This window comes from Acetobacter pomorum, assembly GCF_002738225.1.
Classification (GTDB): Bacteria; Pseudomonadota; Alphaproteobacteria; order Acetobacterales; family Acetobacteraceae; genus Acetobacter; species Acetobacter pomorum.
In genome coordinates this window covers 1-46,100 of the sequence record NZ_PEBQ01000147.1, presented here as the reverse complement: position 1 = coordinate 46,100, position 46,100 = coordinate 1, and the positions used below count along the sequence as shown (strand labels likewise).

Here is a 46,100-nt window from a genome sequence, read left to right as displayed (position 1 = left end):
GACGTATAGGAAGTCCTGAACAACCAGAAAATGATCCAAAATTACTCCATCTGTGAGATTTCCGCGTCGAATCTGGGCCATGGGCAGCCCAACACGCACGCAACAAACTCAGGATTTTCTCAACAAACTCAAACAAACACATTTACCCATTTCCGCATCAGAAGCATCTGGTGTGGAAAAAATATGCACATATCTGCATGTTCTGGCCGTTCCTATGGAATAATGGCTTTTCAGCCCTATTCACGGCTCTACATATTTGGTGTTCAGACACTCACAACCAGAAAGAACCTGCCATATGCCTGAATCTAAAAAGGATAGTCCCAATAGACATCAGGCAACCCAGCCAGCATCTTCATCGCAAACAAGAGCCAACTTGGGGAGTGGCGCAGGTATTACTGTATTTTTAGGCTTTATAGGATTTATTGCGTCACCCAAAGCAAGTCTACGTAGCTTGTTGGAAGATGCAAAAGATCATTACCGACGCAAAAAATGATCATTATGGTGGACCCGGCGCGATTCGAACGCGCGACCTTTGCCTTCGGAGGGCAACGCTCTATCCAGCTGAGCTACGGGTCCGTGCGCCTTCCCTAACGCAATTTAGGGGCACTTGCCAAGCCTCTATCTGCATTATCCTGATAACTTCCCGCAGATAGATTTTGCTTCTTATTTCAGTCTTACTGCTCTGGATGGATATGTTTAACGCACCAAACCGTCTAACCACGTGGCAGGAAACCACTTTCCCTCCGGCTTGGCCGGGTTTTGTGCCTGCCACGCACTGGCGGCCACATCTCCACCTGATGGTAAAAAATTATCAGGTTGGGTAATCCAAGCCAGCATATCCTGCGTTACCTGTTTGCCATTCCGATCTCTCAGCAACAAATGGTGTCCGCCAGAAATCAGATCCAACCGAGTGCCTTTTGGCAAGGTTTCCCATACTTTGGCCATTGCTGTCGCCGGCACAAGCTGGTCTTTGTCTCCATACACACAAAGCAATTCCCCTTTTATACGTGGGGCTGTTGCTGCGGCTTGTTTCATCAAATCCACCAGCCCCCGCAAGGCTTCAAGCTGTGTGGCACGCAGGGTAAGTGGATCAAAATAAAGGCGTAAAAGGGCTGCCGGATTATCACTTGCCACCACATGCACTGGCAGTTCCCGCCCCGTTACCAAATGATGCGGAAAAAGTGTTGCCAGAATATCCAGAGGAATATCCGCCCCAAGCCCCAGATTCCACACTGCAGGCGCCAAGAGCAACGTACCCGCCACAGATGGCGCATCTGGAGCAGACATAAGAAGCATCAGAATGGCGCCCCCCATACTTTCTCCTGTCAGATAAAGCGGTATCTGTGGGTTTTCATGCTGAAGTATGGTGATTTCCTCCCGCACGTCCTGCACCATACGCTCAGCCCCTGCCCATTCTCCACGGTCTGGGGCCTCTCCAAACCCGCGTTGATCCGGCGCCACTACGGTTATGCCATGTTGAGCAAAAAAGGGTGCGGGTTGCTCCCACGCATCGCGGCTATCATTAAACCCATGCAACGCAAGCAATATGGCTTTTGCCTGCCCTTGCGCCTTCCATATACGTGCGGGAATAGATGCACCATCAGACAACGTGAACATACGGTCGGGCGGAACCAGCCGGGCTGCCGCAGCAAAACGTGGTGGAGGCTTGGGAGGATCAGGAAGTTTCATACTGCATCCTGTCAGGCTTAAAAACATAACCAGTAGCGCACAGCCGTACCGGCCATACATGCTCACGCGCATGGGAAGATAAGAAAGGTGCAAAACCATAGCCCAAACAGCTATCATACACACAGTCAGCACATGTCTTTCATTTGGCCATCATAGCAAAAAGGAAATACCGCACCTATGTTGATACAACCTGCCAACCCTGTGCCGCACCCTAAACTGGGGCATGTTGAAACCATTATGGTGGACAAACGCAAAATTGCCTGCAATGGCGGCTTGGGCCAACTTGGGCACCCACGGGTATGGCTGAAAATTGGTGGACATCAAACCGTGTGCCCTTATTGTTCACGTCTGTTTGTACTGCAACCTGACGCTGATCTTCTGGCAGACCATTAACTGCCTTTTCTTCATCGGTTGTTTTCAACAATATCACATTACAATTACAGGCAAGTTTGGCTTATGCTGCGCGCTTCCTATCGCAGAATGCACCATGAGTTTGCCTGTTATGCCCTTATCGCGTCCTTTCGCTTCTGGCCTGCACCATTTTCCTGCAACACTGCGGGCAAAATGCTTTCAACATCGCTTTAGTGGCTGGCTTTCAAACTCTTTCGCTATTCTGGCTGTGGCATTTACGCTTGCTCAGTCCGCAGCATTCGCGGCAGAAAGCACGCCGATCAAAACCGGCCACAGCATAGCAAGCCTGATAACCGCATCTGATACCGCTGATAACAATAGCCCCTTACACATTGCCTTGCGCCTACAGCTTCAGAACGGTTGGCACACATACTGGCAAAATCCAGGAGATGCGGGAGACCCACCAGCCATCACCATAAAGGCTGATGGAGCATTGCAAGGCAGCACGCAGGCTATCCACTGGCCCGTACCCCAGCGCATTCGCGATTCTTCCCTAATGTCTTACGCTTATACTGGCGATGTTATTCTGCCTTTGGAGCTTCAGCTCCACCCGGCAGACCAAAATGCAGACAAAGTGAACATCACGGCACACGCAAGCTGGCTGGTATGTGAGCATGTATGTGTGCCAGAAGAAGCTGATCTTGCGCTTACATTAAACAAAGGTATGCCGCAGCCTTCAGTCCAAGCTCCTTTATTTGAGCAAATATCACAACATATGGCTGTGCCCTCACCTTACACAGCAATTTTTTCCCCCGATGGCCTTTTACAGCTGACAGGCAAAGATCTGAGCCCTACATCCATTACCGATGCGTGGTTCATGCCAGAACAACAAGGAAAGATTGCCGAGGCCGCAGCACAAAAACCCGTTATCCGAAACGGCTCTGTAACATTGCACCTGAAACCTGCTGCTAATTTTTCCGCCCTTCAATCCTTGGCCGGGATTGTAGTTTTAAAAGATAAAGCTGGTACGGAACGTGCTTTGCAAATTAACGCGAGCCCCGGCACACCTACCGATACAGCAGAAAATACCTTCCCTGCATCTACCGGCTTTATACGGCAAATGCTGTTTGCCTTTATTGGCGGCCTTATCCTGAACCTGATGCCGTGCGTTTTTCCAATTCTGGCCATGAAAGCTCTGGCAGTTACCCGGCTGGGCCATGCAGCAAGGCGCGAGCAGATTCTCAGTGCCGTTTGTTATGCTAGTGGGGTGATCAGCAGTTTTACCCTACTGGGCGCAATCATGATGGCAGCACGCCTGAGTGGTGCAGCAACAGGCTGGGGCTTCCAATTTCAGTCTCCCCTATTTGTTGGAATGATCTGCTGGCTGCTTTTTGCTATGGCCCTGAACCTTCTGGGCGTGTTTGCGTTTTCTGCTGTCTCTATCAACAGTACGCCCCATACACGCCACAACTTATGGAATGATGTTTTAACAGGCGTGCTGGCTGTTATTGTGGCCTCTCCCTGTACTGCACCTTTTATGGGGGTAGCCATTGCAGGGGCCCTTTCTGGTCCACCTCTTGCCGGGCTTACCGTATTTGCAGCGCTCGGTCTGGGGTTGGCCTTGCCTTATCTGCTTATAGCAATCTGTCCATCCTGCAGCCGCATGCTGCCGCGCCCTGGCGCATGGATGGTCTATTTGCGCCAGTTTCTGGCATTTCCCTTACTGGCATCTTGCGTATGGTTGCTTTGGGTGGCCACGCTGGAAGGCGGTGCCTTCATAGTTGCTCTTCTCGGATCCGGCATGGTGCTTCTGGGATTGGCTGCCTGGATACATGGGCTGACCCAAACACACCAGAACATATGGTCTGATCGCAAACGCTTTGCCCTGCACGGGCTGGCATTATTGGCATTACTTGGCACATTGGGCCTGCTGCCTGCATTACGCCAACAGGCTGTAGCGCCTTCTTCAGCACAAGGTATGACCTTGCCCGAAGGTGTGGAAGCCTTTTCCAACACACGGCTGCAAACCCTGCAGGCCAACGGCAAAAGCGTATTTATAGATATGACAGCCGCATGGTGCATTACCTGTTTGGTAAACGAGCGTGTGGCATTGGATGTGCCAGAAGTACGCAACGCGTTCAAAGCCCAAAATGTCACACTATTGCGTGGAGACTGGACAACGCACGATGCCACCATTACCGCGTTCCTGCGCCAGCATGGGCGCGATGGTGTGCCTTTTTACCTGTTTATTCCGGCTAACGGCACACCAGTCACATTGCCGCAAGTGCTTACGCCGGGGCTGGTTATTAAAACCATTCGTGCCACACACTAATGGGGCATGGAGCCTGAGAACAGATTGATCACCAACACTCCAACCATAATCAGGCCAATGCCTATAAGGGCTGGAGTATCCAGAATCTGTTTAAAAAACAGTGCCCCAATAGCAGAAACAAGCACAATACCAATCCCGCTCCAGATGGCATAAACAACGCCAGTTGGAATGGTTTTGAGCGGAATGGATAGAAAATAGAAGGCACATCCATAAGCGGCCAGGCTGGCAACTGCGTACCCCCAGCGGGCAAACCCATGAGAAGCGGTCAGCAAAGATGTGCCGATAACTTCAGATACAATGGCTATTGCCAAGTATAGGAAAGGTTTGGAAACCATTGTATCTGTAATTTACCTTAGCTGATTTTTTCAATTTTTCCCATATACGGGCGCAAAACATCCGGCACGGTAATGGAACCATCTTCGTTCTGATAATTTTCCATTACTGCAATCAGAGTGCGGCCAACAGCAAGACCAGAACCATTGAGCGTATGCACAAAAGCTGGTGCGGCCCCTGCCTGAGGGCGATAACGGGCATTCATGCGGCGGGCCTGAAAATCCCGCGTGTTGGAGCATGAAGAAATTTCCCGCCACGCATCCTGCCCCGGAAGCCATGCTTCCAGATCAAAGGTTTTTGCGGCGCCAAACCCAGTATCTCCAGCACATAGCAGCACACGACGATACGGAATATTCAGCTCCTCCAGAACCTTTTCCGCACAGCGTGTCATACGTTCGTGCTCGGCATCGCTTTCTTCTGGTATGGTAACAGAAACCATTTCCACTTTTTCAAACTGATGCTGGCGAAGCATCCCGCGCACATCGCGCCCGGCTGCCCCGGCCTCACTCCGGAAACACTGGCTGAGTGCGGTCATACGCAGCGGCAGTGCTAAAGCCTCCAGAATATCGCCAGATACAGAAGCTGTAAGCGGCACCTCTGCTGTGGGGATAAGCCAACGGCCATCTTCCGTACGAAAGGATTGATCTGCAAATTTTGGCAGCTTGTCTGTTCCGTACATGGCATCATCATTCACCATGACGGGCACTTGCGTTTCCGTATAGCCATGCTCTGTTACGTGTAAATCCAGCATAAACTGGCCCAGAGCACGCGCCAGACGCGCAATACTGCCACGCAGCACCACAAAGCGCGAACCAGAAAGCTTGGCAGCTGTTGCAAAATCCATCTGCTTCAGCATTTCACCCAGCTCAAAATGCTGTTTGGGTGTAAACGTAAAGGTAGGTTTTGTGCCCCATTCATGCTGCACCACGTTGGCGCTTTCATCCGGGCCATCTGGCACCGTGGCATCTAAACGGTTGGGCAGATTGGCCAAAAGTGCTGTGCTTTCACGCCCCAGTGCGTCTACCTCTTCTTCCAGTGCTTCCATTTCTGCGCGCAGGGCCAAACCTTCGGCTTCCAGATCGCTACTATCACCCCCGCTGCGCTTCAGTGTTCCTATTTCACGCGCCAGCGCTTTGCGGCGCCCCTGTTTTTCCTGCAATACAGTTTGGGCCTGGCGGCGTTCTTCATCCCATGCCAGCAACTTGGCCGAAACAGGTTCAATTCCGCGGCGGGCAAGATCAGCATCAAAAGCAGCGGGATCAGCCCGCAGGGCGCGAATGTCATGCATGGGTCAGGGAACCTCCTGCTGGGTGTTGGATGTATTTTCTGCTTGGCTGGCCTTCCACTTGGGTTCAACCAAACGCGCGCAGATAATGGAAATTTCGTAAAGCAGCACCAATGGCACGGCCAGACCGATCTGGGTGATAACATCTGGCGGCATGAGAATGGCGGCAATAACAAAAGCCCCCACAATGGCATAGCGGCGGAAACGGCGGAGCATATCTGCTGTAACAATCCCCACCCGTGCCAAAAGCGTCAGCACAACCGGCAGTTCAAACGCTACACCAAAAGCCATGATCAACTTCATGACCAAGGAAAGATATTCGGAAACCTTGGCCTGCAGTTCAATCTGCACACCATCATGCCCCGCACCTGCTGTCTGGAAAGACAGAAAGAAACGCCATGCGATGGGAAAAATGAAATAATAGGCCAGTGACGCCCCCACCAGAAACAGAATGGGCGTTGCAATTAAAAAGGGTGCAAAGGCCCGTTTTTCTGATCGGTAAAGACCGGGGGCTATAAAAATCCACGCCTGCATGGCCACAACGGGGAAGGACAAAAAAGCTGCCCCAAAAAACGCCACCCGAATATAAGTGAAAAATGCCTCATACAGTGCCGTATAAATCAGGTGTGGCTGTTCACCCTGCTGGCGCATAATCTCACCCAATGGGCGCGCCAGAAACAGATAAATATCGCCTGCATAATGGTAACAGAGCGCAAAACACAGAATAAACGCCGCCCCTGCCCATAACAAACGCCGGCGCAATTCCAACAAATGTTCAATCAGCGGCATTGGCTGATCGTGAATAGGATCTTCCCCGACGGTTTCATGCTCGTTCATGGTTGATGATCCAGTATTTGCTGTTCTGGCTCAGCCCCTTTTGGCTGATCTAGCTGTATATCCGCATCCTGATGCCACGCTGGCCGGTTTGGGCCAGCAGACACACGCCCCAATCTTTCACCCGGCGCCACACTTCGGCCTGCATGCATAACCCGCACAGGCGGCAAAAAGGCTGGTGGATGCAAGCGTTCCTGCTCCTTTAAAATGCGGCGCACAATATTGGGCGGCAATTCTGGCGGAGCACTGGCAATATCATCATCCGTTACCACAGGTTCGTATGTGCTGGGTACGTATGGTGGAATACTGGTTGTACTTTGCGTGCTGGAAGCGGGCATATCCAGTGCACGAGGGCCTGCGGGAATATGCTGTTCAGCAATCTGTGGTGGAGGAGCAAAAGAACTGCTTAGCGTACCATCAGAATCAATAGCCTTCATGATCCGATTACGTACATTGAGATTTTTGAGATCCCGGACCTGATCACGCACTTCTGTCAGATCAGCCTCACGTACCATCTCATCAACGTGAGACTGAAACTCTCCTGCCAGTTTACGTGCCTTTTTCAAAGCACCTGCCAGCCCACGAATGGCCACTGGCAAATCCTTTGGCCCGATAACAACCAGAGCCACGGCGCCAATCAGCGCGATTTCAGACCAGGCAAAATCAAACATGAACAGTTCCGTTGCTGCACGCACCGCACAGGGAAAGCAAACACCCCCATACAATTCTATGATGCGGAGTATCTATCATGACCCTTCTGGCCCGGAAACATGCGGTTTTGTGCTTTCTGCTTCAGCATCCAAGCCAACATTGGTCTGTGCGGGGCTATCTGGTAATGTAGCGTGATCTGGTTGGGCAAAAGTAATTTCGGTTTGTGGCCGCCCCATTGCACCGGTATTTTCAGGCACTTCCACCAACAGTTCTTCCCTGCGCGGCAGATCCGCCAAAGATCGTAGGCTGAAATGGCGCAAAAAATCTTGCGTTGTGCCCCACAATACAGGCCGCCCCGGCACTTCCTTGCGCCCTTTTGGCATAATAAGAGCGGCTTCTATTAATGTATCCAGCACGTTCTGGCCAAGGCTTACGCCGCGTATTTCTTCTATCTGCACACGTGTACAAGGTTGGTGATACGCAATAATAGCCAGTGTTTCCATCACCGCGCGAGAAAAACGACGCGGCCGCTCAAGCACACGTGTAAGAGCAGGCGCAAGATCTGGAGCTGTCCGAAACTGCCACCCTCCGGCTATTTCAACAGGCATTACGCCACGGCCTTCATAACGCTGTACAAGTGCTTGCAAAACAGCCGTAACAAACGCTGCCAAATTATCCACACCATCTGGCACAAGCTGGCGCAATTCCAGCAGCTCCGCCAACCTGCGTGCACTTACAGGTTCGGTAGATGCAAAAATAAGTGCTTCGGCCAGCCGAATGGCCTCTTCTGAAACCGTGTTTTCTTCCATGTTACTGGTCATGAATTTTGTGCACCATCATTGCCCAGCTCTTGCATTTCTTCATGCGGGCGTAACATGATCTGGCCAAAAACCTCTTCCTGCCGCAATTCAAGCCTGCCACTTTTTGCCAATTCCAGCCCTGCAATAAGCGTGCCCGCCACAGCAGCGCGGCGTTGACGCATAGCATCTGCCCCTTCTGCCTGTTCGGGCAGTACATCTGGTAAAAACGCATCCAGACTGCTCCAACCGGGCGGCGTTTCACCCAGCAAACGTGTCAATCGGCTTAAGGCATCCTGCACAGTCCAGAACCGTAAGGTACGTGGGGCATAAATACGCTTGCGCGCATTACGGCGCATAGCCGCCATATAGGCCCGCATAAGCTGCGGCATATCCAATGCCAGACCCGAACGGTCTATTTCTACCAGATCCTCTGCCACGCCTCGGGCAAAAACATCCCGCCCCAACCTTGGCCGCTCATCCAGCCAACGCGCCAGCTCACCCATACAGGCAAGTTCTATCAACCGTTCCTGCAGCAGCTCTGCGGCTTCTTCACCCTCTACTGCAAGCTCATCATCCGGGGGAAGGAGCAGGCGAGATTTAAGCCACGCCAGCCATGCTGCCATAACCAGCCAATCCGCAGCCAGTTCCAACCTAACCCGGCGGGCATTTTCCACCACAGCAAGATATTGCTCCACCAGTTGCAAGATGGAAATACGGGCCAGATCCACCTTTTGCGCGCGGGCCAGATCAAGCAGAAGGTCCATAGGACCTTCAAACCCGTCCAAGCGCAGAAGTGGCACACGCGGCACCTGTTCTGCCTGTGTATCAGCCTGCGCAAAAAGCGTGCCAGTTGCCTCTACAGGGCTTGGTGCCGTTTCAACATCTGCCCGTGTATGTCCTGCTTCCATTCTGCCAGACCAACCAGTTGCAGCCTACGGCCGCACCACCATGCACGCCATGCCGCGTTCACGCACGGCTGAACAGAATTCACGCGCAGTTGCCACAGAAGCAAAGCCCTTTACGCGCAGGCGGTAGAAAGTGGCATTATTCTGCTCTGTCCGCACAAAGGATGGTGTGCTTTCTCCAAACAATGTGGGATACCGAGATTTAAGGCGTGACCATTCCTTACGCGCTTCATCTTCAGTTTGCACCGCTGCCAATTGCACCTGATACTTTCCACCCTCTACGCCACCATGTGGCACAGTGGATGTTTTTGTATCTGCTGGTGCAGCCTTACTTGCCGCGGCAGTATCCTTGACCGGGGCCGGGGCTGGCGTTGCCGGTTTTGGCTTCTGCTCGCTTTCCGATGATTGCGCAGCAGCAGCGGTATCACCTTCATCTACCCCTGTAGAAGATTCAGTTTCTTCCTGCGCAGACGTATTTTGATTACTAGCCGAAGGTGCCGCAGCAGTTTGTTGCTCTGCCCCCTGCCCTGCGCCTTCAGCCCCAGCTGCCGGAGCAGATGCCTCCTCCGGCTTACCAGAATCACTACCTCCCTGCGTACCGTATTGGGCTGCCAGCGCTTCCGGATTAGGTTTTTCCGGTGCCGGAACAGGGTGTGCCTTTGCATCGGCTTCCTCATCCGGCATGGCAACAGAATCAAGCTGCATCCCACCCGGATCAACCGGCTTTGTACGCATGGAAACCGGCGGCGGCCCCATAATAGGAATACCATGCTGATGGTGCCCCATCAGCGCCCAGCCACCAATACCCAGCACCAACAAACCACCCAAACCAGCGGCGCCATAAACCAGACGCCGTGTGCCCGTATCACTGCTTAAAAAGCGGGTCAGCACATTCTCGGTTGGGCGGTCACCTGCTGCCGTGGGCCGCGTAGGGGCCGGATCTTCATAATCCATGCTCATACGCTCACGCGCACGGCTGATCCTGTCATCCGCTGAAAATTTGGGGCGGTCTTCATCACTCATCAGCGCATTTCCTCCACGGGTTCCACACCCATGACTGCAAGACCAGAACGGATAACCACCGCTGTAGCTGCAACAAGAGCAAGACGCGCACGGGTGGCCTCTACGGCATCAGGCTGGAGGAAGCGCAAAGAAGCATCATCCCGGCCACGATTCCAAAGAGCATGAAAGCCACCCGCCACATCAGCAAGATAGAAGGCCACACGATGAGGTTCCCGTGCAAGTGCTGCGGCTTCCACCATACGTGGCCATTCTGCCAGACGGCGGATAAGCGCCATTTCTGCATCAGACGTCAGAGATTCGAGCGATGCCGAGGCCAGAGCGACATCATCCGTATCACCATACACCCCAGCTTCAGCTGCGGCCCGCAACACGGAGCGGCAGCGCGCATGAGCATACTGCACATAAAAGACCGGGTTATCACGCTGCTGCGCAACAACCAGATCAAGATCGAACTCCATCTGAGCATCGCTCTTGCGGGTCAGCATGGTAAAGCGCACCGCATCCCGCCCGACTTCATCAATCAGATCACGCAGGGTGACAAACGTGCCAGCCCGTTTGGACATTTTAACGGGCTGTCCATCACGCAGAATATGCACAATCTGGCACAGCACCACTTCAAGCGGCACCGTACCGCCCGTAATGGCCTTAACGGCGGCTTTCATGCGTTTGACGTAACCACCATGATCCGCACCCCAGACATCAATCATCATTTGTGCGCCACGGGCCACCTTGTCCGCATGATAGCCGATATCATTGGCGAAGTAGGTATTGGTGCCGTCAGACTTGCGGAGCGGACGGTCAACATCATCCCCAAACTGAGTGGAACGGAACAGAAGCTGCTCACGCTCTTCCCAATCTTCCGGCAGCTTGCCTTTGGGCGGTTCCAGAACGCCCTCATACAACAGGCCCTGCTGTTCCAGCTTGCTGATAGCTGCATCTGTTACGCCACGGCGTAGTACTTCCGCCTCTGATGTAAACACATCATGATGCACACCAAGGGCTGCCAAGTCTTCCTTAATGGCATTGAGCATATGCGCCACGGCAAAACCACGTACGGTTTCCAGCCATGTGGCTTCTGGCGCTGGCAAAGGTGCACCATCGGCATCGGTTTCTGTCAGCTTGTTCCCGTATTCCGCTGCCAGCTCCATCCCTACGGGAATAAGGTATTCCCCTTGATATTGCAGACCACCGGGCGCCAGAGCAGAAAAATCATCCTGCGTCATTTTAGTGCCCAGCGCTTGCAGGTAACGCCAGTAAGTTGCCCATGCCAGTGCCTTTACCTGTGCACCGGCATCGTTGATATAAAATTCCTTGGTTACGGCAAAACCTGCCTTGGCCATTAGATTGGCAAGAGCATCCCCCACCACGGCACCACGGCAATGGCCAACATGCATGGGGCCAGTGGGGTTGGCGGAAACATATTCCACATTCACCCGCAACCCTTTGCCTGCCTGAGATGCCCCATAGCCTTCACCCGCGTGCAATACCACAGGCAGAACACTGCGCATGACATCGGGCTTAAGCGTAATGTTTACAAAGCCCGGCCCTGCGGCCGCTACAGAGGCAACACCTTCCACCTTCTGCAAGGCTGAAACCAGATCAGCCGCAATATCTGCCGGTTTGCGCCGTGCCACCTTGGCCAGCAACAGGGCGGCATTGGTTGCCATATCTCCATGCGCAGGGTCTCGCGTTGGAGTCAGTTCCACACGCGCCAGCGTTTCTTCCGGCACATCAGGTAACAGTTCCTGCACGCTGGCCAGAACGTATTGACGGTAACGCTGAAACACACAGTCAGACATAAAACACTCAACCCCGTAATAGTAAAAAAGCGCTGGAAACGCGTTTATCAGCCTGCAACAGACAGGTCCGTCAACCGTCTATGTTCTTCCATGGCGTAGCGATCTGTCATGGAAGCCACATAATCCGCCACGACACGCCGCAACCCTGTGGCATCTTTCCCCTCTGCCTCACGCTGCCACTCTGCCGGCAACAAAGAGGGCGACTCCGTAAGCGTATCAAAAAGCTCTGCCGTAACGTGCCGGGCCTTGTGCGTCATGCGGTTGACACGCCAATGCCGATATAAATGCGCAAACAGAAATTTGCGTATCCCTTTATTGGCCTGCGCCATGGGTTCATGAAACGCCACAACGGGGCTGGATGCCGCGCGTATATCTTCCACATGGCGCGGGGCCAGATCCTGCAAGCGTTCACGCGTGCAGACCAATACATCCGTCACCAGTTTATGAATAACGCGGCGCACCATTTCATGCCGGATACGCTGCAAAGTGCGGCTATCCTGAGAAGGAAGATCAGCCGCCGCCTTGCGCACCTCAAACAGCTCTTCCCCCACCACGGGGACATCCACCAAATCATCCAGCGAAAGCAGGCCCGATTTTACACCATCGTCCAGATCATGCCCATGATAGGCGATGTCATCTGCCAATGCTGCCACCTGCGCCTCGGCGGAAGCATATGTAGACAGTTCCAGCGGGAAAAGCGCATCCAGCTCCAATAACCGTGCGGACGGACGTTTGACCGGACCATTGTGTTTGGCTAGGCCTTCCAATGTTTCCCATGTCAGATTCAGCCCATCAAACGCTAGATACCGGCGTTCCTTCAGCATAACCTGTCGGAGGGCCTGTGTATTATGGTCAAACCCGCCCCAGTCCTGCATATGGGCGGCCAGGGCATCTTCTCCCGCATGCCCAAAAGGCGTGTGCCCCAGATCATGCGCCAGAGCCACTGCTTCTGTCAGGTCTTCGTCCAGCTTCAGAAACCGGGCCATGGAACGGGCAACCTGTGCCACTTCCAAAGAATGTGTCAGGCGCGTACGAAAAAAGTCGCCTTCGTGGTTCACAAAAACCTGCGTTTTATATTGCAGGCGGCGAAACCCGGAGGAATGGATAACCCTATCCCGGTCACGCTGCCATGGTGAACGCGTGAGAGAGTCCGGCTCATTATACAAACGGCGGCCCCGTCCCTCCCCTGGTTGAACGGCATAGGGCATCAGATCCCTGCATCCTGTCGTATCTGGCACGCCTGCGGTTTCCTTTGCTGTAAGGCTTTACCAGCCTGTTGCCGGTATGTGATCCGAACGGAACTTTAGAATATTCCGATAAAGTTGACTATTCTATGCACCTTGCCCCTTCAAACCAGAGCGCGCGCAAGCTATTTAACAGGTATGACACAGCCCACACCTTTTTCTGTTTCGGAGTCTGCAGCAAACCGCATTGCCAGCGTGATTGCCAAAAAGCAGGCCGCAGCCACAGCAGCAAACCCTGCTCCGGTTGCCATGCGTGTATCTGTAGAAGCCGGAGGCTGTAATGGCTTTCAGTATCTTTTTACGCTCATTCCGGCTGCCAACATTGCAGAGGATGACACGCGTATAGAAAGAAACGGCGCGCTGGTTGTGGTTGATCCTGCCAGTTTGGATCTGCTTGCAGGAGCGGAGCTTGATTTTGCAGACAAGCTGATGGGTGCGCATTTTGCCGTTAACAACCCCAATGCATCGTCTTCCTGCGGCTGTGGTACAAGCTTTTCTGTGGCATGAAACTCGCAACGTGGAATGTAAACTCTGTTCGGCAACGTCTGGGTCTGGTGCTTGACTGGCTGAAACGTGAACAGCCTGATGTACTGATGATGCAGGAAATCAAGTGTGAAACGGATCAGTTTCCCAAAGCTGCCTTTGAGGATGCAGGGTATGGCTGTGCTGTTGTGGGGCAGAAATCCTACAATGGCGTTGCCACTCTTGTGCGTGGAGATTTTAGCATAACAACCGACCACCTGCCCGGTTTTTCAGACCCGGCAGCACGGTATGTGGAAGTGTGCACTCAAGACGTTGTGTTGGGAAATCTGTATCTGCCCAATGGCAATTCGGGCGGAGAGCAAGGTTATGCCACCAAGCTTGAATTCCTAAACGCCCTCACAGCTCACGCACGCCTCTTGCTGGCTGAAGAAAAAGATTTTGCTCTGGCAGGTGACTACAATATCTGCCCTGCCCCCATAGATTGCGCTCCGGGAGCTCTTGGCCCAGAAGATGCCTTGGTGCGCCCACAAAGCCGGGCGGCGTATCGTCGTCTATTATGGCTTGGCTTGACAGATGCATTACGCGCCCTACACCCAACAGGCGCAGCCTATACCTTCTGGGATTATCAGGCACGTGCATGGGAGCGGGATTGTGGACTGCGGATTGACCACATGTTGCTTTCTCCACGTCTTGCAGAGCGGCTGCAAACGGCGACACCAAACAGAAACGAACGCGCGATGCCACGCCCATCGGACCATGTGCCGTTTATTGTTACGCTAAAAGATCCTACAAAGCCGCGCACTTAAAAGACCCCAAAATCCGGTGTGATATGGCATTCATTACACCGGGTTTTAGGAATAGCTGGTCGTGTTTTCAAATGACTGGAGGCGGTGTTTGAAAATCGGCTGCTTTGCCAGCTTTTATAGCCTGCGCAATCAATTTCCATCTTCTAAATGCCAAATAGGGATGGCGAAAATGATAGAAAATACTTTGGCTATTTTTGAAAACAATTTTTGCCAAACAATAAAAAATAATATTGAAATTATAGATATCCTTATTCGTAACAAATTTACGTTCAATATACACGCGGTTCCGAATAGAAAAATAAGTTCTGGAAAGTTCTTCTTCTTCACATAACCAATGCTGCAATGCTGATTCATTGACTTGCCAAGACAATTCAAGATCTTTTAATGCACTGTTCTGGCATGCCCAGATTTGCCCTCCGTTTTCCGTAATGCGGAGGGTGAAATCATAATCATCAAAATAAAGAAAAAACCGTGTATCTGGCAAACCAATTTTTTGGATCCAGCTTTTATGAAACCAGAAACCACCATAAGCTGACATTTGCATTTGCAGACACTTCAACCCATCTTCCTGCCAAACCTTTGCTTTTTGTTTGCGAAACAAGGTCTGCATGGAAAAACCAAAAAATGAGTTTTTTGTAATTCCGTGAAATTTTCGTGTTTTAAAAAGCTTTTTATAAGTTCTCTTATCTTTTCTAAAACTGCTCAGGCATATTTGTGGGTTTGCCCCCATTCCAATCCATGTTTTAGAAAGCGCTTTTAAGGAATTTGGTTCGGGCTTGTTATCATCATCCAGCACCCAGATATGTTGCGTACTATTCCGCAAAGCTGCTGCCTGAATAGCAGCATGAAAACCACCAGCCGAGCCCGTATTGGTTGGTAAGCGTATAATGGTCATCCGGTCAGGTCCAAATATTTCCGGCAACCTGGTAATTTCTGCCCCAACATTCACATCTGTGCCGTTATCGACCACCACGGCATGCCCGGCACCTGCGCTAAAAACACCCTCCAGAACCTGTGTTAGCAAATGAACGCGGTTGCCATACGTTACAATAGCCGCACATGTTCCTTGCAGAACTGTCTGCTCATTCCATTCAAAATTTTCGTGCATGCAAATGTCTGCCCATTGCTGAAAATACCGTTACCAAGCCGCCAGCCGAAACAGACTTCCTCATGGCAGAGCCTACAACCGTGACATATAGTGCCGCGTTACCAGCGTATCCAATACCTAGGCTTTTCTGGCAACAAACAAAGGCAGTTTCATGATGCTTTCATAACATTTTTGCATATCATCATCCCGATGAAATGCCTCTGGGCTCCAATTTAGGGCCTGTAACGGCAACTGTGGTGCCGCCAAACGTATATAATTTTGCGCAGCCAAGGTTGCATGCCATGTATCAAAACACGTTCCGCTACCTAACCACCCATATTCTATCAACTTGTTTCGGATGGTTTGCAGCCCTAGCCGATCTGCCCAAACTTGCAAGCGCGTCATAAAACGACGCTTGGGGCGTAACGGAAAAACCCATACAGGCACGCCTGTTCGGCAGGCATCTGCCAGCATGGATGCACTATCTCCAGTCACAACAAACCGGTTGGCTTCCCGCAAAAAATTCTGAAAAGGATTAACACCCTTTCGGAAACTATAAATCTGCATCGGAATTGTTTTACTGATCTCTTTCAGCCAGCCTTCAGCTTCAACAGGTGTTCTTGGGCTCGTCAGAACATGCAAAAGTTCATGATGCGCTTGCGCCAATTTGTTACTAAAATACAGGAGTTTATATGTATCCTGTTCATTCAGAAAAAACTGACGAGACGGTGCACCATAAAGCACAACAGTACCGCCATGCCGGGTCTTCTGATCTATCTGGGGAATAAATGTTTTGTTTTTATCTGCACCGTTCAAAGGAAATCTTAAACGCAAGACATTAGATGCCGCAGGGTAATCATCCTGCGGTGGAATAATAATCAGATCCAGATCTGTAACAGGTATATGGCTTGGTCGCCCTATCTGCACAATAGCGGGAACTGTTTTGCAACGCGCACGTAATGCCAGTGCGGCCCGTACCGCATTACCAAAAGACAAAATCAACCTGATGTTTTGTGTATCCGGTATCTGTTCGGGCAAGCTAAAGTCTGCTTGAAGCGGAACAATCTGGCACGGTAAACCAAGCATATCCGCCAAAGCCTTGCACTGTGCCATTTCACCAGCACGGTGCGTATCCAATATCCACACCTCACCCATGTGAGAAACTGGTAATGTTTCACCCATTACCTTTCCCAAAATCCTGTTTCCGGCTCATCAATAGATAAGGCACAAGCCTTGTCAGAAAAATAACCAGCTCGCCTATCAATGTTGCCAAGCCAGCCCCTGTCATTCCCAACCCTGATGTCAGAAAATAGAGCAAGGGAAGCGTAATACACATTGTAAACAGCCGCCCTAGCAAAATCTGATGGGCCCGATTAAGTGAAACCAGCAAGGGTTCCAGCGGTACATCCCACAAATCCAAAATGGCGGTCAGTGTCATCAGCAACAAAAGTGTGCGGGTGCCAGACCACGGCACAGTTAACAACACATGTAATAACCAAGGGCCTAACACAAAAACAACAGCCAATACCGCTACAGAGAACACTCCCAACACCTGCAAAATACGATGCGTCACCTGCCTGATAGAGGCCCAGTCCCTTTTATCTTTCAAAGCAACCAATTCTGGATACAAGGCAGGTGTCATCATCTGGGCAGGACGGGCCAAACCATCAGAAATCTGCCATGTCACATTATAGATGGCGGCACTTTGCGGCCCAAGAACAGCGCCAACAATCATAACTGTGAGACGAGAGGAAAGACGCGCTAGCGCCTGATTGATGCTGACAGAAAATATAAAACGCCAGATCCCCTTGATAGGGCTAACCCAAGGCACTCCCAACATACGGAAATTTTGCAGACTATTTGCCCGCAAGAGCAAAAAGGCTCCCATTCCATAATTTATAAGGAAAGATGCAACCGTAGAAAGATACCAAATCAGCAAAAAACTGGTGAATGACCAATGCCAAACCAGCCCTACAAGGCTACCTGCCAAACGAATAAGCCCGCTTCCGCTATCTGCCATGACAGACAGTTCATACCGATCCAGAAGCCGCATAACCCCCATGGCGCCGCCGGTGTTCATGAACAGAATAACAGTCATGTACCAAAAGGGCATGGAAGAAGATATATCTCCCCATCCTAACAAAGCCCCAAACCAACTACATAATAGCAAGGCAACACACATACCTGCCACGGCGCCTACGCCATCCAGTAACATGCAATGACGTAGGAGCACTTGAAAAGGCTGCTTGTCTCCTGCCCGATGTAAGCTGCTGCCATATTGCAATAAGGGCTGCCAGGATTGAAACCGCAGCCCAGCCGAACAGGAAAGAACAAAAGAGTTAATCAGCAGCAGAACGCCATAATCCTGCAAACCCAACGCACGTGCTGCAATAGCTGTGGTAAACAAGGACAAGGCCGCACAAAAACCGCGCCCTCCCAGAATGTACCCAGTGTTACGAAAGACACGGACAAACAGCGCCTTAACCTGACTATTCATCATACGTGCGTCTTACCCCAACACCGTATTTGTTCACCATCTGCTTCCTTCCCGGCACAGTTCCTCGTTGCGTTGAGGTTTTGTCTGTTGGGGCTGCTTTAAAAGAGTCCGCCCGCCAAGACAAATTTCAAGCGTATTTTGCGCCTTATAGACGGCACAATCACTTAATTTATTCGCCGTTACCTGAAAAAACGTTCAGCATTCTTGCGCCACCTGTTCCGTAATACGAACAGAATACCCTCACCACACTGAGCGGTAATATAATCTGGAAAATACGGTGGCTTGCCCCCTTTTGCAGAAAGAGAACGCAACACCACCCAACCTGAAAAAACAAAACCAGCCTGCATAAAAGTCAGGCTGGTTGATGGAGGTTCGAAACAGATTAAGACGCTGTTTTACGGTTGGCCTTAAAAACACCGCTAGCAAATTCCCAACACCGGCCAACATCACGAATAACCCGTGCAATGGCAGGTGTGGTTGTTGGGCGCAGCAAACGCGGATCATACCCGGAAAAACGTCGGTCATCCTCATCCAGACAAAGCTGCATGAAATCCGGCAGATTGATCTGAATGTTGGTGACTTCCTTGGTGCCGGTTACCGTAAAATTGTTATCCTGCGTATGCACATGGCCTTCATCATCCACCGTGCGCACCAAAGACAAACGCTCATATCCAAGGAAAGCCCAAACAGCCAGCACCTTCAGTTCAAAATAAGGCCGCCGCCACCATGGCATAACCGCCCGGTTCCATGCCAACCAGTTGGCAAACAGAAGGATATGTCGGCACTCCTCCTGCATGATAGGCTCAAACGTATCTGTCAGTTCCGGCGGAAAATAGCCCGAACGCTTGGCCAGTTCGAACATGCCAAAAGCAAAAAAACTGTCCACACATTCGGAAAAACCTGTCACCAGATAAGCCCATTCAACATCCTTGGGCTCAACATATGGAGGCTCCGGCGCCATGGGGATATCATAGGCTGCCACCATTTTGGACAGTACTTCCTTATGCCGGTTTTCCTCCCACGCATTGCGGGAGATGGCATCCTTCATATCCGGATCTGTTACCAGATTGGCGTAAGCAGCCATGCGCAGGCGGGCCTTGCCCTCTGTCTGTACGGCGATATCCCAGATAGGGAGGGAGGTCACACGTTTAAGCGTTTCCGGGTCCAGCTTGGGCCAGTTGATAACAGATGGCCTGTATGGATTAAACGTCTCGCGGAACATTTCCGCCAAGGCATGCTTATGCGCCTCAGACCCCGGTGTAAGCGGCCCTTTTAAAGGGCTTACCCAATGGCGGGCACGATAATCGGCCTCTTCCACGGCCGCCTCATTGGGCGGCGGAGGCAGATCATCCATGCTTTCAGGCAGATGAGAATAGATATCGCTCAGAGAACCCATGTGAGGAACCTGTTTTCTAGGGATCCTGCGTGATACGACACCCAACATCTGGGCAGATATAACGGCAGATCCAGTAACGCAAACGCGCCTGCCTCACCCAATCCAGAACTGGAAATGCGAGGCAGGCGCGTTGTGTATTAGTGCAGATCAGACAGCTTTGAAATGATCTTGGTCACTAAGCCGTAATCAATCGCTTCCTTGGCGGACATCCAATAGTTACGATCCGTATCTTTAGCGACTTTTTCATAGCTATGCCCGGTTTCCTTGGCGAAAATCCGGTTCAGCCGTTCACGCATCTTGATAATTTCACGCGCTTCAATGTCGATATCCGTTGCCGGCCCACGTACGCCACCCATCGGCTGGTGCAGCAGAAAACGCGTATTGGGTAAGCAGAATCGACGCTCTTTATGCCCGGCCGCAAAAATAAGCGCCCCAGCAGATGCCACCCAACCTGTGCCAATCATGTTGATCGGAGCAATCGAATCGACAAAGCGGATCATATCATGAATCGTGTCTCCACTTTCCACATGCCCACCAGGGGAGTTAACGTAAACATCAATCGGCTGGTCAGATTCACCTGCCAACGCCAATAGACGGCCCGTTACATCACGGGCAATTTTATCATCAATCCCGCCAAAAATCAGCACTTTCCGCTGCTTGAACAACTTGTGTTCCAGTTCGCCATGCGGGGCGCCGGCTGTTTTTTCTTCTGCCTTCTCCGGGGTTGCCGGAGTTTCCGGTTCGTCATCCATCTTGATGGCGTTACGGGGGAAAATGCCCGTCATTGCTTTCTCCGCATGTTCTGTATCTGTGTACATTCTCTTATCCTGCGCTGCCTAAGGCTGCCTGCCAAGGGGCAATCATGTGCTGTCTCGCCAGCCGGGACGGAAAAGGGTAAGGTGCGCTCCGTCTCATGTCTCTGGTTTTCATTCGTTGGAGTATCCGCGCAGCCATGCCGCAACCCTGCTTAGAACACAAGCGGACACTCCGCAGCGCCATAGTTATAAAACCGGTTGTGCGGCTTGGCGGGCTTATGGTTTCTGGCGTGCTCCTTCTGGGGGGGTGTAGCCCCCATAAAGACGCCATTGATGGTACTCTTTCATGGATGCAGCATATGCGTGGTGGGGTTATTGCCTCCCAACGCCCACCACCGCCGGGTATTTATGACCCTTACCCACATGTTGGCCTCACACCCACCCAGGCACCAGAAATGCCTTCGCCCCAAGATCGGCAGCTTGTCACGCAAGAACTTATTCGTGAGCGCAATCTGGCGTATCGCACGGTAGCAGCCAATGGCAGCCTTATTCCAGATATCCCGCCTCCGCCCTCAGCCGCAGCGCAGCCTCCTGCCAAAGGCGCGGCATCTGCCACACAACCAAAAGGCAACACACAAGATGGCACGCAGCAGGCCAGTCTGCCAGAAGGTGTAAGCGGTGCCATTATGGATGCGGCGGATTCCTCACCAGCGCCAAACACCAGTTCCACGGCTGCCCAAACTGGCAAGGCACCTTCCCAGAGCAGCCATGCTGACAAAAAGCAGAACATGACAGCCGAAGCTGAGCCGGAAGTGGGCCTGCCAGAAGTGCGACCAAAAGCCGCCCAGACGGAAATTCCGGATTCTGCCATTCCACAAATTCCAGATGGACCACCCTCTGCCCCATCGTTTCCGGGCTTTGATGTGCCCTCCGATGCGCATCTGCCAGATACCATCAAACCAAATTATGATCTGGTAGATGTAAAGGGCACCTCGTTCCATTTTGTGCCACAATCAGACATGCTTTCCAGCGGGCAGGAAAACACGCTCAGCAAACTCAAGGCAGACCACCCCAATGGGCCATTCTTTATCCGTGGGTTTGGCAACGCGCTTTCACTCAGCGCACAGGATCAGTCCGATGCCGTAAAGCTGGGGCTTTTGCGGGCACAACGTCTGGCAACAGAACTGGTAAATCTTGGCGTACCTTCAACTGCCATTCATGTGCGCGGAGATGCCTTTGGTACAGGCGCCAAAGTGGCAACCAGCCCGTAAAGCATGTTTACAAAACAGTCATTCCAGCATTTTGCGCCGCGTGAGGAGTTGCCTGTTCTGTTCTGACGATTACTATGTTTCTTCCCACAAACCTGCGGGGGCCTTATCTCCCCTGCTTCTTTAGAGCATCAGAAACCCATGACTGAAGAGTTCCATCGCATCCGCCGCCTGCCGCCTTATGTATTTGCCTCGGTAAACCAGGCCAAGGCAGCAGCCCGCGCGCGTGGCGAGGATATTATTGATCTTGGCATGGGCAACCCAGACACACCTACCCCGCAGCACATTGTAAATAAACTGCTGGAAACAGTGCAGGACCCACGCACGCACCGTTATTCAGTCAGCCGCGGTATTCCGGGGTTGCGCAAGGCTGTTGCCGGGTATTATGAACGCCGCTTTCACGTCGGGCTGGACCCGGACAAGGAAGTGATTGTGACACTGGGCTCCAAGGAAGGACTGGCCAATCTGGCTTCTGCCATTACCAGTCCGGGGGATACCATTCTGGTTCCCAACCCTTCCTATCCCATTCATCAGTTTGGCTTTATTATTGCCGGGGCTTCCATTCGTTCCATTCCAGCGACACCTGATGAGAACATGCTGCGTGCACTGGAGCGGGCTGTACGTCATTCCGTACCCAAGCCCACGGCACTGATTGTCAATTTCCCTTCCAACCCAACGGCCTATCTGGCTGATCTGGATTTCTACAAGGAACTGGTCGCTTTCTGCCGGAAGGAAGAAATCTGGATTCTGTCTGATCTGGCATATGCTGAAATCTATTTTGGTGACCTTGTGCCTCCTTCCATTCTGGCAGTGCCGGGTGCGAAAGACATTGCAGTAGAGTTTACATCACTTTCCAAAACCTATTCCATGGCCGGATGGCGCGTAGGTTTTGCCGCTGGCAATGAACGCCTGATTGCCGCCCTAACCCGTATTAAATCTTATCTGGATTATGGCGCTTTCACTCCTATTCAGGTTGCAGCTGTGACAGCCCTAAACGGCCCGCAGGATTGCGTGGCAGATTTACGTGCCCTTTATAAGGACCGGCGCGATGTTCTGATCCGGGGCCTACATGCCGCGGGGTGGGATGTGCCCTCCCCAGAAGGATCAATGTTCGCATGGGCGCCTATTCCCGAACCGTTCCGTGAAATGGGCAGCGTTGCCTTTTCCAAACTTCTTCTGGAAGAAGCCGGGGTCGCTGTGGCCCCTGGGCTTGGATTTGGTGAATATGGTGATGACCATGTCCGTATCGGGTTGGTTGAAAACACCCAGCGCCTACGCCAGGCCCTGCGTTCCATTCGTGGGTTCCTATCCGCGCATGGGGTATCACCATCCTCTTCTTCCTCTACAAAAAAGCCGGAGCCTGTTACACCGTGACATCCTGTTCCAATTCCTCTCCTCTTCGTCTTGGTATTGCCGGTCTGGGCACGGTTGGCGCAGGCGTTATTCGCCTCTTGCGCGTAAATGCAGAATTGCTGAGCGCACGCGCTGGCCGCAAGCTGGAAGTGGTGGCCGTAAGCGCCAGAGACCGTACGCGTGACCGTGGCATAGATGTTTCCACCCTGCGTTGGCATGATAATCCGCAGGATCTGGTTTCAGACCCGGATGTAGATGTTGTTGTCGAACTTATTGGCGGAAGCGAGGGGCCAGCGCGGGCACTGGTGGAAAAAGCACTGGCTGCTGGCAAACCCGTTGTAACCGCCAACAAGGCACTTTTGGCTGTGCACGGCTCTGCCCTTGCCAAACTTAGCGCAGACAATAATGCACCATTGCTTTTTGAGGCTGCCGTAGCAGGTGGCATTCCCGCCATTAAAACAGTGCGCGAGGGCTTGGCGGCAGATAAATTGCTGCATGTTGGTGGCATTCTGAACGGCACATGTAACTATATCCTGACCGTTATGCGTGAAACGGGTAAGGATTTTGATCTGGTGCTGAAAGATGCGCAGGATCTGGGATATGCTGAAGCCGATCCTTCCACTGATATTGATGGCATAGATGCAGCCCATAAGCTGACAATTCTTGCTGGCCTGGCTTTTGGCCGCCCTGTGGCCTTTGACTCTGTGCAAGTTGAAGGCATCCGCCAGATTGGCGCTATTGACTTTGCGTTTGCGCGCACTCTTGGCTACCGCATCAAGCTGCTGGGGCTGGCGCGTCTGACAGATGCTGGCCTTCAGGCCCGTGTGGCACCTTGCCTGCTGCCCCATAACGCTCCTATCGCGCTGGTTGATGGTGTATTTAACGCTGTGGTGGCAGAGGGCGAATTTGTTGGCCGTATCATGTTGGAAGGCCGAGGAGCCGGTGCGGGCCCAACCGCCTGTGCTGTTACTGCTGACCTGATTGATATTGCCCGCGGGCACACCATTCCGGTATGGGGCGTGCAGGCCAGTGCGGAACCAGCATTGCGCGCCTGCCCGGCTGGTACTGGTGCCGGTACATTCTATCTGCGCTTGATGGTAGAAGACCGCCCCGGCGTTATTGCTGATATTACAGCAGTCTTGCGGGATTGCGGCGTTTCTTTGCGCAGCATGCTTCAGCACCCGGCAGAAAACGAGGCCACACCCTATGTGCCACTTGTTCTGGTAACCCATCAGACATCGGAAGCTGCCATGCAGGAAGCTATTACCAAAATAGATGCCCTGAGCGTAGTGACGGACAGCCCTGTTATGATTCGGATTGAAACAGCCTGATTCTAGCCACCTTTTCCGGTATCATAGACTTTTACAGCAAGGATCCTGTTTCTGATGTCTGATTCCATTGGCCCCTCTCCCTTCGTTGTTTCCGACCGCAATCTGGCGCTTGAGCTGGTACGTGTAACGGAAGCTGCTGCTCTGGCTTCCGCCCGCTGGACAGGACGCGGCCGCAAAAACGATGCTGATGGCGCAGCCGTAGAAGCCATGCGCACAGCATTTGATACCGTAGCCATTGATGGCCTGGTGGTGATTGGTGAAGGGGAAATGGACGAAGCCCCTATGCTGTATATTGGCGAAAAAGTGGGCGCTGGTGGCCCTGGCATGGATATTGCCGTGGACCCGCTGGAAGGCACAAACCTATGTGCCAAAGATATGCCCAACGCCATTACCGTGGTGGCACTAGCAGAACGTGGCAACTTCCTGCATGCGCCTGATATTTATATGGACAAGATTGTGGTTGGCCCCAATCTGCCAGATGGCGTTGTTGATCTGGATAACTCCATTGAAACCAACCTTAAAAACTTGGCCAAAGCCAAAGGCAAAACTGTTCAGGATCTGCTGCTCTGCACCCTTGATCGGGAACGGCATGAGGAAATGATTGCCCGCGCCCGTGCAGCAGGCGCGCGGGTGCGCCTGCTGACAGACGGCGATGTGGCCGGTGGTATTGCTGCATGCCTTGATACCAGCCAGGTTGATATTTATGTGGGTTCTGGCGGTGCACCAGAAGGTGTGCTGACTGCTGCGGCCATTCGTTGTGTAGAAGGGCAGATGCAGGGCCGCTTGCTGTTTGAAGATGAAGGACAGCGCGAACGCGCCCGCAAAATGAACCCCGGAAAAGATCCCGATCGTAAATTGGGGCTGCATGATCTGGCCGCCGGATCTGTGCTGTTTTCTGCCACAGGCGTTACCACCGGCACGTTACTACGTGGTGTGCGCCAATTGCCGCATCAGGCTGTTACACATTCGCTCGTAATGCGTTCCAAATCCGGGACTGTGCGTTTTATTGAAGGCCACCACAACTTCAAAACCAAAACCTGGACTCCGCAATAAGCGGCTTTACTGTTTAATGCAAAGCAACAGCTTGGAACTTACTCACCAATCTGAGGAAACTTCCACCCCTTCTGTATTAGGGGTGGAAGCCAGCTTTGTTGGCCGTCGTTGGGTTTGGCGCGCTGGCGCAGAAGACCCCGCACTCATGCGCTTGGGCGCGGCTTTAGCGCAACAATTGGGTATTCCAGAAATAGTTGGCCGATTGTTGGCCATGCGCCAGATTACACCAGATCAGGCACCGCATTTTCTGGAACCCAAGCTGCGGGCACTTCTGCCCGACCCTTCTAATCTGACGGATATGGATAAAGCCGCAGCGCGCATGGCCACGGCTGTCCAGAACCGTGAAGTCATTGGTATTTTTGGTGATTATGATGTGGATGGCGCTTGCGCTTCCGCCATTCTCGCCTCTTTTTTTGAAGAATTGGGTTGCACGGTTCATACCCATATTCCAGATAGAATGACCGAAGGATATGGTCCTAACGTTGCAGCGCTGAACAATTTGATTACACAAGGCGCTTCCGTTCTGATCTGTGTGGATTGTGGCACTGCCTCGGCAGACATTCTGTCCCAAGTCACAGACAAAGCTGATGTGATTGTTCTTGATCACCATAAATCAGAAGATGCCCTTCCCCCCATTCTGGCAACAGTCAACCCAAACCGGCCGGACTGTTCCTCTGGTTTGCACCATATTTGTGCTGCAGCCCTTGCCTTTCTTGCTGCTGTTGCCACTACGCGAGATCTGAGACGAGCTGAATGGTTTAGCACAGCTCAACCACCGCCAGATTTAATGCGACAGCTTGATCTGGTTGCCCTTGCAACAGTTTGCGATGTTATGCCGTTACACGGCCTTAATCGTGCATTTGTTACGCAGGGGCTTAAAATTATGGCCCGTCGCCAACGCACCGGTCTCAATGCCCTTCTGGAAATTGCTGGTATTACCAAAGCACCAGATGCTTTTTCCTGTGGTTTTGCATTAGGGCCACGTATCAATGCAGGCGGCCGTATTGCAGAAGCGCCCTTGGGGCTGCGCTTGCTCCGATGTTCCGATAGTTTTGAAGCACGCCAGATGGCCGAACGGCTGGATGCCGTAAACCGTCGCAGGCAAGGTGTTGAAGCCGATATTCTGGACCGCGCCATGCAACAGGCCGAAGCGCAGAAAGAAGCTGGACACGCCGTTATTTTACTTGCCGGAAAAGACTGGCACCCCGGAGTTGTGGGCATTGTCGCCGGGCGTATTAAAGAACGCTTCAACCGCCCTGCCCTTGTGGGAGCAGAACAGGAAGATGGCACCATTAAAGGGTCTGGCCGCTCTGTTCCGGGGCTGGATCTTGGCACCGTAATTATTGCAGCACGTCAAAATGGCATATTGCAAACAGGCGGTGGCCACGCCATGGCTGCTGGCTTCTCCCTTACAGCTGATAAGCTGGAAGATTTTCATTCCCTTCTGGATGCTCGGCTGGCACAGGCCGCCACGCTGCCAGATAGGGTTCCGCTTACAATAGATGCTGTTGTGGCCATTTCTGGCGCCACGGCTGAATTAGCTCAGGATATGGCTGCCCTTGCGCCATTTGGCGCAGGAAACGCAGAACCTTTGCTGGCCATACCACGTGTAAACGTTATACGGGCTGATCGGATTGGGCGAGACGGCAACACACTGCGCCTGCTTTTAAAGGGTGAAAACACAGGCCGACTAAAGGCTCTTTTATTCCGTGCGCACGAAAATCCTTTAGCGGCTAAGCTGGAAGATACAACCCGCCCTGCCTTGCATCTGGCAGGTTATTTACGTGCCGAAACATGGAACGGCCGAACAGATGCTACATTCTTTATTCAGGATGCAGCGGCGGCCTTATAACAGGCGTTCTTTTATTATCCCCAACTTAAAGGCTCTTCCTATCCGCATGATGTGCGCACAGAAAAAGCCTTTAAGGTTATATATTTTAGGCGTTTTCTTCGCGCCTAGCCTGAACTTCCTTTTTCATTGCCGCTTGCACTTTTTCAAATGCCCGCACTTCAATCTGGCGCACCCGCTCGCGTGAAATACCATATTCATGCGCCAGTTCCTCAAGCGTAGAAGGATCATCCTTCAACCGGCGTTCTGTGAAAATCCGACGTTCACGGTCGTTCAGATTTTCCATGGCAGAAGAAAGCAGTGCCTTACGCCCTGAAAGTTCTTCATTTTCTGCGTAAACATCTTCCTGATTGGTGTGATCATCCACCAGACGATCTTGCCATTCACTATCCTGATCTGCCCGCATAGGTGCGTTCAAACTGTGGTCAGGCGCAGCCATACGGCGGTTCATATCCACCACATCCTGTTCGGATACACCTAGGGTTGTGGCAATCTTGTTAACCTGCTCTGGCTTTAAGTCACCATCATCAATGGCCTGCATCTGCCCTTTCAGGCGGCGCAAATTGAAGAACAGTTTCTTTTGGGCAGCCGTTGTGCCCATTTTCACCAAAGACCAGCTATGCAGGATATATTCCTGAATAGCTGCACGAATCCACCACATGGCATAGGTAGCCAGACGAAACCCTTTTTCAGGGTCAAACCGCCGGACGGCCTGCATCATGCCGATATTGCCTTCACTGATCAGTTCATTGATCGGCAGACCATACCCACGATAACCCATAGCGATTTTTGCAACCAAGCGCAGGTGAGATGTCACAAGCCGATGCGCAGCCTTTACATCCCCTTTATCACGCCACAGGCGCGAAAGACTGAGTTCCTCTTCTGGTGTCAGAAGTGGATACTTGCGGATTTCCTGAAGGTACCTTGAAAGATTGTTTTCAGGCCCAACATTGATAACGGAAGATACCATGTGCTGACTAACTCCCCTGATCTGGAAACTCCCTTGGATGCTTTGGGTTCCCGTAATGTCTCAAATGCATCCGTTAAAGAGGCGAGATCCAGTCATGCGATGGACAGATGTCTTAACCTCATTCCCTCTGCCCTCCGTATGAGCGGCAACTGAAAAAGAGGGGCTCCCGCCGATCTGGCTACGGTGCCAAAGTATGACGGGTGCAGTAGGGTGCGCTGGAAAAAGCACATGTGTCAAGAATTCTAAGGTGCATGGCAGAAGACAGCCATGTTTCTGGACTTAAACAGTCCTGTTTCCTATTCCCGAATCGAAAAAGCTATTCCAGACCCGCCTTCAGGGCACGTTCCAGCTCCTGCATATCTTCTGGCATTGGTGTTTCAAACAGCAGTTTTTCACCCGTTCTGGGGTGTGTAAATCCAAGCCGTGCTGCATGCAGAGCCTGCCGTGGAAAATCCAGTGCAGCAGCACGTGCGCCCGGAGACAGAATACGAGACGCCGCAGGAACCCGACGCAAATAGAGAGGATCCCCTATTAAGGGGTGTCCATGAGCAGAAAAGTGCACCCGAATCTGATGTGTACGGCCTGTTGCCAACTTACAGGCCACAAGAGCGGCACCTGCGCCAAAAGCTTCTAAGGTACGATAATGTGTTAATGCCCATTTTCCGCCTTTGGGCGTAAGGGCCATACGCTTGCGGTCACGCTTATCGCGCCCGATGGCACCTTCAAAATCACCTTCCGCCGGATTAGGCAGCCCCCAACAAAATGCCAGATAAGCCCGATCTATCCGACGTGCCGCAAAATCTTCAGATAATGCCTGATGTGCCATTTCTGTCTTGGCAGCCACCATCACGCCAGATGTATCTTTATCCAGCCTATGTACAATTCCGGGACGGCGTTCTCCCCCTATGCCTTTCAGGGTTTCTCCACAATGGGCAATCAGGCCATTAACCAACGTGCCTGTTTCATTTCCCGGTGCGGGGTGCACAACCAGACCCGCCGGTTTATCCAGCACAATCAGGTCATCATCTTCATATAAAACAGTAAACGAAATATTCTCACCTTGTGGAATAGCTGGGGCTGCTGGTGGAATGGTCAGTTCTACCGTCATGCCAGCACGCGCTATGGCTGCTGGTTCCTTTATGCACACGCCATCACATACAAGATGCCCCTCTTCAATTAAGCTTTTGATGCGGGAGCGCGAAAGCATTTGCACGGCAGTTGCCAGAAAACGGTCAATCCGTTCTCCAGCCTGCTCCGGGGTGACAGTCAGGGAGACAGATGTTTCCCTGACCAGCAAAGATGGATCATAACCATTTTGCATTACAACCATCTGTGCCAATACCTATCCGTTTTTCAAGTTTCATGCAGAAGGAAAAGATGAAAATGCACAAAGCCTTTTCCTCTGCGCAGCGTCAAGCACAGGATACCATGCCAAGCCCCAAAGACATGTTGCCAGATATCACTGTGGTGCAGGCAACATATCGTACCAGCATTTACAAACGGCTGCTTGTCCTTGGCTGTCTGACCATAGGCGTTATCTTGTCACTAGGAGCCAATTTTCTGGTGGGCCCCTCCCATCTCTCTCCAGCACTGTTTTTGCAGACACTTTTTAATTCAGCTTCCGTACCGCAGCAAACGGCTATTATTGTCTGGCAAATTCGCATGCCCTACGCCCTTATGGCAGCTTGTGTTGGTGGCGCACTTGGTTTGGCAGGCGCAGAAATGCAAACAGTTCTGGCCAATCCATTAGCAAGCCCTTTTACCTTGGGCGTTTCTGCTGCCGGCGCATTTGGAGCCTCTTTAGCTATTGTGCTGCAATGGCATATTCCTGGCGTGCCAGATAACTGGCTTGTCGCTGGCTGTGCCTTTATATTTTCCGTATTTTCCGTTTTTGCTTTGGATCTGCTCACCCGGTTGCGACAGGCCGATACCAGCACGATTATTTTGTGTGGCGTTGCTCTGGTTTTCTCATTTCAGTCTCTTGTCGCCCTTATGCAATTTGTTGCCAGTGAAGATACACTACAAGATCTGGTTTTCTGGACATTGGGAAGCCTTAGCCGTGCCACATGGGCCACACTGGCTTTGTTGGCAGGCAGTCTGGCTCTTATTTTCCCGTTCTCTCTCCGGGCCGCTGGCGGCCTCACATTGTTACAGATGGGAGAAGAGCGAGCAGCCAGCCTTGGTATAGATGTTCCTCATCTCCGGCGCGCAGCTCTGCTACGTATCAGCCTGCTATGCGCTCTTTCCGTTGCTTTTGTGGGCGTTATTGGATTTGTTGGGTTAGTGGCCCCTCATATCGCACGCCGTTTGGTGGGAGAGGACCATCATTTCAGCCTACCCGGCAGTTTATTGACCGGCGCGCTTATTCTGTCTGTTTCTGCTCTGGTTGCACGTATTTTGGTCCCAGGCATTATTGTGCCTCTTGGCATTATTACATCCTTGGTTGGCATTCCATTTTTTCTGGCCATTATCCTCAAACAGAGGCCAATGGTATGAACACTGGCAAACCTGTTTCTGGCCTGATGGCACAAAACCTTACCGTTCATTATGGGCGCAATATGGTGTTGCATGATCTAACAACACCTTGCTTTCCGCATGGACGTATCTGTGCCCTTCTGGGGCCAAATGGGAGCGGAAAATCCACCTTGCTGCGCGCCATGAGCGGGTTATTGCCTGCTCAGGGCTGCATCACTCTAGATAATATTCAACTTGCCAAGCTGCGTTTGCCTGAACGCTCCCAGCATTGCCTGTACCTTCCGCAAGCTCTTCCTGCGCCCGTCAACATCACAGCACTGGAAGCCATGCTGGCTGCAAAACGCATTATGTCTCACAGACACAGTTTTGCAGATGCTCCGAATGAGGAAAACATTCGGGTTTCATTGCATCTGCTGGAACAGTTTAATATTGCCCATCTGGCATTACGCAAACTGAATGAACTTTCTGGAGGTCAACGTCAGCTTATTGGTTTGGCACAAGCTCTTGGCCGCCAGCCCCACGCATTGTTGCTGGATGAACCCCTGAGCGCATTGGATCTGCATTATCAGTATGCCGTTACAAAGTTGCTCACACAGATTACCCGCAAAAATAATCTTGTGACACTCATGGTGCTCCATGATCTGAACATCGCATTGAATCTATGTGATCTGGTGTGTGTGCTGCACAAAGGTCGTATTATCGCCTCTGGCCCTCCAACAGAGGTTTTAACGCCAGATCTGCTGCGCACAGTGTACCGTGTAGAAGCACGCGTTGAAACCACACCCGATAACCATCACTTCATCGTCATAACAGATTGCATATAACGCACGGTGTTTTCTTATTACGTTCCGCAAAATGTATATCTGACACGCTCTTCAGGCTGCGGAGGCTGCGTGTAACGCGCCATCCCTTCCTGTTCTGTATAAGGTGAAGCTGTCAAACGCAGCATGGTCTCAAATAGCGAGTAATCATCTTTATCCACAGCAGCGTTTATCATGGCTTCCATCAGATGATTCCGTGGAATGTAACATGGGTTTACACGGCGCATATGTTCTGCACGCACCGCTGGCGCTTCCTCTCCTTCCTGCGCTAACCGCTGACGCCATTGGGCCAGCCATGGCTGCATACCCGCCAGCGTGTCTGGCAAATAGTTGCCGCTTATCACACGTTCATCACTCAAGCTGCGGAACGTGTTGGTGAAATCTGCCTGCTGTTTATGCATCTGATCAAACAATGCATGAAAGAATGTTTCATCCCCTACCTGCTGTGTTTTCAGGCCAAGTTTTGCCCGCAATCCTGCAAAATATGCGCCATGGAATATCCCACCAAACTGCTCAAGCGCCTGCCCGGCCAAGGTCACGCCTTCATCTTCATCCTCAGAAAGAAGCGGTAGGAGAGCTTCTGCCAGACGTGTCAGATTCCATAGGGCAATGGTTGGCTGGTTGGTGAAAGCGTAACGCCCGCGTTCATCAATAAAACTGAACACGGTATTAGGGTCATACTGATCCATAAAAGCGCAGGGGCCATAATCTATGGTTTCTCCAGATACAGCCATATTATCGGTATTCATCACACCATGAATAAACCCAACCAGCATCCACTGCGCGATAAGGTTGGCCTGAGCCGCAATAACCTGCTGCAAAAATGCCAAATATGGCGCAGGCGCTTGTGCAACTTGGGGATAATGCCGGGCAATGGCAAAATCCGCCAAAAGCCGCAGTCCGGCCAAGTCCTGCCGTGATGCAAAATACTGAAATGTGCCAACCCGAATATGGCTGGAGGCCACACGCGCCAGCACAGCACCGGGCAACATGGTTTCACGTAAAACAGTCATGCCCGTTTTTACGGCAGCCAGCGCACGGGTTGTGGGAATACCCAAGGCGTGCATGGCTTCGCTCACCACATATTCACGCAGCACGGGGCCCAGCACAGCGCGTCCATCTCCACTACGAGAAAACGGTGTGGGACCAGAACCTTTAAGCTGTACTTCCCACACTTGGCCCCGCGCATCCTGCACATCCCCCAACAACAGGGCGCGGCCATCTCCCAACTGAGGATTAAAGCTGCCAAACTGATGGCCCGCATAAACCATGGAAAGCGGATTCACACCTTCTGGCATTGTGCTGCCAGACAACATCGCCACACCCTGCGGGCTGGCTAACCACTGTGCATCCAACCCAAGTTGTTCTGCCAAAGCATTATTCAACCGGATCAGCTTGGGATCTGGCGCCGGGGAAAGAGGCACATTGGCATAAAACCTCTCTGGCAATGCCGCATAGCTTTGTTGGAAAGGAAGTGGTGCCATAACGCATTTCTCCAGAAAAAGACGGACGTGCCCATTTGGCCCAATAACAGCCTGCTCGGCTGAAACCGGCCACCCAGCCCGCCAGATGCAAACCCGCCCCACAGGACATGCCTATCTGGCTCTCTGGCACATAAAGCGCGAACATGATAGGAAAAGCCCTATCAAGCGAGCCAACTCAGACCAGATATAAGAACGTCTGAAAGCAAAAAAAGAACCGAGGCAACGGAGCCACCAGACTATCTGGTTCAGACCCCTGCGCCGTGGAGACAGCAGAACCCATGACCACCGAATCTGACACCGCCTTCAAGATTACCCGCAAAACAGACATCACGCCCGCAGCAGAGCGGGAAGCCATGCTGGCCAATCCGGGTTTTGGCCGCGTTTTTACCGACCACATGGCTGTTGTCACCTACACGGAAGGTAAAGGCTGGCATTCTGCTGAAATCCTGCCTCGCCAACCGCTCATGCTGGACCCTGCCGCTTCCGTATTGCACTACGCGCAGGAAATTTTTGAGGGCATGAAAGCCTATCGCGCTCCAGATGGCAGTGTGCAGCTTTTCCGCCCCGATGCCAATGCTCGCCGTTTCCGCCATTCTGCTGAACGCATGGCCATGGCGCAGGTGCCCGAAGAACTGTTTCTGGATGCAGTCACCCAGCTTGTAAAACTGGATAAGGACTGGGTGCCCAAGCCTGAAGTTGGCACGCTGTATATCCGCCCTTTCATGATTGCAACGGAAGCCGCTCTTGGCGTGAAGCCTGCATCTGAGTTCAAGTTCATCGTGATTGCCTGTGCCGCGGGTGAATATTTCTCCAAGGATGCCGGTCCGGTTTCCGTATGGGTGGAAGAACGCACTGTACGTGCCTCTCGCGGGGGCACGGGCACGGCCAAATGTGGTGGTAACTATGCCGCCAGCCTGACAGCCCAGATGGAAGGCAAGGAACACGGCTGCCATCAGGTTCTGTTCCTTGACGCGCAGGAACGCCGCTGGCTGGAAGAAATGGGCGGTATGAACGTGATGATGGTGTTTGAAGATGGCACCTTGCAAACACCTCCGCTGGACAGTGGCACCATCCTGCATGGCATAACGCGTGATTCTCTTCTGACCTTGGCGCGTGATAGCGGCATGAAGGTCAAGGAAGAACGCTATTCCATTGATCAGCTTTATGGCGATGCCGATTCTGGCAAGCTGAAAGAGGTTTTTGCTTGTGGCACTGCTGCTGTTGTAACGCCCATTGGCACATTTAAAAGTACCGAAGGCGGCTGCACCATTGGCAATGGCCAGACAGGTGAAGTGACCAGTAAACTGCGCAAAGCTTTGTGCGACATCCAGTTTGGACGTGCAAAAGACCCGCATGGCTGGGTAAAAAAAATTGGGTAAGTTGCCTATCCCCTGCCTGTAAATATGCAGCTTATACCTCGGCTCCAGCCGGGGTATAAGCCTGTTTTGGGCCTGAACGCCTTTTTCAGAAAGCCAGATGTCCAGCGCTGGACATCAAAACCCAAGGGGCATATCCAAACCCTATGGCTTTTTTTCTGCCTTCCCCTCCGCTTACACGGTTTGCATCAGTATGACAGAAACACCCCATCTGGTTCTGGTGGATGGCAGCGGCTTTATTTTCCGCGCCTTTCACGCCCTTCCCCCCATGACCAGCCCGGAAGGTGTTCCGGTCAATGCCGTTTATGGCTTCACCACCATGCTGGCCCGCCTGTTAAAAGACCATGTTGGCACGCATCTGGCCGTATTGTTTGATGCCAGCCGCCAGACATTCCGTTCAGAAATTTACCCACAGTATAAAGCGCATCGGCCTGAACCACCTGAAGACCTGCGCCCGCAGTTCAGCCTGATCCGGGAGGCAACACAGGCCTTCAATGTGCCGGGCATCGAACTCCCCGGTTGGGAAGCTGATGATCTGATTGCATCCTATGCAACGGCCATTCGTGCACAGGGGGGCACTTGCACCATTGTTTCTTCAGACAAGGATCTGATGCAATTGGTGGGAGATGGCGTTTGCATGCTGGATCCTATCAAACAGACCCCTGTTGGCCCTGCGGAAGTAGAGACCAAGTTTGGTGTGCCCCCAGAGAAAGTGGTGGATGTACAGGCCCTGATGGGGGACCCAACAGATAACGTGCCCGGCGTGCCGGGTGTTGGCCCCAAAACAGCAGCAGCCTTGGTGCAGGAATATGGCACGCTGGAAGCTGTTTTAAACGCCGCACCCCAGATGAAAAAATCCAAGCGGCGCGAGATGCTTATTGAGCATGCGGATGCTGCACGCATTTCCCTCCAGCTTGTCACTCTTGCCACAGATGTTCCCCTGCCCGTGCCGGTAGAGGAACTTGGCACGCGTGAACCGAACATGCTGGTGCTGGCAGACTGGCTGGACCGTATGGGGTTTCGTTCCATTCTCAGCCGTATGGGGCTTGGTCACCCCTCTGGCGCCCATGCACATCGGGCTGCCAGAAAGGTTGCTGCTGCATCTGTAGCCGGGGCGACAACACCTGCAAATACGCCACCTGCCACCGATGAATCCGTGATTTCCGCTCCATATCACAATTATGAAACTGTGCGGTCAGCAGAGGGGTTACAGAAATGGGTCAGCGCCGCGCAGGAAGCTGGTATTTGCGCTGTTGATACTGAAACCGATGGATTGGACCCGCTTGCGGCCAATATTGTCGGGTTTTCTATCGCAATCGCTCCGGGCAAAGCCTGTTATGTACCGTTAAGGCATGAAGGCACGCTAGAAGCTCCGGCTGGTGAACAGCTTGCCGTGGATGCAGCCCTTAAACTTCTGGCGCCTCTTTTGCAGGATGACGCCGTTTTAAAGATTTTCCAGAACGCCAAGTTTGACCTGCTCATTCTGGACCGCGCAGGCATTCCACTTTCCAGCATCACTGCTGTAGATGATACCATGCTGATCTCTTACAGCCAGTCTGCCGGGTTGCACGGGCAAGGCATGGATGAGCTTTCCGCCTTGCATTTAAACCACACACCCATAACGTATGACAGTGTAACAGGCACTGGCCGCAACCGTATGCCATTTGCACACGTACCTGTAGAAACTGCCACCAAATATGCGGCAGAAGATGCAGATGTTACCTTACGCCTGTGGCATGTGTTGCATCCTACGCTACGCACCAACAAAGCACTGGCACTTTACGAACAGATTGAGCGTCCTCTTTCAGCCATTCTGGCCGATATGGAAAAAGCAGGTATTGCCGTAGATCGGGCAGAGCTTGATCGGCTTTCCAAGGATTTTGAAGCCCGTATGCAGGGCATGGAAAACGACATTTATGAAGCCGCCGGACGGCAATTCAACATTGGTTCCCCCAAACAGCTGGGAGAGATTCTGTTTGATGAAATGGGCCTGAAAGGCGGCAAACGCGGTAAAGCTGGCGCATGGAGCACAGATTCCTCCGTCTTGCAGGATCTGGCTGATCAGGGGCAGGATCTGCCAGCGCGCATTCTGGCATGGCGTCAGCTTGCCAAGCTAAAATCCACCTATACAGATGCACTGCTGCGCCAAGCCGGGCGGGATGATCGGGTACATACATCCTTCCAGATGGCCATTACCTCTACTGGACGCCTTTCATCTACAGACCCTAACCTGCAAAATATTCCAGTCCGCACAGAAGAAGGCACACGCATCCGGCAGGCCTTTATTGCCCCACCGGGCAAAAAGCTGATTTCTGCCGACTACTCGCAGATCGAACTGCGGCTGCTGGCCGATGTTGCCAATATTCCCGCATTGCGTGAGGCGTTTCAGCTGGGGCAGGACATTCACGCCCGCACGGCGTCAGAGGTTTTCAATATCCCGCTAGAAGGGATGGACGCCCTTACCCGGCGACGCGCGAAAGCCATTAACTTTGGCATTATTTATGGGATTTCGGCTTTTGGACTGGGAAAACAGCTTGGTATTCCCGCAGGTGAAGCACGCGCTTATATAGATGCCTACTTCGCCCGTTACCCTGGTATTCGTGATTACATGGAACGCATGCGCGAGGAAGCACGCACGCATGGCTATGTGCTCACACCTTTTGGCAGACGCTGCTATGTCCCGGGCATTCATGAAAAAAGTGCTGCCAGACGCCAATATGCTGAAAGACAGGCAATTAACGCTCCCTTACAGGGGGGAGCGGCAGATATTATAAAACGTGCAATGGTGCATTTGCCCCTTGCCTTGCAAAAAGCCGGGTTTGGCGCAACACGTATGCTGCTACAGGTGCATGACGAACTTCTGTTTGAAACAGATGAAGCAGACACAGAAGCTGTAGCGCTTATCATTAAAAATGTTATGGAAGCAGCAGCTGATCTTGCTGTACCGCTGGTTGTAGAAACCGGTATAGGCCAGAATTGGGCGGAGGCACATTAAGACCATGACACCAGCAGGAAAACGCATAGCCCTGTTAACTTTTGGCGTATTGGCTCTGGCAGCTGCTGGCGGCTACACCGCCACTCATCTGGCCTTAAAACATGGCGTACATCTAAACACCTACGGAAACGAGGTTGGTGGCTCCTTCCGTTTGATGGATTCCACCACTGGCACCATGACAGACCAAACCTTCCGCAACCGTTGGATGCTTGTTCTCTTCGGGGCCACGCATTGCGCAGAAGACGCCTGCGCCCCTGCCCTGCGTAATATGTCTGCAGAGCTAGATCAGGTAGAAGGTGGCAGACACAACGCTGTTATCATTTTTGTAAGTCTTGATCCTGATAGAGATGATGCAGAACGCCTGCGCCAATATGGTGAAAGTATTGGCCCACGCATTGTAAGTGGCACGGCTGCCCCATTTGCATTGGTTGAACTGGCAAAGGAATACCATGCACCAATTGAAAAAGTTCCTGATTCTGAATGGACATATACCATGCGCATGTCTCCCCAGTTTGTGGTGATGGGGCCGGAAGTAAGTTATAAGGGCATGATTGATGCCCGCGCAGATAGTGCCCACATGGCAGAAGATCTACGCCGTATCATGCACTCTCAGAATGGTGAATAATCTGTGCCCAACACATTACGCCGTGCTTTAAGCTTAATGGCGTAATGTATAGTTTATTTCTACCTTTTCTTTCTGCCAAAGCTGTACTGTATTCTCATGTTGTTATTTTCAAAGCTTGGTATCAGCTTACGGTTTTATGTCTCTCTTGCCGTTATTGGTATCATTTTTCTGGTGCTGGATACAGGCTCTTTCCTGCTCCGCCATGCGCTGCCAGAAGGTGCAAAGCGCCGTAAAATAGGCCAGATGTGGCTATGTTTTATGGCGCGGGTTGCGGTGCGCTATCTTGAAGCGGCAAATATTCTGGAATGCAATCTTGTAGGGCTTAATGCTCTTAAAGACGTTCACAATGTTATTCTGGTTGCCAACCATCCCTCACGGTTGGATAGCCTTATTCTCGCCTCTGCACTTCCACATCTGGTATGTGTAACCAAAGCCTCCATTTGGGAACGTCCTACTTTGGGCAGTACATTGCGCACTGCTGGATATATCCGCCATGACAGTCTTTTACGATTGATTGGCCCGGCTTCTGAACGCCTGAAGGAAGGCAACCAGTTGTTGCTGTTTCCTGAAGGTACCCGTTCCCGCGCGGGCACCGAGCCCAGCCCCATGCAACCCGGCTTTGCAGCTATTGCCCAACGCACACGTCTGCCCGTGCAAACTCTTTTGATTAAAACGGATTCACCTTATCTGTCTCAAGGTTGGTCATTTTTAAAACAACCGCCATTGCCCATGCGCTATCAGATAGAAACAGGCCCTTGCTTTCCCGCGCCAGCCAGAGATGAAGCCAGCGGACGCGCCTTGCTTGAAAACGTGGAAAGCTGGCTGAAAGACCATTTGGCCTGAACACAAAATAGGCCCAACATGATTTTTCATGTCAGGCCTATATGGAGCAACTTAAATACTTATGCTTCTCTTTTCTTCACCTTATTCTTGATGAAGCTGGGGTAATGTTGAATCTACTGTTACAGGATGGTCTCCCTGAAGGATCTTTCTAACTTCAGCCTCACTTCCTACCGCTGGTGGTGAACCACGTAAGGGCATACAGGCAGTTTCCTTCACTGTCAGCATTGTAACAATACCCACAACCCCAGCAAACATCAGATAATAAGCAGGCATCAGCAAATTACCTGTATGCCCAACCAGCCATGCCGTCACCAAAGGGGTTGTGCCACCAAACAGTGAGACAGACACATTAAACGCCATGGAAAGCGCCGTGTATCTGATAGGTGTATAGAATAAAGCTGGCAGGGTAGATGGCATACTGCTGGTAAAACACACCAGCGCCATACCCAGTAACATCAGGCCTATAAAGATCAACACATCGTTGCCACTCTGCAAAAGCAACACAGAGGGAATAGAAAGAACCAAAAGGGCAATACAAGCCCCAATAATCATAGGTTTGCGGCCCAGTCTGTCACTTAAATAGCCGCCCATTACATTCAATGGCATCATCATTAACATGACAATGATAATCAACAACAGCCCTTTGCTTTCTGCATACCCTAAGGCAACAGTCAGATAGCTTGGAATGTATGTCAGCAGCATATAATCGGTAACGTTAAATACCAGCACAAGACCAATGCATTTTAAAAGTTGCCGCCAATGCACACGTAGCAGTTCACGCCAACCTGGTTTTTCATCATCACGTTGTGCTGCCTGTTCTGCATAAGCTTGAAAAGCTGGCGTCTCCTCTAACCGCGAGCGCATATATACACCCAAAAGGCCAAGCGGCCCGGCAATTAGAAAAGGAATGCGCCATCCCCACGCCAGCATGGCTTCATGGCTCAACCCAATCTGCAAAGCTGTTACAATGGCTGCACCAGCCACATAGCCAGCCAAAGTGCCAAACTCCAGCCAACTCCCCATCAACCCTCGATTTCTATCTGTGGAATACTCCGCAATAAAGGTTGCTGCTCCAGCATATTCACCACCGGTTGAGAACCCTTGCACCAACCGGGCCAAAAGTAATAACAGGGGCGCCCATAAACCGATTTGTGCATAAGATGGTATCAAACCAATAGAAAAGGTCCCCACCGCCATTGCTATCATGGTAAAAGCCAGCACTTTCTGGCGGCCATACCGATCCCCCAATGGACCAAAAACCATGCCACCAAGGGGCCTGACCAGAAATGCAACCGTAAACGTGGCAAAAGTTGCAATCAGACGCGTGGCAGCATTATCTGACGGAAAAAAGACCTGCCCCAGAGTAACTGCGATATAACCATAGACCCCAAAATCAAACCACTCCATGGCATTGCCCAAAGCAGCCGCACCAACCGCCTTATTCAACATCTGGGCATCTACAACAGTAATATCCTGGGGCTTCATCTGTTTACGGCGCTTAAACCAACCAAAATGCGCGTGCACCGTTCCAGAATCTTTCATAAAATGTTTCCTCACCTCTATTTCATACATGACATGCATGTGAAATATTATCACTATATAAGATTTATTCAATATTTTACTGTTTCATGATATTCTATATTTTGATTTATTTAACTGTTTTTTGTTTTTATTTAATATGTATATTATATACAAATAAAATAATGAACACTTATGCTCTTTATTAGAGGAAAAATTCTTTCCATTATCAAAGGAACATATCTTATCTTTCAGCAGTTATAAAAAAGCTGCTGTCTGGTAAAGCTTCACACCTGCAACCATATGCATTTAGCAAAGAGAATGGCTATGTCACGCATCAAACAAACAATGCGCACCGGAATAGCAATAAGCTGTTTTATAATACCTACTCTTGCGTACGGAAACACCACCAAAACGCATGAGACTTCTGCCTCTCCACCGCAATCTTCCGCCTACCCTGACGGAACCGGTGATAGTCTGATTGATAAGCTCAATAATGCTCAACTTGATCAGAATTATCAGGGGCCTTACTATTTTCCCGGGCAAAAGATCCCACCATTCAAAAGCGTTCCTCGCACACAATTAGAAGATACGAAAATAGAGTCCAACACTAACAAAAATGAGGAGCCAAAATTAAAGCCAGATCATTAGGCTTAAAAACAATCTTACATATGCTGAAAAATATCTAATTCGATATCCTGATTACATGCGTAATCAGGATCGTATTTAAACACAGATATAATTCTGACACGTAAAACATATCAGCATAAAATATTCTTACAAAACTTTCCATTTATCTTATTATAAAACATATTTATCAATTATATTGTTACATGATAAATATGTTTATTCAACATTATCTTCCATCTTGTCACAAATACTCATCTGCTTATGCTAGCTGTCAGTTCTGGTTATATAAAACATGATCTGTTCAGGAGCTTTCTCCCCGTGGTTACACCGCAGCCAGTCGATACAAAATTAACCCAATCAGCCCTTTTTCTTGTGTTAACTCTGAATGATACCTCTCAGTTCCGCACACAAGTTCTAAATCTTCTCGGCGATATATCATCTCTGATCCGAGGTGTTGGGTTTCGTATTCCTGATGGAAACTTAAGTTGTATTGCTGGCATTGGATCAAAAGCATGGGATCTGCTTTTTGGTTTACCACGACCGAAGGAACTCCACCCTTTCCAGGAAATTCATGGTGTGCACCATGCTCCCTCTACATCGGGGGACCTGCTATTCCATATCCGTGCCACGCGTATGGATTTATGTTTTGAGCTTGCAACTGCTCTTGTTTCCCGTCTGGAAGGTGCAGCGAGTGTTGTAGATGAAGTGCATGGGTTTAAATATTTTGATGCACGTGATTTTCTTGGCTTTGTTGACGGCACCGAAAACCCAACCGGACAGGCCGCTACTGAAGCAACTGTTATTGGCAATGAAGACCCTTCCTTTGCAGGTGGGAGCTACGTTATTATTCAAAAATATTTGCATGATTTAAAAAAGTGGGATGCCATTCCAACCGAAGTACAGGAACATATTATTGGCCGCAAAAAGGTATCCGACATAGAGCTATCCGAAGCCACCAAACCCAGTTACGCACATAATGTTCTTACCAATATTGAAGAAAACGGACAGCAACTCCAGATCGTGCGTGACAACATGCCTTTTGGGGAAGTGGGCAAAGGAGAGTTTGGAACATACTTCATCGGCTATGCACGCTCTCCTGCACGTATAGAACAAATGCTACAAAATATGTTTATTGGTAAACCACCGGGTAACTACGACAGACTTCTGGACGTCAGCACGGCTGTAACAGGAACTCTCTTTTTTATTCCGACAAGTGAATTTCTTGATAATGCCCCCAGCATGAACACAGAAAACACACAGCCACCTGCCCCGCCCGTATCTGCTCCCCAAAGCCAAAAACCTCTTCACGGTTCTCTTGGAATCGGATCATTACAAAACAAGGACGCCTGATATGAACAATTTACACAAACACTTAGCCCCTATTTCCCACGCAGCATGGGCTGAAATTGAACAGGAAGCCTCTCGTACAATTCGCCGCAATCTGGCTGGGCGCCGTGTCGTGGATACACCAGAACCAAAAGGCACAGCTTTTTCTAGCGTAGGTACCGGACGCAACAAGCCCATTTCCCCTTTAGGTGATGGCATTCTGGCCGTGCAGAGAGAGGTGCTTCCCCTTGTTGAACTCCGCGTTCCCTTTACTTTGTCGCGCGAAGAAATTGATGCTGTGGAACGTGGTTCTCTGGATTCCGATTGGCAGCCGGTAAAAGACGCCGCCAAAAAAATTGCTTATGCAGAAGATCGCGCCATTTTTGAAGGCTATGCAGCCGCTGGCATTACAGGCATCCGTGAAGGATCATCAAACCCACATACACAGTTGCCCGCTTCTGCCAAAGATTATCCGAACGCCATTACTGCTGCACTGGATACATTACGTCTTGCTGGCGTAAATGGTCCCTATTCTCTTGTTTTGGGCACAAAGGCCTATCAAGCTGTTAATGGCGGAGATGATGCTGGTTATCCCGTTCTCAAGCACATCGAAAGCCTGATTGAAGGTGAGCTAATTTGGGCCCCTGCTGTTGACGGCGCCTTTATTCTCTCCAAACGTGGTGGAGATTTTCAGCTTGATATTGGGCAGGATTTTTCTATTGGTTATCTCAGCCATACAGCAGAAACTGTTGAACTGTATCTGCAGGAAAGCTTCACTTTTCGCGTGCTGACAAGCGAAGCATCCGTGTGCATTGATTAAGTTCTAAAAAGAAAAAAGCGTTACCGCCTATAGCAAGGCGGTAACGCTTTCTATCTTGGACAACAGATATATTGAACCCAATAATGCTTATGAAATCATTACTGGTTAATTGCTATTATCTGTTGGCATTCTCCGGCAATGCATAGGCAATAATATAATCACCCACATCTGGAGAATGGCTCATACCGCCAGCAGAAATAACCACATATTCCTTACCTGTTTTAGGTGAGCGATAAATTAGTGGAGCTGCAACAGCACCAACCGGTAGGCGCTGACGCCACACTTCCTTCCCGTTAGAAGAATTAAGCGCCCGCAAATAATAGTCTTGCGTTCCGGCAAAAAACACCAGTCCAGAAGCTGTAGATGTTGGGCCGCCAAGTGTCGGCATTCCCATAGGAATGGGCAGATGCGTTTTAATACCCATCGGGCCAAGATCCTGCGTTGTACCCATTGGCACCTGCCACAGCAATTTCTTGGTATGCAGGTCAATCGCACTCATCGTACCAAATGGTGGTGTATTACATGGCACGGCCAACGGTGACTGAAGAATATCAATTCTTACACCAGAATAAGGGCCAGCAACCTGTGGGCGTATTGTGCCCATAAACCCAGGCACCTCATCCGTGGATACTTTATATTTCTTGGCTTCTTCATGGGTTACCAGGGACATACGAAGCGGCATGCGCATGTCATTTACAAACATTACGCCTTTGGCTTCATCTATGGAAATGCCACCCCAGTTCATCCCTCCCAGCAGGCTCGGCCATTCAATGTAAGGTTTCTCTCCCGGCGGTGTAAATGGGCCTTCATAAACAGAATCCTTGAACATAATCCGGCAGTACAGCTGATCAAATGTACTGACACCCCACATCGTACTCTCGGTAAGTGGATCCGCACCGATAACGGGCATACCAACCGAGAAAGGTTGTGTAGGAGAAAGATGTTCACCCTGTGCGGAAGGAGATGTCGCAACCTTGCGTTCCTGCACTTCTGTAACAGGCTGACCGGTGCGACGATCCACAACAAAAATATGACCGGTTTTTGTTGTTTGAATCAATGCTGGAATTTTTTCACCCTGCGCATTTGTAACTGTATACAGCACAGGTTGAGAAGGCAGGTCATAATCCCATACATCATGATGAACTGTCTGGAATACCCATTTGGTTTTACCGGTTGCGGCATCCACAGCCACAATAGCTGCACCAAACTTTTCTTTTACAGCATCACGGTCTCCACCCCAGTAATCTGGCGGACCATTGCCCGTCGGCAGATAAACAAGGTTGAGTTCTTTATCGTATGTCGGGATCGTCCACACATTGGGTGTTTCCAAAGTGTAGGTCTGTCCTTCAGGCGGTGCGCCTGTATTATCTGGATGCCCAACATCCCATGCCCAAACCAGAGACCCATTCCGTACATCGTAAGCACGTACCACGCCCGATGGTTCACCGTGAACAATATCACGCACCCAGCCACCAATGACAGCAACATGCCCCATAACAACCGGCATAGATGTTGGATGGTAGCGTCTGCCCCCTTCTACCGGCCCCATTTGCGGCTTAAGATCAACCGCACCATCAACTCCAAAACCGGAGCATGGTGTGCCTGTATGCGCATCTAATGCAATAAAGCGGGCATCCACCGTAGAAACCAGAATGCGCTGGCGACATATCTGTTCGGAATCAGAAGCTTTTTCAGCTTCAGTGAGCGAAACATCTTTATCAATATCATAATAGCCAACACCACGGCATGTTACGTGCTCTGCCGTATGGGCTTTAGGATCAAACTTCCAAATTGGCTTCCCGGTATCGGCATCCAAGGCTGTAATAAGATTTTCGGGCGTACAGGAATAGAGAACATTGCCAATTTGCTCAGGCGTATTTTCATCAACACCTGTTCCTGCACCATGAATTCGCCTGCCTGTATGATACACCCATGCGACTTTTAATTTATCAACATTTTCTAGAGTAATCTGGGTATAAGGCGCATAGCGCGTGCCTGCGGCATTTCTACCAAAAAACTCCCAGTCTTCTGGTCCGTCAACTTTGTCTGCTTGCGCCAGTTCAGGATTTTTCTCTGTCACTTCTGAAGAAATAATTTGTCCATGCGGGTAAAATGCTTCAACCAGCGTAACAAGCAAACATCCAACAATACCCAAACCTGTCACAACACTTCCACGCCGCACCGATCGGCTCATACTGGGGAAAGTTGCAACAGCCCAAATATTTAATGTGAATAAAATGGCAGGAACCACCAACCGCGGCAGCAATGCCCAATATCCAAATTCTGGCGTATCGTACAAAGCCCATACACACGTGGCAATGAACGTGCCCATAGCCAACGCCAAACTGTAACGATTTTTTATAAAAACAAGAACCGCAGCAGCAATGTACGCCAAACCGGCAAGAAGATAATAAACCGACCCTCCCAAAATTAACAGTTTTATTCCCCCATAAACCAGAATACCTCCTGCAAGAAGACTGATCAGGGAGAAAAGATTGCGGTAAATATTACCTAATAGCGATTGGTGATCCGTGGGCTGGATATCACCCATTTTATCACTCCAATTTTTTGTAATGTCCGGCCATATGCCGATAGCGGGCCTTATGACTGACAATCAAAAAATATGGCAGTCACAAAAGAGACAGCATAATTTTAGTATATTACGGAATTTTCTGTGTTATTCTTGAAATCAACCTTATGATACTTCATCTTATAGTGCATTATAGATAAAATAATTTCCACAAACCAAAATCATCAGCAAACACAAATAATTAAAAACAATTTTTTATCATTATTTACAATATACAAAATAAAATAAATATTTTAATTTTTGTTTTTGGAAATTACGCATGCTCATTACTAAAAATGCATCTATTAGAAACTTTAAAAGTAATGAGCAGATACGATGACATCGCACTTTGTTACAACAAAACCGCTCTGCTCTTCATAAACATCCTTAATTTCACAAATATGAAATTAAGGATGAAGTTTTTTGTTAATTTACCCTAATCTTTCAACATATCTCATTTCCCGTCGGCGAACTGTTCCTGTCCGACGATCCCGATTTTTGTGACGCCGAGGCGCTGTGCATCG

Annotated in this window: 39 protein-coding genes, 1 tRNA gene and 1 pseudogene; 19 read left to right on the top strand and 22 right to left on the bottom strand. The window is 50.9% G+C overall.

What is annotated here, in order from left to right:
- The first annotated feature begins 295 nt into the window (after positions 1-295).
- Entirely contained in the window at positions 296-493 is a 198-nt protein-coding gene (locus CSR02_RS12215; protein WP_099541816.1) for a hypothetical protein, read from the top strand.
- A gap of 6 nt (positions 494-499) precedes the next feature.
- On the opposite strand, the gene CSR02_RS12210 is transcribed toward CSR02_RS12215, so the two are convergent.
- Together CSR02_RS12210 and CSR02_RS12205 are read right to left on the bottom strand one after the other, a co-directional pair.
- Positions 500-576: transfer RNA gene (locus CSR02_RS12210), tRNA-Arg, on the bottom strand.
- A gap of 120 nt (positions 577-696) precedes the next feature.
- The gene (locus CSR02_RS12205) at positions 697-1,806 is read right to left on the bottom strand and encodes an alpha/beta fold hydrolase (RefSeq protein WP_099541815.1); all 1,110 of its coding nucleotides are present in this window, start codon (positions 1,804-1,806) and stop codon (positions 697-699) included.
- Positions 1,807-1,866: 60 nt separating this feature from the next.
- Here CSR02_RS12205 and CSR02_RS12200 point away from each other — a divergent pair, with 60 nt between their 5' ends.
- Positions 1,867-2,082 (top strand): zinc-finger domain-containing protein, encoded by a 216-nt coding sequence (locus CSR02_RS12200; RefSeq protein ID WP_099541814.1) that lies wholly within the window; start codon positions 1,867-1,869, stop codon positions 2,080-2,082.
- A 94-nt stretch (positions 2,083-2,176) separates the two neighbouring features.
- Positions 2,177-4,372, top strand: a complete 2,196-nt coding sequence (locus CSR02_RS12195; RefSeq protein ID WP_099541813.1) for a protein-disulfide reductase DsbD family protein — start codon at positions 2,177-2,179, stop codon at positions 4,370-4,372.
- Here CSR02_RS12195 and CSR02_RS12190 read toward each other — a convergent pair.
- From CSR02_RS12190 to CSR02_RS12150, 9 genes are all read right to left on the bottom strand, one after another.
- Positions 4,369-4,707, bottom strand: a complete 339-nt coding sequence (locus tag CSR02_RS12190; RefSeq protein ID WP_099541812.1) for a DMT family transporter — start codon at positions 4,705-4,707, stop codon at positions 4,369-4,371. The two genes, CSR02_RS12195 and CSR02_RS12190, sit on opposite strands and share 4 nt — an antisense overlap.
- Positions 4,708-4,724: 17 nt before the next feature.
- Positions 4,725-5,993 carry a serine--tRNA ligase gene (serS, locus tag CSR02_RS12185; protein ID WP_099541811.1) on the bottom strand — a complete coding sequence of 423 codons (1,269 nt, stop codon included), beginning with the start codon at positions 5,991-5,993 and terminating at the stop codon, positions 4,725-4,727.
- Positions 5,994-5,996: 3 nt separating this feature from the next.
- Positions 5,997-6,827: a twin-arginine translocase subunit TatC gene (gene tatC / locus CSR02_RS12180; protein ID WP_099541810.1), complete on the bottom strand. Its 831-nt coding sequence runs from the start codon at positions 6,825-6,827 to the stop codon at positions 5,997-5,999.
- Positions 6,824-7,495: a Sec-independent protein translocase protein TatB gene (gene tatB / locus CSR02_RS12175; RefSeq protein ID WP_099541822.1), complete on the bottom strand. Its 672-nt coding sequence runs from the start codon at positions 7,493-7,495 to the stop codon at positions 6,824-6,826. Before tatB ends, tatC begins: the two co-directional genes overlap by 4 nt.
- Before the next feature lie 75 nt (positions 7,496-7,570).
- A complete protein-coding gene (gene scpB, locus CSR02_RS12170) occupies positions 7,571-8,296 on the bottom strand; it encodes an SMC-Scp complex subunit ScpB (RefSeq protein ID WP_099541809.1) in 726 nt (241 codons plus the stop codon).
- Positions 8,293-9,183 carry a segregation and condensation protein A gene (locus CSR02_RS12165; protein WP_099541808.1) on the bottom strand — a complete coding sequence of 297 codons (891 nt, stop codon included), beginning with the start codon at positions 9,181-9,183 and terminating at the stop codon, positions 8,293-8,295. Before CSR02_RS12165 ends, scpB begins: the two co-directional genes overlap by 4 nt.
- Positions 9,184-9,207: 24 nt before the next feature.
- Complete coding sequence (locus CSR02_RS12160) at positions 9,208-10,203, bottom strand: SPOR domain-containing protein (protein WP_099541807.1); 996 nt, start codon at positions 10,201-10,203, stop codon at positions 9,208-9,210.
- Positions 10,203-12,002: an arginine--tRNA ligase gene (argS, locus tag CSR02_RS12155; RefSeq protein ID WP_099541806.1), complete on the bottom strand. Its 1,800-nt coding sequence runs from the start codon at positions 12,000-12,002 to the stop codon at positions 10,203-10,205. Before argS ends, CSR02_RS12160 begins: the two co-directional genes overlap by 1 nt.
- A 47-nt stretch (positions 12,003-12,049) precedes the next feature.
- Complete coding sequence (locus CSR02_RS12150) at positions 12,050-13,210, bottom strand: deoxyguanosinetriphosphate triphosphohydrolase (RefSeq protein ID WP_099541805.1); 1,161 nt, start codon at positions 13,208-13,210, stop codon at positions 12,050-12,052.
- Positions 13,211-13,384: 174 nt separating this feature from the next.
- Between CSR02_RS12150 and CSR02_RS12145 the strand changes: the two genes are divergently transcribed.
- The gene (locus tag CSR02_RS12145) at positions 13,385-13,753 is read left to right on the top strand and encodes a HesB/IscA family protein (protein ID WP_099541804.1); all 369 of its coding nucleotides are present in this window, start codon (positions 13,385-13,387) and stop codon (positions 13,751-13,753) included.
- Positions 13,750-14,535, top strand: coding sequence for an exodeoxyribonuclease III (xth, locus tag CSR02_RS12140; RefSeq protein ID WP_099541803.1), 786 nt, complete (start codon positions 13,750-13,752; stop codon positions 14,533-14,535). Before CSR02_RS12145 ends, xth begins: the two co-directional genes overlap by 4 nt.
- A 67-nt stretch (positions 14,536-14,602) precedes the next feature.
- On the opposite strand, the gene CSR02_RS12135 is transcribed toward xth, so the two are convergent.
- From CSR02_RS12135 to CSR02_RS12115, 5 genes are all read right to left on the bottom strand, one after another.
- A complete protein-coding gene (locus CSR02_RS12135) occupies positions 14,603-15,643 on the bottom strand; it encodes a glycosyltransferase (RefSeq protein WP_244176979.1) in 1,041 nt (346 codons plus the stop codon).
- Positions 15,644-15,760: 117 nt separating this feature from the next.
- The gene (locus CSR02_RS12130; RefSeq protein WP_099541802.1) at positions 15,761-16,804 is read right to left on the bottom strand and encodes an ELM1/GtrOC1 family putative glycosyltransferase; all 1,044 of its coding nucleotides are present in this window, start codon (positions 16,802-16,804) and stop codon (positions 15,761-15,763) included.
- Positions 16,797-18,122, bottom strand: coding sequence for a lipopolysaccharide biosynthesis protein (locus CSR02_RS12125; protein ID WP_099541801.1), 1,326 nt, complete (start codon positions 18,120-18,122; stop codon positions 16,797-16,799). Before CSR02_RS12125 ends, CSR02_RS12130 begins: the two co-directional genes overlap by 8 nt.
- 379 nt (positions 18,123-18,501) lie before the next feature.
- Positions 18,502-19,515: a hypothetical protein gene (locus tag CSR02_RS12120; protein ID WP_099541800.1), complete on the bottom strand. Its 1,014-nt coding sequence runs from the start codon at positions 19,513-19,515 to the stop codon at positions 18,502-18,504.
- A 137-nt stretch (positions 19,516-19,652) separates the two neighbouring features.
- A complete protein-coding gene (locus CSR02_RS12115) occupies positions 19,653-20,333 on the bottom strand; it encodes an ATP-dependent Clp protease proteolytic subunit (protein ID WP_183172688.1) in 681 nt (226 codons plus the stop codon).
- 95 nt (positions 20,334-20,428) lie between these two features.
- On the opposite strand from CSR02_RS12115, the gene CSR02_RS12110 reads away from it, so the two are divergent.
- The 5 genes from CSR02_RS12110 (at position 20,429) to recJ (ending at position 27,127) form a co-directional block, all read left to right on the top strand.
- Positions 20,429-21,541: an OmpA family protein gene (locus CSR02_RS12110; RefSeq protein ID WP_244176977.1), complete on the top strand. Its 1,113-nt coding sequence runs from the start codon at positions 20,429-20,431 to the stop codon at positions 21,539-21,541.
- 138 nt (positions 21,542-21,679) lie between these two features.
- Positions 21,680-22,912, top strand: a complete 1,233-nt coding sequence (locus CSR02_RS12105) for an LL-diaminopimelate aminotransferase (RefSeq protein WP_042788162.1) — start codon at positions 21,680-21,682, stop codon at positions 22,910-22,912.
- Positions 22,909-24,222, top strand: coding sequence for a homoserine dehydrogenase (locus CSR02_RS12100; RefSeq protein WP_099541799.1), 1,314 nt, complete (start codon positions 22,909-22,911; stop codon positions 24,220-24,222). Before CSR02_RS12105 ends, CSR02_RS12100 begins: the two co-directional genes overlap by 4 nt.
- 54 nt (positions 24,223-24,276) lie before the next feature.
- Entirely contained in the window at positions 24,277-25,275 is a 999-nt protein-coding gene (gene glpX, locus CSR02_RS12095; RefSeq protein ID WP_042788164.1) for a class II fructose-bisphosphatase, read from the top strand.
- Positions 25,276-25,291: 16 nt separating this feature from the next.
- Positions 25,292-27,127, top strand: a complete 1,836-nt coding sequence (recJ, locus tag CSR02_RS12090) for a single-stranded-DNA-specific exonuclease RecJ (RefSeq protein ID WP_099541798.1) — start codon at positions 25,292-25,294, stop codon at positions 27,125-27,127.
- Positions 27,128-27,212: 85 nt separating this feature from the next.
- On the opposite strand, the gene rpoH is transcribed toward recJ, so the two are convergent.
- Together rpoH and CSR02_RS12080 are read right to left on the bottom strand one after the other, a co-directional pair.
- Positions 27,213-28,094 carry an RNA polymerase sigma factor RpoH gene (gene rpoH / locus CSR02_RS12085; protein WP_042788167.1) on the bottom strand — a complete coding sequence of 294 codons (882 nt, stop codon included), beginning with the start codon at positions 28,092-28,094 and terminating at the stop codon, positions 27,213-27,215.
- 316 nt (positions 28,095-28,410) lie between these two features.
- Positions 28,411-29,424 carry an RluA family pseudouridine synthase gene (locus CSR02_RS12080; RefSeq protein ID WP_183172690.1) on the bottom strand — a complete coding sequence of 338 codons (1,014 nt, stop codon included), beginning with the start codon at positions 29,422-29,424 and terminating at the stop codon, positions 28,411-28,413.
- Between the two features lie 47 nt (positions 29,425-29,471).
- Between CSR02_RS12080 and CSR02_RS12075 the strand changes: the two genes are divergently transcribed.
- Positions 29,472-30,590: a FecCD family ABC transporter permease gene (locus CSR02_RS12075; RefSeq protein ID WP_183172689.1), complete on the top strand. Its 1,119-nt coding sequence runs from the start codon at positions 29,472-29,474 to the stop codon at positions 30,588-30,590.
- A complete protein-coding gene (locus tag CSR02_RS12070; protein WP_099541796.1) occupies positions 30,587-31,393 on the top strand; it encodes an ABC transporter ATP-binding protein in 807 nt (268 codons plus the stop codon). The genes CSR02_RS12075 and CSR02_RS12070 overlap by 4 nt, the downstream gene beginning before the upstream one ends.
- 17 nt (positions 31,394-31,410) lie before the next feature.
- Here CSR02_RS12070 and CSR02_RS12065 read toward each other — a convergent pair whose 3' ends face one another.
- Positions 31,411-32,874 carry a protein adenylyltransferase SelO gene (locus CSR02_RS12065; protein ID WP_099541819.1) on the bottom strand — a complete coding sequence of 488 codons (1,464 nt, stop codon included), beginning with the start codon at positions 32,872-32,874 and terminating at the stop codon, positions 31,411-31,413.
- Between the two features lie 278 nt (positions 32,875-33,152).
- On the opposite strand from CSR02_RS12065, the gene CSR02_RS12060 reads away from it, so the two are divergent.
- The 4 genes from CSR02_RS12060 to CSR02_RS12045 all read left to right on the top strand — a co-directional run bounded on the left by CSR02_RS12060 (position 33,153) and on the right by CSR02_RS12045 (position 38,713).
- On the top strand, positions 33,153-34,253 hold the full coding sequence (locus tag CSR02_RS12060; protein WP_167384139.1) for a branched-chain amino acid aminotransferase: 1,101 nt from the start codon (positions 33,153-33,155) through the stop codon (positions 34,251-34,253).
- 190 nt (positions 34,254-34,443) lie between these two features.
- Complete coding sequence (gene polA, locus CSR02_RS12055) at positions 34,444-37,245, top strand: DNA polymerase I (protein WP_099541818.1); 2,802 nt, start codon at positions 34,444-34,446, stop codon at positions 37,243-37,245.
- 4 nt (positions 37,246-37,249) lie between these two features.
- Positions 37,250-37,870, top strand: coding sequence for an SCO family protein (locus CSR02_RS12050; protein WP_099541794.1), 621 nt, complete (start codon positions 37,250-37,252; stop codon positions 37,868-37,870).
- Positions 37,871-37,966: 96 nt separating this feature from the next.
- Positions 37,967-38,713 (top strand): lysophospholipid acyltransferase family protein, encoded by a 747-nt coding sequence (locus CSR02_RS12045; protein ID WP_099541793.1) that lies wholly within the window; start codon positions 37,967-37,969, stop codon positions 38,711-38,713.
- Positions 38,714-38,794: 81 nt separating this feature from the next.
- Here the strand turns inward: CSR02_RS12045 and proP are convergent, their stop codons facing one another.
- On the bottom strand, positions 38,795-40,255 hold the full coding sequence (proP, locus tag CSR02_RS12040) for a glycine betaine/L-proline transporter ProP (protein WP_099541792.1): 1,461 nt from the start codon (positions 40,253-40,255) through the stop codon (positions 38,795-38,797).
- Between the two features lie 303 nt (positions 40,256-40,558).
- On the opposite strand from proP, the gene CSR02_RS12035 reads away from it, so the two are divergent.
- The 3 genes from CSR02_RS12035 (at position 40,559) to CSR02_RS12025 (ending at position 43,007) form a co-directional block, all read left to right on the top strand.
- Positions 40,559-40,882, top strand: a complete 324-nt coding sequence (locus CSR02_RS12035; RefSeq protein ID WP_244176975.1) for a hypothetical protein — start codon at positions 40,559-40,561, stop codon at positions 40,880-40,882.
- A 297-nt stretch (positions 40,883-41,179) separates the two neighbouring features.
- Positions 41,180-42,211, top strand: a complete 1,032-nt coding sequence (locus CSR02_RS12030) for a Dyp-type peroxidase (RefSeq protein ID WP_099541791.1) — start codon at positions 41,180-41,182, stop codon at positions 42,209-42,211.
- A 1-nt stretch (position 42,212) separates the two neighbouring features.
- Positions 42,213-43,007 (top strand): family 1 encapsulin nanocompartment shell protein, encoded by a 795-nt coding sequence (locus CSR02_RS12025; protein ID WP_099541790.1) that lies wholly within the window; start codon positions 42,213-42,215, stop codon positions 43,005-43,007.
- A 115-nt stretch (positions 43,008-43,122) separates the two neighbouring features.
- On the opposite strand, the gene CSR02_RS12020 is transcribed toward CSR02_RS12025, so the two are convergent.
- Together CSR02_RS12020 and CSR02_RS17215 are read right to left on the bottom strand one after the other, a co-directional pair.
- Positions 43,123-45,558 carry a membrane-bound PQQ-dependent dehydrogenase, glucose/quinate/shikimate family gene (locus CSR02_RS12020; RefSeq protein WP_099541789.1) on the bottom strand — a complete coding sequence of 812 codons (2,436 nt, stop codon included), beginning with the start codon at positions 45,556-45,558 and terminating at the stop codon, positions 43,123-43,125.
- A 472-nt stretch (positions 45,559-46,030) separates the two neighbouring features.
- Positions 46,031-46,100, bottom strand: a pseudogene (locus CSR02_RS17215) (biopolymer transporter ExbD); the annotation flags it as partial.

Excerpts from the sequence above, each read along its gene's own strand:
- CSR02_RS12150 (WP_099541805.1), bottom strand. The coding sequence starts at position 13,210 with ATGCCCTATGCCGTTCAACCAGGGGAGGGACGGGGCCGCCGTTTGTAT.
- CSR02_RS12050 (WP_099541794.1), top strand. The coding sequence starts at position 37,250 with ATGACACCAGCAGGAAAACGCATAGCCCTGTTAACTTTTGGCGTATTG.
- serS (WP_099541811.1), bottom strand. The coding sequence starts at position 5,993 with ATGCATGACATTCGCGCCCTGCGGGCTGATCCCGCTGCTTTTGATGCT.
- CSR02_RS12115 (WP_183172688.1), bottom strand. The coding sequence starts at position 20,333 with ATGTACACAGATACAGAACATGCGGAGAAAGCAATGACGGGCATTTTC.
- CSR02_RS12075 (WP_183172689.1), top strand. The coding sequence starts at position 29,472 with ATGAAAATGCACAAAGCCTTTTCCTCTGCGCAGCGTCAAGCACAGGAT.
- CSR02_RS12045 (WP_099541793.1), top strand. The coding sequence starts at position 37,967 with ATGTTGTTATTTTCAAAGCTTGGTATCAGCTTACGGTTTTATGTCTCT.
- CSR02_RS12070 (WP_099541796.1), top strand. The coding sequence starts at position 30,587 with ATGAACACTGGCAAACCTGTTTCTGGCCTGATGGCACAAAACCTTACC.
- proP (WP_099541792.1), bottom strand. The coding sequence starts at position 40,255 with ATGAAAGATTCTGGAACGGTGCACGCGCATTTTGGTTGGTTTAAGCGC.
- CSR02_RS12105 (WP_042788162.1), top strand. The coding sequence starts at position 21,680 with ATGACTGAAGAGTTCCATCGCATCCGCCGCCTGCCGCCTTATGTATTT.
- CSR02_RS12025 (WP_099541790.1), top strand. The coding sequence starts at position 42,213 with ATGAACAATTTACACAAACACTTAGCCCCTATTTCCCACGCAGCATGG.
- tatB (WP_099541822.1), bottom strand. The coding sequence starts at position 7,495 with ATGTTTGATTTTGCCTGGTCTGAAATCGCGCTGATTGGCGCCGTGGCT.
- CSR02_RS12020 (WP_099541789.1), bottom strand. The coding sequence starts at position 45,558 with ATGGGTGATATCCAGCCCACGGATCACCAATCGCTATTAGGTAATATT.
- scpB (WP_099541809.1), bottom strand. The coding sequence starts at position 8,296 with ATGACCAGTAACATGGAAGAAAACACGGTTTCAGAAGAGGCCATTCGG.
- CSR02_RS12160 (WP_099541807.1), bottom strand. The coding sequence starts at position 10,203 with ATGAGTGATGAAGACCGCCCCAAATTTTCAGCGGATGACAGGATCAGC.
- tatC (WP_099541810.1), bottom strand. The coding sequence starts at position 6,827 with ATGAACGAGCATGAAACCGTCGGGGAAGATCCTATTCACGATCAGCCA.
- polA (WP_099541818.1), top strand. The coding sequence starts at position 34,444 with ATGACAGAAACACCCCATCTGGTTCTGGTGGATGGCAGCGGCTTTATT.
- CSR02_RS12065 (WP_099541819.1), bottom strand. The coding sequence starts at position 32,874 with ATGGCACCACTTCCTTTCCAACAAAGCTATGCGGCATTGCCAGAGAGG.
- CSR02_RS12215 (WP_099541816.1), top strand. The coding sequence starts at position 296 with ATGCCTGAATCTAAAAAGGATAGTCCCAATAGACATCAGGCAACCCAG.
- argS (WP_099541806.1), bottom strand. The coding sequence starts at position 12,002 with ATGTCTGACTGTGTGTTTCAGCGTTACCGTCAATACGTTCTGGCCAGC.
- CSR02_RS12200 (WP_099541814.1), top strand. The coding sequence starts at position 1,867 with ATGTTGATACAACCTGCCAACCCTGTGCCGCACCCTAAACTGGGGCAT.
- CSR02_RS12060 (WP_167384139.1), top strand. The coding sequence starts at position 33,153 with ATGACCACCGAATCTGACACCGCCTTCAAGATTACCCGCAAAACAGAC.
- CSR02_RS12035 (WP_244176975.1), top strand. The coding sequence starts at position 40,559 with ATGTCACGCATCAAACAAACAATGCGCACCGGAATAGCAATAAGCTGT.
- glpX (WP_042788164.1), top strand. The coding sequence starts at position 24,277 with ATGTCTGATTCCATTGGCCCCTCTCCCTTCGTTGTTTCCGACCGCAAT.
- recJ (WP_099541798.1), top strand. The coding sequence starts at position 25,292 with ATGCAAAGCAACAGCTTGGAACTTACTCACCAATCTGAGGAAACTTCC.
- CSR02_RS12130 (WP_099541802.1), bottom strand. The coding sequence starts at position 16,804 with ATGGGTGAAACATTACCAGTTTCTCACATGGGTGAGGTGTGGATATTG.
- CSR02_RS12080 (WP_183172690.1), bottom strand. The coding sequence starts at position 29,424 with ATGGTTGTAATGCAAAATGGTTATGATCCATCTTTGCTGGTCAGGGAA.
- CSR02_RS12110 (WP_244176977.1), top strand. The coding sequence starts at position 20,429 with ATGTCTCTGGTTTTCATTCGTTGGAGTATCCGCGCAGCCATGCCGCAA.
- CSR02_RS12205 (WP_099541815.1), bottom strand. The coding sequence starts at position 1,806 with ATGATAGCTGTTTGGGCTATGGTTTTGCACCTTTCTTATCTTCCCATG.
- CSR02_RS12165 (WP_099541808.1), bottom strand. The coding sequence starts at position 9,183 with ATGGAAGCAGGACATACACGGGCAGATGTTGAAACGGCACCAAGCCCT.
- CSR02_RS12135 (WP_244176979.1), bottom strand. The coding sequence starts at position 15,643 with ATGCACGAAAATTTTGAATGGAATGAGCAGACAGTTCTGCAAGGAACA.
- CSR02_RS12145 (WP_099541804.1), top strand. The coding sequence starts at position 13,385 with ATGACACAGCCCACACCTTTTTCTGTTTCGGAGTCTGCAGCAAACCGC.
- CSR02_RS12195 (WP_099541813.1), top strand. The coding sequence starts at position 2,177 with ATGAGTTTGCCTGTTATGCCCTTATCGCGTCCTTTCGCTTCTGGCCTG.
- rpoH (WP_042788167.1), bottom strand. The coding sequence starts at position 28,094 with ATGGTATCTTCCGTTATCAATGTTGGGCCTGAAAACAATCTTTCAAGG.
- CSR02_RS12120 (WP_099541800.1), bottom strand. The coding sequence starts at position 19,515 with ATGGGTTCTCTGAGCGATATCTATTCTCATCTGCCTGAAAGCATGGAT.
- xth (WP_099541803.1), top strand. The coding sequence starts at position 13,750 with ATGAAACTCGCAACGTGGAATGTAAACTCTGTTCGGCAACGTCTGGGT.
- CSR02_RS12125 (WP_099541801.1), bottom strand. The coding sequence starts at position 18,122 with ATGATGAATAGTCAGGTTAAGGCGCTGTTTGTCCGTGTCTTTCGTAAC.
- CSR02_RS12190 (WP_099541812.1), bottom strand. The coding sequence starts at position 4,707 with ATGGTTTCCAAACCTTTCCTATACTTGGCAATAGCCATTGTATCTGAA.